This is a genomic window from Bifidobacterium scaligerum (assembly GCF_002802865.1).
Taxonomy (GTDB): Bacteria; Actinomycetota; Actinomycetes; order Actinomycetales; family Bifidobacteriaceae; genus Bifidobacterium; species Bifidobacterium scaligerum.
In genome coordinates, this window is record NZ_PGLQ01000001.1 from 115,343 (window position 1) to 173,013 (window position 57,671).

45 protein-coding genes (2 of these 45 running past the window's edge) are annotated in these 57,671 nt (G+C 57.8%); 37 read left to right on the forward strand and 8 right to left on the reverse strand.

Annotation, left to right across the window (positions count from 1 at the left end; translation table 11 throughout):
- The 13 genes from CUU80_RS00460 to CUU80_RS00520 all read left to right on the forward strand — a co-directional run.
- Nucleotides 1–1,067, forward strand: partial view of a glycosyltransferase family 4 protein gene (locus tag CUU80_RS00460; RefSeq protein ID WP_243388575.1) — the 3' portion only. The gene continues 103 nt to the left of window position 1, outside the view; only the last 1,067 of its 1,170 coding nucleotides appear in the window; its start codon lies off the left edge, out of view; it ends in the stop codon at nt 1,065–1,067.
- Nucleotides 1,068–1,072: 5 nt separating this feature from the next.
- Nucleotides 1,073–2,152 (forward strand): glycosyltransferase family 2 protein, encoded by a 1,080-nt coding sequence (locus CUU80_RS00465; protein ID WP_100495405.1) that lies wholly within the window; start codon nt 1,073–1,075, stop codon nt 2,150–2,152.
- A complete protein-coding gene (locus CUU80_RS00470) occupies nt 2,149–3,150 on the forward strand; it encodes a DUF6625 family protein (protein WP_100495406.1) in 1,002 nt (333 codons plus the stop codon). Before CUU80_RS00465 ends, CUU80_RS00470 begins: the two co-directional genes overlap by 4 nt.
- On the forward strand, nt 3,147–4,259 hold the full coding sequence (locus tag CUU80_RS00475; RefSeq protein WP_100495407.1) for a glycosyltransferase family 2 protein: 1,113 nt from the start codon (nt 3,147–3,149) through the stop codon (nt 4,257–4,259). Before CUU80_RS00470 ends, CUU80_RS00475 begins: the two co-directional genes overlap by 4 nt.
- 3 nt (nt 4,260–4,262) lie before the next feature.
- Nucleotides 4,263–5,459 carry a glycosyltransferase gene (locus tag CUU80_RS00480; protein WP_100495408.1) on the forward strand — a complete coding sequence of 399 codons (1,197 nt, stop codon included), beginning with the start codon at nt 4,263–4,265 and terminating at the stop codon, nt 5,457–5,459.
- Nucleotides 5,456–6,589, forward strand: coding sequence for a glycosyltransferase (locus CUU80_RS00485; RefSeq protein ID WP_100495409.1), 1,134 nt, complete (start codon nt 5,456–5,458; stop codon nt 6,587–6,589). Before CUU80_RS00480 ends, CUU80_RS00485 begins: the two co-directional genes overlap by 4 nt.
- Nucleotides 6,586–8,151 carry an oligosaccharide flippase family protein gene (locus CUU80_RS00490; protein WP_100495410.1) on the forward strand — a complete coding sequence of 522 codons (1,566 nt, stop codon included), beginning with the start codon at nt 6,586–6,588 and terminating at the stop codon, nt 8,149–8,151. The genes CUU80_RS00485 and CUU80_RS00490 overlap by 4 nt, the downstream gene beginning before the upstream one ends.
- Nucleotides 8,152–8,237: 86 nt before the next feature.
- A complete protein-coding gene (locus tag CUU80_RS00495) occupies nt 8,238–9,353 on the forward strand; it encodes a glycosyltransferase (protein WP_165775766.1) in 1,116 nt (371 codons plus the stop codon).
- 240 nt (nt 9,354–9,593) lie between these two features.
- A complete protein-coding gene (gene typA, locus CUU80_RS00500) occupies nt 9,594–11,519 on the forward strand; it encodes a translational GTPase TypA (RefSeq protein ID WP_100495412.1) in 1,926 nt (641 codons plus the stop codon).
- Nucleotides 11,520–11,829: 310 nt separating this feature from the next.
- Nucleotides 11,830–12,267 (forward strand): alcohol dehydrogenase, encoded by a 438-nt coding sequence (locus CUU80_RS00505; protein WP_100495413.1) that lies wholly within the window; start codon nt 11,830–11,832, stop codon nt 12,265–12,267.
- 151 nt (nt 12,268–12,418) lie between these two features.
- Entirely contained in the window at nt 12,419–13,399 is a 981-nt protein-coding gene (locus CUU80_RS00510) for a prephenate dehydratase (RefSeq protein WP_100495414.1), read from the forward strand.
- On the forward strand, nt 13,393–14,397 hold the full coding sequence (locus CUU80_RS00515) for a prephenate dehydrogenase (RefSeq protein WP_100495415.1): 1,005 nt from the start codon (nt 13,393–13,395) through the stop codon (nt 14,395–14,397). Before CUU80_RS00510 ends, CUU80_RS00515 begins: the two co-directional genes overlap by 7 nt.
- 173 nt (nt 14,398–14,570) lie before the next feature.
- A complete protein-coding gene (locus tag CUU80_RS00520) occupies nt 14,571–14,828 on the forward strand; it encodes a DUF6725 family protein (RefSeq protein WP_100495916.1) in 258 nt (85 codons plus the stop codon).
- A 23-nt stretch (nt 14,829–14,851) separates the two neighbouring features.
- Here CUU80_RS00520 and CUU80_RS00525 read toward each other — a convergent pair whose 3' ends face one another.
- Both CUU80_RS00525 and CUU80_RS00530 read right to left on the reverse strand, forming a co-directional pair.
- Nucleotides 14,852–17,758, reverse strand: coding sequence for an ABC transporter permease (locus CUU80_RS00525; protein ID WP_100495416.1), 2,907 nt, complete (start codon nt 17,756–17,758; stop codon nt 14,852–14,854).
- On the reverse strand, nt 17,755–18,687 hold the full coding sequence (locus CUU80_RS00530) for an ABC transporter ATP-binding protein (protein ID WP_100495417.1): 933 nt from the start codon (nt 18,685–18,687) through the stop codon (nt 17,755–17,757). Before CUU80_RS00530 ends, CUU80_RS00525 begins: the two co-directional genes overlap by 4 nt.
- Before the next feature lie 189 nt (nt 18,688–18,876).
- On the opposite strand from CUU80_RS00530, the gene CUU80_RS00540 reads away from it, so the two are divergent.
- The 5 genes from CUU80_RS00540 to CUU80_RS00560 all read left to right on the forward strand — a co-directional run bounded on the left by CUU80_RS00540 (nt 18,877) and on the right by CUU80_RS00560 (nt 26,193).
- The gene (locus CUU80_RS00540; RefSeq protein WP_100495419.1) at nt 18,877–19,860 is read left to right on the forward strand and encodes a tyrosine recombinase XerC; all 984 of its coding nucleotides are present in this window, start codon (nt 18,877–18,879) and stop codon (nt 19,858–19,860) included.
- A gap of 405 nt (nt 19,861–20,265) precedes the next feature.
- Nucleotides 20,266–21,909 carry a peptide ABC transporter substrate-binding protein gene (locus tag CUU80_RS00545; protein WP_100495420.1) on the forward strand — a complete coding sequence of 548 codons (1,644 nt, stop codon included), beginning with the start codon at nt 20,266–20,268 and terminating at the stop codon, nt 21,907–21,909.
- Between the two features lie 293 nt (nt 21,910–22,202).
- The gene (locus CUU80_RS00550) at nt 22,203–23,129 is read left to right on the forward strand and encodes an ABC transporter permease (RefSeq protein WP_100495421.1); all 927 of its coding nucleotides are present in this window, start codon (nt 22,203–22,205) and stop codon (nt 23,127–23,129) included.
- A gap of 21 nt (nt 23,130–23,150) precedes the next feature.
- The gene (locus CUU80_RS00555) at nt 23,151–24,155 is read left to right on the forward strand and encodes an ABC transporter permease (RefSeq protein WP_100495422.1); all 1,005 of its coding nucleotides are present in this window, start codon (nt 23,151–23,153) and stop codon (nt 24,153–24,155) included.
- 22 nt (nt 24,156–24,177) lie between these two features.
- Complete coding sequence (locus tag CUU80_RS00560; protein WP_100495423.1) at nt 24,178–26,193, forward strand: dipeptide ABC transporter ATP-binding protein; 2,016 nt, start codon at nt 24,178–24,180, stop codon at nt 26,191–26,193.
- Between the two features lie 261 nt (nt 26,194–26,454).
- Here CUU80_RS00560 and CUU80_RS00565 read toward each other — a convergent pair whose 3' ends face one another.
- Nucleotides 26,455–27,315, reverse strand: a complete 861-nt coding sequence (locus tag CUU80_RS00565; protein WP_100495424.1) for an exodeoxyribonuclease III — start codon at nt 27,313–27,315, stop codon at nt 26,455–26,457.
- A 136-nt stretch (nt 27,316–27,451) separates the two neighbouring features.
- Between CUU80_RS00565 and CUU80_RS00570 the strand changes: the two genes are divergently transcribed.
- The 6 genes from CUU80_RS00570 to acnA all read left to right on the forward strand — a co-directional run bounded on the left by CUU80_RS00570 (nt 27,452) and on the right by acnA (nt 36,574).
- A complete protein-coding gene (locus CUU80_RS00570) occupies nt 27,452–28,309 on the forward strand; it encodes a DUF3710 domain-containing protein (protein ID WP_100495425.1) in 858 nt (285 codons plus the stop codon).
- A 3-nt stretch (nt 28,310–28,312) separates the two neighbouring features.
- Nucleotides 28,313–29,038 (forward strand): DUF3159 domain-containing protein, encoded by a 726-nt coding sequence (locus CUU80_RS00575; protein WP_100495426.1) that lies wholly within the window; start codon nt 28,313–28,315, stop codon nt 29,036–29,038.
- Between the two features lie 23 nt (nt 29,039–29,061).
- On the forward strand, nt 29,062–30,327 hold the full coding sequence (locus tag CUU80_RS00580) for a class I SAM-dependent RNA methyltransferase (protein ID WP_100495427.1): 1,266 nt from the start codon (nt 29,062–29,064) through the stop codon (nt 30,325–30,327).
- A gap of 107 nt (nt 30,328–30,434) precedes the next feature.
- Nucleotides 30,435–31,034 carry a type 1 periplasmic-binding domain-containing protein gene (locus tag CUU80_RS00585; protein ID WP_100495428.1) on the forward strand — a complete coding sequence of 200 codons (600 nt, stop codon included), beginning with the start codon at nt 30,435–30,437 and terminating at the stop codon, nt 31,032–31,034.
- Between the two features lie 142 nt (nt 31,035–31,176).
- Entirely contained in the window at nt 31,177–33,672 is a 2,496-nt protein-coding gene (locus CUU80_RS00590) for an HAD-IC family P-type ATPase (RefSeq protein ID WP_100495429.1), read from the forward strand.
- A 202-nt stretch (nt 33,673–33,874) separates the two neighbouring features.
- Nucleotides 33,875–36,574: an aconitate hydratase AcnA gene (acnA, locus tag CUU80_RS00595; protein WP_100495430.1), complete on the forward strand. Its 2,700-nt coding sequence runs from the start codon at nt 33,875–33,877 to the stop codon at nt 36,572–36,574.
- 145 nt (nt 36,575–36,719) lie between these two features.
- Here acnA and CUU80_RS00600 read toward each other — a convergent pair whose 3' ends face one another.
- On the reverse strand, nt 36,720–37,370 hold the full coding sequence (locus CUU80_RS00600; RefSeq protein ID WP_100495431.1) for a GNAT family N-acetyltransferase: 651 nt from the start codon (nt 37,368–37,370) through the stop codon (nt 36,720–36,722).
- 152 nt (nt 37,371–37,522) lie between these two features.
- On the opposite strand from CUU80_RS00600, the gene CUU80_RS00605 reads away from it, so the two are divergent.
- Nucleotides 37,523–39,628 (forward strand): GmrSD restriction endonuclease domain-containing protein, encoded by a 2,106-nt coding sequence (locus tag CUU80_RS00605; protein ID WP_100495432.1) that lies wholly within the window; start codon nt 37,523–37,525, stop codon nt 39,626–39,628.
- A 101-nt stretch (nt 39,629–39,729) separates the two neighbouring features.
- On the opposite strand, the gene CUU80_RS00610 is transcribed toward CUU80_RS00605, so the two are convergent.
- Nucleotides 39,730–40,398 (reverse strand): response regulator transcription factor, encoded by a 669-nt coding sequence (locus CUU80_RS00610; protein ID WP_100495433.1) that lies wholly within the window; start codon nt 40,396–40,398, stop codon nt 39,730–39,732.
- 106 nt (nt 40,399–40,504) lie between these two features.
- On the reverse strand, nt 40,505–41,725 hold the full coding sequence (locus tag CUU80_RS00615; RefSeq protein WP_100495917.1) for a sensor histidine kinase: 1,221 nt from the start codon (nt 41,723–41,725) through the stop codon (nt 40,505–40,507).
- 340 nt (nt 41,726–42,065) lie between these two features.
- On the opposite strand from CUU80_RS00615, the gene CUU80_RS00620 reads away from it, so the two are divergent.
- The 3 genes from CUU80_RS00620 to CUU80_RS00630 all read left to right on the forward strand — a co-directional run bounded on the left by CUU80_RS00620 (nt 42,066) and on the right by CUU80_RS00630 (nt 45,069).
- Entirely contained in the window at nt 42,066–42,878 is an 813-nt protein-coding gene (locus CUU80_RS00620; RefSeq protein ID WP_165775807.1) for a DUF5067 domain-containing protein, read from the forward strand.
- A 176-nt stretch (nt 42,879–43,054) separates the two neighbouring features.
- Nucleotides 43,055–43,951 carry a Bax inhibitor-1/YccA family protein gene (locus CUU80_RS00625; protein ID WP_100495434.1) on the forward strand — a complete coding sequence of 299 codons (897 nt, stop codon included), beginning with the start codon at nt 43,055–43,057 and terminating at the stop codon, nt 43,949–43,951.
- Nucleotides 43,952–44,109: 158 nt separating this feature from the next.
- Nucleotides 44,110–45,069, forward strand: a complete 960-nt coding sequence (locus CUU80_RS00630; RefSeq protein WP_100495919.1) for a DMT family transporter — start codon at nt 44,110–44,112, stop codon at nt 45,067–45,069.
- Nucleotides 45,070–45,184: 115 nt separating this feature from the next.
- On the opposite strand, the gene CUU80_RS00635 is transcribed toward CUU80_RS00630, so the two are convergent.
- Complete coding sequence (locus tag CUU80_RS00635) at nt 45,185–45,916, reverse strand: GTP pyrophosphokinase (protein WP_500676570.1); 732 nt, start codon at nt 45,914–45,916, stop codon at nt 45,185–45,187.
- 135 nt (nt 45,917–46,051) lie between these two features.
- Between CUU80_RS00635 and CUU80_RS00640 the strand changes: the two genes are divergently transcribed.
- The 3 genes from CUU80_RS00640 (at nt 46,052) to miaA (ending at nt 50,007) form a co-directional block, all read left to right on the forward strand.
- On the forward strand, nt 46,052–47,464 hold the full coding sequence (locus tag CUU80_RS00640) for an LLM class flavin-dependent oxidoreductase (protein WP_100495435.1): 1,413 nt from the start codon (nt 46,052–46,054) through the stop codon (nt 47,462–47,464).
- A 66-nt stretch (nt 47,465–47,530) separates the two neighbouring features.
- Nucleotides 47,531–48,985: a tRNA (N6-isopentenyl adenosine(37)-C2)-methylthiotransferase MiaB gene (gene miaB / locus CUU80_RS00645; protein ID WP_165775767.1), complete on the forward strand. Its 1,455-nt coding sequence runs from the start codon at nt 47,531–47,533 to the stop codon at nt 48,983–48,985.
- A gap of 29 nt (nt 48,986–49,014) precedes the next feature.
- Nucleotides 49,015–50,007 carry a tRNA (adenosine(37)-N6)-dimethylallyltransferase MiaA gene (gene miaA, locus CUU80_RS00650; protein ID WP_100495437.1) on the forward strand — a complete coding sequence of 331 codons (993 nt, stop codon included), beginning with the start codon at nt 49,015–49,017 and terminating at the stop codon, nt 50,005–50,007.
- Between the two features lie 37 nt (nt 50,008–50,044).
- On the opposite strand, the gene CUU80_RS00655 is transcribed toward miaA, so the two are convergent.
- Complete coding sequence (locus tag CUU80_RS00655; RefSeq protein WP_243388611.1) at nt 50,045–50,794, reverse strand: Fic/DOC family protein; 750 nt, start codon at nt 50,792–50,794, stop codon at nt 50,045–50,047.
- A 183-nt stretch (nt 50,795–50,977) separates the two neighbouring features.
- On the opposite strand from CUU80_RS00655, the gene CUU80_RS00660 reads away from it, so the two are divergent.
- From CUU80_RS00660 to recA, 6 genes are all read left to right on the forward strand, one after another.
- Nucleotides 50,978–53,980, forward strand: coding sequence for a DNA translocase FtsK (locus CUU80_RS00660; protein WP_100495439.1), 3,003 nt, complete (start codon nt 50,978–50,980; stop codon nt 53,978–53,980).
- A 78-nt stretch (nt 53,981–54,058) separates the two neighbouring features.
- Complete coding sequence (gene pgsA, locus CUU80_RS00665) at nt 54,059–54,742, forward strand: CDP-diacylglycerol--glycerol-3-phosphate 3-phosphatidyltransferase (RefSeq protein ID WP_100495440.1); 684 nt, start codon at nt 54,059–54,061, stop codon at nt 54,740–54,742.
- A 106-nt stretch (nt 54,743–54,848) separates the two neighbouring features.
- Nucleotides 54,849–55,394 carry a CinA family protein gene (locus CUU80_RS00670; RefSeq protein ID WP_100495441.1) on the forward strand — a complete coding sequence of 182 codons (546 nt, stop codon included), beginning with the start codon at nt 54,849–54,851 and terminating at the stop codon, nt 55,392–55,394.
- Between the two features lie 118 nt (nt 55,395–55,512).
- Nucleotides 55,513–56,028 (forward strand): helix-turn-helix domain-containing protein, encoded by a 516-nt coding sequence (locus CUU80_RS00675; RefSeq protein ID WP_100495442.1) that lies wholly within the window; start codon nt 55,513–55,515, stop codon nt 56,026–56,028.
- A 221-nt stretch (nt 56,029–56,249) separates the two neighbouring features.
- Complete coding sequence (locus tag CUU80_RS00680; protein WP_100495443.1) at nt 56,250–56,483, forward strand: DUF3046 domain-containing protein; 234 nt, start codon at nt 56,250–56,252, stop codon at nt 56,481–56,483.
- 269 nt (nt 56,484–56,752) lie between these two features.
- On the forward strand, nt 56,753–57,671 hold the 5' portion of the coding sequence (gene recA, locus CUU80_RS00685) for a recombinase RecA (protein ID WP_100495444.1). Its footprint extends 287 nt past the window's final position; only the first 919 of its 1,206 coding nucleotides appear in the window; it begins with the start codon at nt 56,753–56,755; its stop codon lies off the right edge, out of view.

Consider the following 57,671-nt stretch of genomic DNA (forward strand, 5'->3'; position numbering starts at 1 on the left):
CCGGCGCTCTGACAGAGGCGTTTGACGCGTCTTGTTGCCGTCAAGGCGCTCACGGCACCCGGACCCGCATCTCTATCGTGAGCCTGTTCGAAGAACGCGCCGCGCCTGCTTTCCCCATTGATGCCCGCATACGGCGTTTCACGCTTTACCCGGCTGCCGCGCATGGTATATGGCGTTATTTCGCTACTGTGAGGCGGTTGTTTACCCTCGTTCGGCAACAGCATATCGATGTGCTGATCGACATTGACGGCATTCTCGACATGTATGCGTTGCCGGTGAAACGTCTGGCTGGTGTCAAGGTCATCTCGTGGGAGCATTTCAATTGCCTGACAAATCCCGATGTGCCGTACCGCAAGCTGACACGACGCTGGGCTTCTCGTCGGGCCGATGCGATCGTGACACTTACCGGCATCGACCGTACGTTGTATGAACGTCGATTCACGCCGAGATGTCCGGTCACTACCATCGCCAATCCAATGCCAGTCGTCATACCGGCACCGGTCTACGGCGACAGTTCCCGACTAATCCTCAGCGCCGGCCGGCTGACCCGCCAGAAAGGTTTCGATCTGCTCGTGGACGTGGCCGCGCGGGTGCTGCCAAAACACCCCGACTGGCGGTGGATGATTCTCGGTGAAGGCGAGGAACGGATGCTGCTTGAGCGGCGCATTGCTGAAACCGGATTGGATGGACGACTGATTCTGGCTGGACGGACGGACGACATGGACGGTTGGATGCGCCGCGCTGACATGTTCGTACTCACTTCGCGCTACGAGGGACTGCCAATGGTGTTGCTCGAAGCCAAGGCCCACTGGTTGCCGATCGTCGCGTTCGACTGCCCGACCGGTCCGTCAGACATCGTTGCGGACAATGTGAACGGGCGCCTGATCGCGGGGCTGTCGGTGCCGGGAATGGCTAACGCCATGGAGCCGTTGATGAATGACGCCGCGTTGCGGCGAGAGTTCTCGCAGCATGCACAGGATGGCGCGGAACGCTTTGATGAATCCATGATTCTTACGCAATGGATGTCGTTACTGCATGATGTTGCGGCGTATGGCGGCAAGGAGTGAGAAGGATGAATAAGCAACCGTTGGTCAGTGTCGTCGTACCGGTCTATAACGTCGAACGCTATGTGGATGAGTGTGTGGCGAGCATTGCGAAGCAGACATATCGCAATCTGGAGATTATTCTTGTCGATGACGGGTCGACGGATGGTTCTTCTGCGATCTGTGACGAGTGGGCATCTCGTGATGACCGTATCCGTGTGATTCATAACACCAATGGCGGGGTGTCTGCCGCGCGCAATACGGGAATGAATGCCGCCGAAGGCGAGTATCTGGCCTTTGTGGATTCGGATGACCTCATCGAGCCGAACATGATTGAGGTTCTGTTGCATAAGGCATATCGGTCGTCTTGCCAGATGGTCATGTGCGGCACCAGAAACGTGTGCCGCTCCGTGAGTGGATACGTCGTAGTCGGAGCGAATCGGATGGCCTTCCCGGCCACGAATACGAGAGACCAGCTGTCGATGCATATTGCGAGTTTGCTGAGGAACGGATATTTCGTCCCCGTGTGGAACACGTTGTATGAACATGCGTTTGTTCGGCGATGCAGAGTCCGTTTCGATGAGACTCTTCGCATTGGTGAAGATGGTCAATTCAAAGCGCAGCTGTACCGGTATGCGGAACGTGTCGAATGTCTGCCGTTTCTGTTGTACAACTACGTGGTACGTGGTGGATTCCAGTCTGGCCGCAGCGTGGGGGAGTACCGGTACCGGAATTGGAAACGTGTCTGCATGACCATGATTGCGTTGATGAAGGATTATGGGAGTGAAGTTGTTGCCGTGATTTCGAGAGGCTTCATCTACGAAATCGGCGTGATGCTCGCCGATCTGTATGTGCCGAAGGCCCTTGACAAGGGAATTCGGAGGAATCTCGTTCGTGATATCGCTGCAGATGACTTTGTGCGTCGATGCGCGCATACGGCGGAACGCACAGGGGTGCGCGATCGAATTGCATGCCGGGTACTGGGATCGCGCAATTGGCGCGCACTCGCGATATACGGGCGTACCGTCGCCTGTTTGAAGATTGTGAGTCACACATTCAAAAGCTGTTCCATGAGCGGCGTAAGGGCGCAGGAGAGCAGACGGCCATGAATAGATGTGTCATCATATTGCCGTATTACGGACGTTTCCCGAACTATTTCCAGTTGTTCCTGAACTCGTGTGGCGCGAATGCTGATTTTGACTGGCTGGTTTTCACCGATGACCGAATGGCTTATCGATATCCGTCTAATGTGATCGTCCATTATGAGTCGTTTTCCGATATGCAGTCTCGGGTGTGCGAGGCCTTCGATTTCGCGCCCGAGATTTCCGCTCCGTATAAACTGTGCGATGTGAGGCCGATGTACGGCTATCTGTTCCGCGATTATTTGGACGGATATGAGTTTTGGGGGCATTGCGACTGCGATCTCATCTTCGGCGACTTGAGCCGTTTCATCACCGATGACATGCTCGACCGTTACGACAAGCTGTTTCCAGTCGGCCATCTGGCGCTGTATCGCAATACCGAGGAGAATAACCGGCGCTTTATGCTGCCGTTGGATGGCAGGGAGCTCTATCGTGAGGTTCTTGAATCACCTCGTTCCTTCACGTTTGACGAAAGCTATCTGTCGACCAACATCAACCGTATCTACCAAACATATGGGTTCCCGATTTATCTGAGGGACCGCTCCGGCAACGTGGCTTTCAGTAATGAGCTGATTCAACTGACCCGGTACGACGAGGAACTCGACACGTATCTGATGGAGCCGCCTTTGCGGGCCGTATATGAGTGGGATCGCGGCGCACTTCGCAGATGGTTCATGAGACTTGGCGTGTTTGAACAGCAGGAGTTGATGTATTTGCATTTCCAGCGGCGCAAGATGCGTGTGGATTGTGACATGGATTCGGACAGATTCCAGATATTGCCCGGGTCGTTTGAACCAATGCCGGTGGAGCAGGTCACCGAAGCCAATATTCGTTCTCTGCGCTGGCGGCGTAGAACCGATGGCATGCGTCACCGTATCGATATGACTTTGGCCGACATGCGGTTCTGGTGGAACCGTCTGCATATGGCGATGAATCTCCTAAGTCATCGAAAGGCAGACCGATGAGCAAGAGTCTGTCTCGCAAGATGACTGCAGATGAAGAGGGCGCTGATCTGGTATCCGTCATCGTGCCGGTCTACCGGGTCGAACGGTATCTCGATGAATGCGTGTCGAGCATCGTGGAACAGAGATATGGCAATCTGGAGATTATTCTGGTGGATGACGGATCGGATGATGCCTGTCCTGAACTATGCGACGCATGGGCGGATAAAGATGAGCGCATCCGCGTGATCCATCAGGCCAATGGAGGGTTATCCGCGGCTCGCAATACGGGATTGACCGTGGCTCACGGACGATACGTGACGTTCGTCGACAGTGATGATGTTGTGGATGCGAGGATGATCGATGTCCTGCTGTCTGCCATGGGCGACCATGAAATCGATATCGCGATTTGCGGACTGATGGGCGTCGATGACAACAATGACCACGTTGTTTTTCGCACGTGCTATGAAACCGGAACGATGCCCGGAAGAGGTGCGCTGATTGATTTGCTGCGCGGCGGCGGACGTCTGCCGGACGCTGCCTGGGGCAGATTGTACCGAACCGAATTGATCCAAGGTGGCCACGCGATCCGCTTCCCTGAAGGATTGCATAGTGAAGACTATTACTTCAACGCTATCGCCTACCATCGGGCGAAAACAGTGCATATGGATAGACGCTGTCTATACCGTTACCGGCAACGTGCGGGTTCGATTACCTCTTCTGGCAGTGTTGACCATCGTGAGGATTCCATTAGGATTGCCGACCTGGTGATCGCGGATCTTAAAGCGGAAGGATTCGACGATACCGGATCTCTCGCCTTCTATAAAGTGCTTTGCCGCTATGACGTATTGTTCACGGCGGTGTGCTGCAAGGATCCCCGATTGATGATCGGGAGATATGCGGCTGCGTTACGTCGAGATGCTCGCGGGGCGCTGCTGAATAGACAGGTTCCTCTTTTTCGCAGAATGAAGATTCTGATGTTGGGTCACTTTCCAGAGTGGTATGTGAAAGGCAATCTCATGTTTGTTCACGCCGGATCCGCGTTGCGTGGAATGGTGCAATTGCTGCCCATACGAACGTGGCTTTCGATCCGTTATGTGAATCGGGACATTCCCGCAAGGAAAGGTGAGTAGCGTATGTGCCCGCATGATCATAAGACGGATGATGCTCCCGCCCGATGCTCGTTTGCAGAACCGATCAGGATTCTGCAATGGGGGATGCATTCCGGACATGGTGGCGTCGAACAGTTCATGATCGACTTGTATCGCCATATGGACAAGAATCTGGTGCAGTTCGATTTTCTTGCGGCTCATGATGCGCCGGAACTGGCGTTCGAGGATGAGATTCTTGCGTTGGGAGGACGGGTCTTTCGAGTGCAGTATTCGCAACGCACATCACCGTTCAAGGCGCGGGCCAACATGGATAGATTTTTTGCTGATCATCCCGAGATAGTCGGCGTGCATATCCATGCGAACTTTCTGTATGCCTATCCTCTGGAGATAGCTCGACGGCATGGTGTGAAACTACGTATCCTGCATTCCCACAATTCATCGGGAGGCAATACGCGTTTGGGAGCGTTGCAAGGTCTTTGCACCGAGTGGCGCGATGTGATCGCCCGCAGACAGATTGATCGGTGCCCCACTCGATATCTGGCATGTTCGGACAGTGCTGCGCGATACATGTTCCCCGGGAAACCGTATCTGTGGGTGAAAAACGGCATCGATATCGAGCGGTTCGGATTCTCATCGGATGCCAGGCAACGGTATCGGCGTGAATATGGCATCGGTGAAAGCACACACGTCTTGGGGTTCTGCGGATATCTGACCGGTCGCAAGAATCCTTTGCTGGCGCTGGAGGTGTTCACGCAGTATCACAAGATGCAGCCGGATAGTGTGTTGATGATGATCGGTTGCGGCGACCTGTTCGATAGGCTGAAGCAGCGAGTGCGCGAATTGGCGCTGCCGGAACGATCGGTAGTGTTCATGGGCGGTAATCGAGATGACGTCAACTGTCTGTATCAGATGATGGACGGATTCCTGCTGACTTCGCTGTACGAAGGGCTCCCCATGGTGCTGGTTGAGGCGCAGTGTGCCGGGTTGCCGTGCGTGGCGTCTCGTGAGGCGGTGACGGATCAGGCTGCGATCACCGATTTGGTGCGGTTCTGTTCGCTGTCTGATGACGCGCGGACGTGGGCGCGCGTGTTGCATGAGGGCGTCGCCCGGCGGGTGGATCGTGCGTCGTATGCGTCGCGTGTGGCAGCGGCCGGTTTCGACATGCGTGCCACTGCGGCAATGCTGCAGGAGATCTACCTGACCGAAGGAGGGCGATCATGACTCGTAGCGAGCCGATGCATATCCTCCAGCAGGGGATGACAGGGGTGCGCGGCGGCGTCGAGCGGTTCATCATGAATCTGTATCGGCAGATCGACCGTGATCTGGTGCAGTTCGACTTTCTGATCCCCTATGACATGCCACCCATGGCATACGAGGAGGAAGTCCGCGACATGGGAGGGCGAATATTCCGCTCCATCTACCCGTTTCGTCGCGCTCCATGGCGTGCTGAGACGGAGCTGCGGAGGCTGTTCGCCGACCATCCGGAGATCGGCGGCGTGCATATGAACGTCTGTTTTCCCTATGTGTATCCGCTGACGGTGGCCGCGAGAAGCGGCGTGAACCTGCGCATTCTGCATTCGCATGAGGGTGACGGTTTCTTCGAGAATCAGCACCGGGGCTGGCGTGCCCGATTGGTCGAACGACAGGTGCATCGGTATCCGACCAGATACTTTGTTTGTTCGGACAATGCGGCGTACCTGTTCCCGAACGAACCGTATACGTGGGTGAGCAACGGCATCGACACCGGTCTCTTTCGCTTCGATGAGATGGTGCGGCATATGGTCCGGGCCCGGCTCGGCATACCGGACGATGCACACGTCATCGGGTTCTGCGGGCATTTGAACAGCCGTAAGAACCCACTCTTCGCTCTGGACGTGTTCGCCGCCTATCGCAGGATGGAGCCGGGAAGCGTGTTCGTCGTCATCGGGCTAGGCGAGTTGGAAGAGGAGTTGCGCCGCAGGATAGTGGCGTTGGGCTTGACTGACAGCTCCGTACTGATGCTTGGCGGGGGACGTTCGGATATGCATGAGTTGTATCAGGCGATGGATGGATTTGTTCTGCCGTCCACGCTTGAGGGTCTGCCGTTCGTGTTGGTTGAGGCGCAGTGTGCGGGGCTGACGTGTGTGGCGTCGCGTGAGGCGGTGACCGATCAGGCTGCGATCACTGATCTGCTGCAATATCGTTCGCTGTCGGATGATGCGCGGGTGTGGGCGCGGGCGCTGCGTGAAGGCGTCGCCCGGCGGGTGGATCGTGCGTCGTATGCGTCGCGTGTGGCTGCGGCCGGTTTCGACATGCGTGCCACTGCGGCGATGCTGCAGGAGATCTATCTGACCGAAGGAGGGCGATCATGAATGAGCGGGCCGACGAACGCCGTCGCCTGGTCGTCGGCATGACGGCGACGATCGTCGCGTTCCTCGTGCAGCTCGGCGTGAATTTCCTGCTCACGCCATATATCATCGCCATGCTCGGCGCGGAGGCCTACGGCTTCATCCCGCTGGTGAACAACCTCATCGGCTATGCCGGAATCCTCACCAGTGCGTTGAACGCGATGGCCGGACGATTCATCGGAGTCGCCTACAATCGCGGCGACTACATGAAGGCCAACGAATACTTCAGTTCGGTGATGATCGCTGATATAGTGCTCGCCATCGCATTCGCCGTGCCGTATGCGTTGATCGTCATGTTCCCGCAAATCGTGATGAATATTCCGCCGAATCTGGTAGAGGACGTGCGCCTGACATTCCTGTTCTGCGCCATCGGCACGGAATTCTCGCTGGTCACGTCCGTGTATGGTGCAGTGTATTACATCAGCGATCGGCTCGACCGCAACGCGGTGCGCAATATTGAAGGCAATGTGTTGCGCGTCGGTGTGCTGTTGCTGCTGTTCTGCCTGTGGAAGCCGATGCTCTGCTTCGTTGCCGCGTCCATGCTGGCGCTCAATCTGTACCAGTGCGTGGCCAACGTGTACTACACGCGCAAACTGACGCCGCAGCTGACGGTGCGTCGCTCGTCGTTCCGCATGCGCGCGGTCCGTGAGCTGGTGAGTTCCGGCGTGTGGAATTCGGTAGACTCGGCGAGCTATACGCTGCTGATCGCGTTGGATGTCTTTCTGGCCAACCGTTTTCTGGGCGCGCTGGTGGCTGGGCAATACTCCATCGCCAAAACCATGCCGCAGTTCATGACGAACGTGGCTTCGATGCTCTCCTCGGTATTCGCTCCGCGTGTGCTCCGTTTGTACGCTCAGGACAGGCGGGATGACATGGCCCGTTCGCTGGCTCGTTCCATTCGATTTATGGGATTGGTGTTGTCGCTGCCTTGCGGATTTCTCATTGTGTACGGCACGGACTTCTTCCGCCTATGGGCCCCCGGAGAAGACGCCGGATGGTTGCAGACGATGAGCGTGGTCTCGTTGTTGGCGATGCTGATTTCCGGGTGCGCACGTCCTATAAGCAACGTATATACGGCGATGAACAAAGTGAAGGTTCCGTCGTTGATGTTCTTGGCATGTGGCGTACTCAACATCAGTGTGGTGATACCGATGCTGATATGGGGCGATTGGGGTATTTGGGCAATCATAATCATCGCGGCTGTGCTTGATTGCGCCAAGAACATGGTGGCGTTGCCGATATATACGGCACGATGCATGGGGACTTCCATAAGAGACATGTTTGCCGCCATGATAAGGGGGCTGGCGGTGCTGCCCGTCATGTTGGCGGTGACTGCTCTGTGTCATATGGTCGTCCCCGCGCGCAGCTGGACCGTGCTGGTGGCATTGGCATTGGGATGCACGGCCGTGGCGTGCGTGCCTTGTGTATTCGTGGTGCTGAACCGTGCGGAACGGGTGATGCTGTGGAGACTGGCGCGTGGATTCATGGCATCCGGACTCGGCGAGGGAAGGAACGGTAGACGGTGAAGATGGACAGAGGAACAATGTCGGCGGCTGGCAGGCGCATTGCCGTATGTGGCCATCATGACACGCGAGGTGGTACGGAAAAAGCCATGTCTCGTACGTTGTCACTGCTGAGTCGCCAAGGATTCGACATCGTGTTCGTGACGAAGGCGAATGTGGCCGTAATGCGAGATCTGCTGCCAGACGGTGTGACGGTGGCCTATGTGAGTGCGGATAATATGTGGGGCCGTTTCCTCGGCACGTTGCTTGCGGCAGATGAGCGGCCGAAGTGGTGGATGCGCGCAATTCGTAAGACATTGCATCTGCTGAGCGGGAAACGTCATTACTGGGCGTACGAATACGCCGAACGGCATCTGACCGGAATTTCTGAGGAACGGTTCGATGCGGTGCTGGATTTTGAAGGGTACGGTTTCATCGAGACCGTCATCGGCACCCATCTCAATGCGCCTGTTCGCGCTACGTGGGTGCATGACGAAAACCTGAAACGGCTGGCGCTCGGATACCCGTACCTGGTGCGCTACGATCGCATCTTCTGCGTGTCTCATGCGGTTCAGGCCGCGGTCGCGCAACGGTATCCGCAACTTGCCGATCGAACCCGTGTGCTCCTCAACCCGGTCGATGCCGATGCAATCCGTCGTCAGGCTCGGATGGAAGCTCCCGTATTGCTGCAAGAAGAGGTTCCGACGGCGTTTCGCCTGGTGACGGTGTGCAGACTGGTGCCGGAGAAGAATCTTGAACTGAGCATGCAGGTCGCCGCTGCATTGCGTGATCGTGGTCTGGAATTCGTGTGGGAGGTATTCGGCGAAGGACCTGACCGAGGCGCCTTGCAGAATCTCATCGATCGGATGAACTTGAGCGGACGGTTCGTGCTGCGTGGAGCGATAGACAACCCTTACCCCTCTATGGCGCAGGCCGACGTCTACGTACAGACCTCTGGACACGAAGGATTCGGATTGGCGGTTCAGGAGGCGAAAATCCTCGGTGTGCCCGTGGTCGTCACTGATATTCCGGCGTTCCGAGAACAGGTTGTGGACGGCCAGACGGGATTCATTCGGCCACCCGACGCGACGGTGCTAGCCGACGTGATTATTCGTCTGGCAGGCCATCCCGAGGAACGGCGACGCATAGCGGAAAACCTCGCGGCGTTGGATTGGACGGATGCGCAGGACGAGTCGCCGTTGTTTGAGTTTTTGGGACTGGAGTGAAGGAGCGGCGGCATATTGGTGCTTGATGCACGCGACGGGAGACGACAGGTGGCTGCAACTCGTACGCTGCCAACGTAGATGGACTGCAAAAGGCAGCCCTGATCGATCAATGTGGGCGGTGAGCGTCCGTCGCAACGTGTGGGTATGCTTGTGCCGGTTTGTGTGTGAATGCAGGTAGAACCAAATACACGTACTGAAGAATTACGCAAGCAACGACAATCGATATTAAGAGAGGTTTCGATGGCGGTTCGTGGTGATATTCGAAATGTGGCTATTGTGGCACACGTCGATCACGGCAAGACCACGCTGGTGAACGCGATGCTCCAGCAGTCCCACGTGTTCAACGAGCGTGAGGAAGTGCCGGACCGTGTAATGGACTCCAACGATCTGGAGCGCGAGAAGGGCATCACCATCCTGGCCAAGAATACGGCCGTGGAATACACCGGCCCGCTGGCCGCCAAGTATGGTCATCCGGAAGGCATCACCCTCAACATCATCGATACCCCCGGCCACGCTGACTTCGGCGGCGAGGTGGAGCGCGGTATCTCCATGGTCGATGGCGTCGTCCTGCTGGTGGACGCCTCCGAAGGCCCGCTGCCGCAGACTCGTTTCGTGCTGCGCAAGGCTCTGGAAGCCAAGCTGCCGGTTATCCTGTGCGTGAACAAGGTGGACCGTCCGGATGCCCGTATCTCCGAGGTCGTAGGGGAGACCTCCGACCTGCTGCTCGGTCTGGCCGACGACGTGCAGCACGAGGGCATCGATCTGAACCTTGACCAGCTGCTTGAAATGCCGGTTATCTACTGCGCCGCCAAGGCCGGTTACGCTTCCGTGAACCAGCCTGCCGACGGAGGCCTGCCGGACAACGACAACCTTGAGCCGCTGTTTGAGGCCATCATTTCCAACATTCCGGCTCCGGAATACGAGGAAGGCGCTCCGCTGCAGGCTCACGTGGCCAACATCGATTCCTCTGACTTCCTCGGCCGTCTCGGCCTGGTCCGTATCTACAACGGCACTTTGGAGAAGGGCAAGACCTACGGCCTGTCCCGTGTGGACGGCTCTCTGGAGAACTTCCGTGTCTCCGAGTTGTTGCGTACCCAGGGCCTTGAGCGTATCCCGGTCGCTTCCGCAGGCCCCGGCGATATCGTGGCCGTTGCCGGCGTCAACGACATCATGATCGGTGAGACCATCGTCGATCCGAACGACCCGAAGCCGCTGCCGCTCATCCACGTGGACGATCCGGCCATCTCCATGACCTTCGGCGTCAACGACTCCCCGTTGGCCGGCACCGAGGGCAAGGACCACAAGCTCACCGCCCGTATGATCAAGGATCGTCTCGATCGCGAGCTCATCGGTAACGTGTCCATCAAGGTGCTGCCCACCGATCGCCCGGATGCCTGGGAGGTTCAGGGCCGTGGTGAGCTGGCTTTGGCCGTGCTCGCCGAGCAGATGCGTCGTGAAGGCTACGAGCTGACCGTTGGTCGTCCGCAGGTGGTCACCAAGAAGATCGATGGCGTGATCAACGAGCCGATGGAAAACACCACCATCGACGTGCCGGAAGAGTATATGGGTACCGTCACCCAGCTCATGGCCGACCGCAAGGGCCGTATGGACGGCATGACCAACCACGGCTCCGGCTGGGTTCGTCTGCAGTTCACCGTGCCGTCCCGTGGTCTGATCGGCTTCCGTACCGCACTGCTGTCCGCAACGCGCGGCACCGGCATCTCCTCCTCCATCTCCGCGGGCTACGCGCCGTGGGCCGGCGAGATCACCATCCGCCAGAACGGTTCCATGGTTTCCGACCGTAAGGGTGTGGCCACCCCGTACGCCATGCAGCGTCTGCAGGCTCGTGGCAACTTCTTCGTCGAGCCGCAATCTCCGGTCTACGAGGGTCAGGTCGTGGGTGTGAACAACAAGCCCGACGAGCTGGATGTGAACATCACGCTGGCCAAGCACATGACCAACATGCGTTCCTCCACCGCCGACGTGCTGGAAACCCTCACCCCGCCGATCAAGATGAGCCTTGAGGAGTCTCTGGACTTCGCCAACGAGGACGAGTGCGTGGAAGTGACCCCGGAGTCCATCCGCGTGCGCAAGATCATCCTCGGCCGCGAGGATTGGTACAAGTGGCGCGCCAAGCAGCGTCGTCAGAACAATCAAACTAAGTAGTTTGATTGTTCTGACGACGCTGCCTTCGCGGATGCCCTGTGATGGCATCCGCTCACCTCGGCTACGAACAGTCCACTGGACTGTTCGTTTAACGCCTCGGCATCGTCAGAATAATCAGAACAAGTAGTTCTGATTATTCTGACGACCTTCGCGGGCACTTATTTGGTGTGCCCGCTCACTTCGCCTATGGAAAGTCCACTGGACTTCCCATTTAACGGCTCAGCAGAATAACCAGACCAAGTAGTCTGATACATGTTCCGGCTCCCCTCGCTCAGGGGAGTCGGTGTGTTTGTGGCATAGTATGGGGCATATGAGTATCAACAGTGTGGAATCATTGCCTTGGTCGCATCGGCAGAGCGCGTTGGTCAAATCGTTGATTACGATTCTGGCTGGCGCGCTTGCCGCGTTTGTGGGAACGTTCGCGCACCGTATGGGTGCTTCTGCCAATATTCCTTATGGTCTGGGTCTTGCGTTCCTGCTCATCATGCTGTCTACATGGTGCGCTCGTTCACGTATGGGGACTGTCGGACTTGCGTTGCATCTGATCGCGTCATCTGCAACCGCCTGGGGATTGGCCTTGACCACAACATCCGGCAATGCGTTGATTGTGGCGGGATTCCAAAGTGAGATGCCTTTCTTCTCTCAACATGCCGGATATATCTGGCTATACGGCCTCGTATTGGTTCAGGTTGCCATGCTGGTGCTGCCCGCACGCTGGTTCGCCATCCCTGCAAAGCGCTCCCACTGAGGTGCCTAATACTCTTTTCGCACGAAAAGTACGTTTGAGGGCGCTAAATCGGTCCGTGAACGTACTTTTCGCGCGAAATGTACGTTCATGGAACGGGATAAGAGTGCGATTCGCGCGAAAAGTGCATGAAACGCCGCTACGATAGAGCGGTATGGCACGTTTGAAACTCTTCTATTTAGGGCCCGAAGGCACGTTCACCCATCAGGCGGCGATGGAAGCCGCCGAGCTGTTCTCACCCCTCGGTGATTTCGATCTGGTCGCTCTGCCAGACGTGCCCGCCATCATGCGTGCTGTTCAATCACGTCAAGGCTGGGGCGTAATCGCATGGGAGAACAACGTCGAAGGCTACGTGGTTCCGAATCTGGATGCGCTGATTGACGCCACCGATGCAGCCGGTTTCGCACGGGTCAGTGTGGATGTGGCGTTTAACGCGTTCACGGTGAAAGGCCATGGGATCCATGATTGCACCGGCGAACCGGTAAGCGCTCATCCTCATGGGCTCGCCCAATGCACGAGGTTTATCGCCGAGCATAAGCTCCAGCCCAAACCGGCATCGTCCAATGCCGCCGCCTGCCGTGATCTTCAACCCGGTCAAGTGGCGCTCGGTCCCAGCATCTGCGGCAAGCTTTACAACCTCGACGTGCTTGGTGAGCATGTGCAGGATTTCGATGGTGCCAGAACCGATTTTCTGGTGATTGCACCACGTGATGTTGTTCAGGAACTGAATGCCTATGCACGGCAGAGCGGTGCCAGTGACTTTGAAACGATTATCACGTTCATTCCGCTTGCCACGGGCCCGGGAGTCGTGGCGAACATTCTTGACATTCTGCGTGTTGCGGGTCTGAATATGACCAGTTTCATGTCTCGCCCCATCAAAGGGCACGATGGCACTTACAGCTTCATCGATACGCTGGATGCCGCTCCTTGGGAGCCGCGGTTCCAGAAGGTGCTGGAAATATTGGCCATGAAAGGTATCTGGCTGAAGACATTGGCCGTGTACCCACGCCGTGAACGGCCCAGTCCGCCGGTGGATGCGTGGATGTTGCCCGAAGGAGGCGTTCACCTTGAAACCGGCGATATGCCGGAAGGGTGGCAGCATACCGAAGAAGTCAGGAGGGAACTGCTGTGGTAGGAACAGTCGGCATTGTGGGACTCGGACTGATTGGCGGCTCGCTGGCCCGACGTCTGGTAAGTCGCGGCGTCACCGTTGTGGCATGGAATCATCGCCCACATCCTTATGATGAAGCCGAAGCTGATGGCATTCGTTGCAAAAGCGCGCTCGCCGAATTGATGAACGCGCATCCTGACGTGCTGATTCTCTGTAATCCGCTAAAAGCCATGCCCGCGATACTGCGTGAGCTGCGTCCGTTGCTCGCCGACCATCCCGATACGACACTGACGGATGTGGGATCGGTCAAAGGCATGGTCCGCGAACAAGTCGTCGCCGCAGGTCTCGGTGCATGGTATGTAGGCGCCCATCCGATGGCAGGTAACGAGCTGTCAGGCTGGCGGGCCGCCGACCCACATCTCTATGATGATGCGCTATGGGCCGTAACCGTTGACGAGACGACTGCATATCGGCGTTTTTTCGCAGTGGCTTCGCTGATTGTCGAAGGCGTAGGCAATCGCATTATCGTGTTGGATGATGAAACCCACGACAAAGCTGCTGCGATGATTTCGCATATGCCTCATGTGGTGTCCACCGCGCTGATCAATGAACTGACATCCAATCCGGACCGTAATGTTGCCGCAGCGCTTGCCGCCGGCAGCTGGCGTGATATGACGCGTGTAGCCTTGACCGATCCGGATCGCACTCGTGCGATGGTCGAAGAGGATGCGCTGAATGTGGAGGTGCTGCTTCGCCATATGGCTGCACGATTGAATGCCGTCGCGGACCAGCTGCACACGGGCAATCAGGTGGCGTTGTCCGAATTCTTCGCGGCCGGAGATCCTTTCCGCAGATACAAGGCGTCGATGAAGTCCGCAGACGAGTTCACCAAGCAGGAGCTGGAAATTCCCGAAGCAGGCTGGCAGCAGACGTTGTTGTTCTCCGCTCGGCGTGGGGAAGCCATCGTCGGATTCATCAATCCGCGTCAGGCGGTGGTGCAGCAGCGTCCTGCAGTTCAATGAGGTCTGGCACCATCCATCTGGACTTTGCAGGATGCTGCCCGGCAGGATTTCACGGAACCTGATGGCGAGGCTCTTCACATCAACGGCGGTAACAGAGTAAGGTACATAGTAATCGAACGTTTGGTGCCATCGAAGGAGATGGTGCCAAACCGATTGGCAAGGGGATGATGGCAATGACGTTACCAAGACAGATTCCTGCGGGTGCCCGTGTGGTGGTACGCATCACCGAAGGCGTGGATCCTGCGGATGGGCGCATGAAATTCCGCGACTTCGTGGGCCATGTGACCTCATGGGACGGTTATACGTTGGAATTGGTCCGTGACCCGGCAGCCAACGGCTCGCGCCCTGCGCAGAACGTGACCATTCATCAGGAGCAGATTGCCACGTTGAAGCCGGTGCCGGAACGCCCGAAGACGCAGCCGAGACCGTAAACGTACATTTCGTGGCCTCCCCGTTATTCCGCAGCGACCGCGTCCAGCACCGGTTGCCGCAAAGCACGGGATGCGGGGGAGACCGAGGCGATCAATCCCACCAAAATCGAAAGCGCCAGGAAAATGCCGAGTTGGGGCCACGGCACACTCAACGTGGAGAGTCCGTTCGCCTCGTATACGACGCGGATCACGGCGCCGGCGACCACACCTACCACCATGCCCAGCACGGTGCCGAACACGGCGATGATCGCAGCTTCGATACCCAGCATGCCGCGAATCTGCGCACGTGATGTGCCAATCGCACGCAGTAGTCCGATTTCCTTGGTGCGTTCCGAAACCGAGAGCGCCAGCGTGTTCACGATGCCGAATATCGCGATCACAATCGACAGCGCCAGCAACGCGTACAATACCAGCAGAATCTGGTCTACCATCGAACTCATCGTGGATTTGAACTCGTCTCGTGTCTGCACGTTCACCACATAATATGATTTGACGGCGTTCACCAGACGTGTCTTCAGCGTATCAAGACGTTCGCCGTGAGCCGCATTGATGAACAACATAATGGTGAACATCGTGTATTCGTTCGCGATTTTTCCGGCGGTTTCATCATTCATCAGCACCATTGAACGGTAGACCGAGTTCTCAATAATGGCACCGATACGCACCTTCACGTGGGTGGTGGTATTTTTGGTTTTCACCAGCGTGCTCGGGTCCACGTTCTTTGCATCCTCGCCGACCTTCTGCGCCTGAGCGATTTTGGCTTGTGCTCCGGCGGCGTCGCCGGCGGACATCAGCTGTTGTGCCTCAGCCTGCAATCCGGCGATGGTCGTCTCTATCTGATGCTGATAGTCGGCCTGAGCCTTGGCTGTGGCCTCCTTATCGACCACGACTTGGCGGCCGTTGACCGTTACGATGTCGCCTACCTTCCAGCCGTTGTCTTTCGCCACGGCGATGCCGACCACCAGTTCGCCGTTACGCAACGCCTTATCCGCATCACCGTCATGGGTGACCGGAGCGAACACATTGGTGAACAACGACGGTTGTTCGGCGAACGTCATGGCCGAGGTCTTGTCGTCTCCCGAACCATAGGTGACCGCAAGCAGCATGCGCGATTGCGATACCGATCCCACTCCTTCGGTTTTCTTGATCGCTTCGATCACCCCATCAGGGATACGCCCGCTGGCGGCGGACATAGCGGAGAAATCAGACTTCAGCCCGGAATCCACGATACCGGCCACCGATGCCTTGGCCGAGGACGCCACCACACCAAGACAACTGACAATCGCGACACCGACGAATAGCGCGGCCGCAGTGTTCGCGGTCCGTCGCTTGCTCCGTGCCAGATTGCGCATCGCCAACCGCCCTGTGACCGTGAAGATATGTGCGGGAATCCAGCCAAGTATCACGCTCGCCGGCCGGACCAGTGCGGGAGCGAGTACGATGACGCCGACCACCACCAAAGCCGCGCCTATGCCGAGCGGCCATCCGGTGCCCATCACTTCGGCTTTGTCGTTCATCCAGTTCCATGGCGACAGCGTCGTACCGTCATTATTGGCCACGGCGATACGCCAGCACAGTAGCCAAGCTGCGGCGCCGCACACCATCATGACCGTACCGAGTACGCCTCGCGGCCACACAGGTTTTTCAGGATTCACGGTTTCGTTCATCGCCTGAATGGGCGGAGCCATAGCCGCGCGTCTGGCGGGCAGCGCCGCGCCAAGCAGCGTGACCAGTACGCCGACGATAAGACCGATAAGCATATCGGTGACACTCGGATTCGAGGAGCCGGTCATCGGCGTGCCCGCCTGAGCCATCAATGCCACGATTGCCTTGACCATGCCCCAACCGAGACCGATGCCGGCTGCTGAACCGATGAGTCCAAGCAGAATCGCCTGCACCACCACCGTTGCGAAGACCTGAGCGGGGGAGGCTCCAATCGAACGAAGCAATGCATAGCCGCGCATCGATTCACGCACGATCATCGAGAACGTGTTCGCGATGATGAATGAGCCGACGAACAGGGCGATCACTGCGAAGATCAGAATCAATGGCTGCACGAAGCCCAAGGCTTGTTTGGTGGATTCGGCATTGTCGTCACGCACCTGTTGGCCGGTGATAGCCGTTGCCTTCGCACTGGTTGGCAATGCTTCGTTGATACGGTCGGCCAGTTGCCGCTGCTGGTCGATGCTCAGCGGCTGCCCGTTATTGGCCGAACCGTACACGCCGAGATATCGTGCTGTGCCGACTTGCCCGGACTGTTGCTGGAAATAATCCTTGGCCACATCGGGTGCCAAGCCGATGATGATTGCACCGGCTTGGGATGAGGTGGTGTCGAAGATACCGACGACCTTCACGTCCGCGACACCGTCCGGATACACGAGTTTGGCGGTACTGCCCACGCCGAGTCCTGCGGTTTCGGCCGCAAAAGTATGCAATGCGATTTCGTGCTTGTTCGTCGCCCATCGCCCATGGGTTAACGTGGCGGAACGCCAGGTGCCTTTCGCAAGGCCAAGACTGACGGTCGGAGCGCCCATGGCGGAGACGGCGTTGCCGTCACTGCCGACCAAAACCAGTCCTGAGACCTGATACACGGCTTCGGCGGTCGCCACACCGCTCACCTTGCCGATGATGCTAGTCAGGTCCACGTCGATGCGGTTGTAGGTTTTGGATTCGGTGGATTGACTGGAGGAACCGGACGATGAGGAGCTCGCGGCCATCATGTCTGACGAGGCGCTGGCGTCTTCTTTGTTGCCGCGCACGTATACGTCATGATCGGAGTTCGAGGCCATCATCTGATCGACTTGGTTGTTCATCATTTCACGGAAGCAGAACGAACCGACCACGAAACTGACGCCCAGCGCGATAGCGATGATGGACATGATGAACCGCCCGAAATGTGCCTGGGCGTCGCGCAGGCCGATACGAATCATGCGTCGGCCTCCTGCGAGAAGTCATTACCCAGCCGCGATGTGCAGGGTGCGTTGTTTTGTGTGGCGTTGTCTTGCATCTCGCTTGTATTGACGTCGCTTCGGGTGCTGCCATCATCGCCGTTATCGGCGAATACGTCGAGGATCTGCTCGTAGCTGGGATGATCGAGATCTTCGATGATGTTGCCGTCTGCCAACACCACCACACGATCGGCGTATGATGCGGCGCGTGGGTCATGAGTCACCATGACGATCGATTGGCCGTAGTCCCGGACTGATTGCTTCAGAAAACTCAGCACTTCGCGTGACGAGCGAGAATCAAGATTGCCGGTCGGCTCGTCCGCGAATATCACGGAAGGACGAGCCATCAGCGCACGTGCGCAAGCGACGCGCTGCTGCTGGCCGCCGGACAACTGACTTGGTCGGTGGGAGAGTCGTTGCTCCAGACCCACCACATGAACAACCTGTTTGAACCATGCGCGATCGATTGGTTTTTTGGCGATCTGCAACGGCAGCAGGATGTTCTCCTCCGCTGAGAGCGTGGGCACCAAGTTGAACGACTGGAAGATGAAGCCGATCTGCTGGCGGCGCAGACGGGTCAGCTGCTTCTGGCTCATGGCGGATACTTCCAGACCTTCCACGAACACCTGACCGGAAGTGGGCCGGTCGAGGCCGGCCATGCAATGCATCAGCGTTGATTTGCCCGAGCCGGAAGGCCCCATGATCGCGGTCATTTGACCACGGCGGAACGATATGTTCACCCGGTTCAGCGCGGTGACCTGATTGTCGGCGTCTCCGTAGGTTTTCGTCAGATTGATGGCCTGCGCCACCACATCATCTGAGTTTGGATCGGCATCGGACCCGGAATTGGCAGCTGACTTGCCGATTCGTACGTTATCTTGTGCGTTATCTCGTGCGCTGTGCCGTGCCATACGCCTTACATCCTTTTCTTCGCAAGAGCCTCTGCCTGTGCCCCGGAGCGGGTCGCAGCCACCATATGTCGCATGATCTCATGTCGCATGATTTCGCATGGTGCGTTGAGTGCATGAACATACTCCGTGCCGGCCATAAGCCTATAGTGTAATGAAATGACGGTTGGCGGAAAATGAACAGAGGTGATCATGCGGTTTGAAGGCAGTGTCGATTCCTTTGTTCTTCATTTGAAAGCCAATCGTGGATTGTCTGCAAATACGCTGAAAGCGTATCGGGCCGACGTTGAGGCATGTCTGCATCTTTTCGAACTGCGCGGCGTTGAAGATTTGAACGAAATCACCTTGGATGATTTGCGCAGCTGGATGGCTCAGACCTCTCGCAACCATGCCAGAAGCAGCATGGCGCGAAAAACCGTGGCAGTGCGTGGGTTTTTCGCGTGGGCGCATGATCATGGTGTGGTGCGGGTCAATCCCGCCGCCACGCTGATGACGCCGACGATTCCAGACACCTTGCCGGCGGTGCTGACCGAATCCCAAGCGGAGCAATTACTGGATACCAACGATTCGGCCAACGGCGGGCGCACGCTGAACGGTGGCAACAGACACATGCCGGAGAGCGGCAGACGAGCTGAGGCCGAGCATCAGCGTGATGCGGCGGTGTTGGAAATGCTGTATGCCACCGGTATTCGCATTGCCGAATTGGTGGCGTTGGACGTTAACGACATTGATTTTTCCAATCGGACCATACGAGTGATGGGCAAGGGGCGCAAACAGCGGGTGGTGCCGTTTGGAGTACCGGCGTTGCATGCCTTGGAAACATGGCTGGAACGGGGACGTCCGGCATTGATGCAGGAGAACGCCGAGACCGCAAAGATGGGGGAGCGGCAGCATGGGCAGATCGATGCGCTGTTCCTAGGAGCACGCGGCGGCAGACTGGATCAGCGTGTGGCGCGGGGCATTGTGCACCGGGCGGCCAGACAGGCCGGCGTGCCGGATATCAGTCCCCATGCGTTACGTCATTCCGCCGCCACGCACATGCTTGACGGCGGTGCGGATTTGCGTGAAGTGCAGGAGATGCTCGGGCATTCTTCGCTGAAAACCACGCAACGGTATACACACGTGTCCATCGAACAGTTGAAAAGCCGGTATGCGCAGGCCTTTCCACGGGCGTGAACGTCTTCGGTATTCGGCCGTGGGTGGCATCTGTGCATCCGATCGATTCATGATGCCGGTGCCCATGCACGGATATGTGCCGGATCTGCATGATGCCTTACGTGTCGACTGATGGATATACAGGAACCATGCCGGCAGTGATTCATTTGGGCATGTCCGGAATATGGACATTGGTGATGTGTGCCTTATCTACCTGCGACGACGCTGAATATAGCCCCTGAAAGGGCCGTAATTTTACATGGATGTAACATGAAATTTGCTTCTTGTCTCCGAAGTGCGAGACAATGCAATCAATCAGCAACGGGGTTGGTCTTCATGTGACCGCAGGTAAGCGGCGCATGAGCCAGCCCCGTTCGCATGAGGTGGGACTGCAACGCCCCACAACCTAATGAATAGGAGAAATCAATGAAGAAGAAAGCTCTTGCTTTCGCAGCGATGGCCTGCTCCGTGGCCATGCTGCTGAGTGCCTGCGGCGGCAGCAACAACGCTTCCACCACGGCCGATGGTGGTGCGAACATCATCTACGCGTACAACTCCGAGCCGCAGAACCCGCTGATTCCGTCCAACACCAACGAGACCGGTGGCGGCAAGCCGGGCGATCTGCTGTTCTCCCGCCTCGTCTCCTTCGACAAGGACGGCAATGCCTCCAACGAGGTCGCTGAGTCCATCACCCCGAACGACGACGCCACCCAGTACACCATCAAGCTGAAGTCCGGTTGGAAGTTCACGGATGGCACCCCGGTGACCGCTGAGTCCTTCACCAAGGCTTGGTCCTACGCCGCCAACGCCAAGAACGCCCAGAAGGCCTCCTCCTTCTTCTCCACCATCAAGGGCTACGATGAGCTTCAGTCCGATAACCTCAAGGGCACCGAGCAGCTCTCCGGCCTCAAGGTCGTGGACGACAGCACCTTCACCGTTGACCTGAACCAGTCTGATTCCGCGTTCCCGATCAAGGTCGGCTATCTGGCCTTCGCCCCGCTGCCTGAATCCTTCTACAAGGATCCGAAGGCCTTCGGCGAGGCTCCGGTCGGCAACGGCCCGTACAAGTTCAAGTCCTGGGACCACAACAAGCAGATCGAACTGGTCAAGAACACCGACTACAAGGGCAACGAAGATGTCAAGAACGACGGCGTGACCTTCAAGGTCTACACCGATGACACCGCTGCCTACCGTGACATTCAGTCCAACAACGGTGCCCTCGACGTGATGGAATCCGTTCCGGCTTCCTTCACCAAGACCTTCAAGTCCGACAAGAAGGTCCAGCCGTACTCCGAGGCCGGCTCCGTGATCCAGACCTTCACCATCCCGTCCACCCTTGAGCACTTCAAGAACGACGAGGAAGGCCAGCTGCGTCGTGAGGCCATCTCCATGGCCATCGATCGTGACCAGATCATCGACAAGGTGCTCAACGGCAACGCCATCGCCGCCACCGACTTCACCTCCCCGAAGACCCCTGGTTACTCCGATTCCCTGACCGGCTCCGACAACCTGAAGTTCAACGCATCCAAGGCCAAGGAGCTGTGGGCCAAGGCCGACGCCATCTCCAAGTACACCGGCACCCTCACCTTCTCCTACAACGCTGATGGTGGTGCAAAGCCGATCTACGACGCCGTTGTGAACCAGCTCAAGAAGAACCTGGGCATCGACGCCGCCACCAACCCGATCCCGACCTTCCAGGAGTTCCGCGACGCGGTCACCAACCGTCAGATGACCGGTGCCTTCCGTACTGGCTGGCAGCCTGATTACCCGTCCGCCGAGAACTATCTGTGGCAGCTGTACTCCACCGCCGCCGCTGATGGCAAGGGCTCCAACGATGGCGATTACAAGAACTCCGCCTTCGATGTCCTGTGCCTGCAGGCCGCTGCCGCCAAGGACACCGACTCCGCCAACAAGCTGTACCAGCAGGCTCAGGAGATCCTCCTCAAGGATCTGCCGGCCATCCCGCTGTACTACTCCAACGCTTCCGGCGTCGCTTCCCTGTCCGTCAAGTCCGGCTTCGGTATGGACTGGCAGAACCTCCCGACCTACACCGAGATGTCCAAGAAGTGAGTTGAATCTCATCTGAACATCGAACGCTAGTTCGGTAATCAAAGGGGCGAGGATCTTTCGATCCCCGTCCCTTTTCGTATTGCAAGAGAGTTTTCGAAATTCTGTGATTGCCTCGTAAAGCAAAGGGTTGAAAATAGCGCAAAAAACTTCGTCTACGCCTAATAATCGGCCAAATTAACAGAAGTTTACATACCTCCGTCAAGGCATAGGGTAGACTGTCGGAGTATTTGTCGACCGGCAAGGGTGCACTGTATCCTCCTGACGGCCGGTTCATGAAATAAGGAGCAACCGTTATGGGTAAGTATCTTCTGCGACGCATTCTGCAGATGATCCCCGTGGTTCTCGGCACGACGCTTCTGGTGTATGCGCTTGTCTTCCTGCTGCCTGGCGATCCCGTCAAGGCCATGTTCGGCGACAAGCCCATCAATGAGGCGGTCGCGGCCCAGATCCGCGCAGAATACCACCTCGATCAGCCGTTCATCGTCCAGTACTTCATCTATCTGAAGAACGCGCTGACCCTTGACTTCGGCAACACCTTCGCCGGTCAGCCTGTTCTCGACGAGATCACCCGCGCCTTCCCGGTCACCATCAAGCTCGGTCTGATGGCGTTCGTGTTCGAGGCCATCTTCGGCGTGACCTTCGGCATCATCTCGGGTCTCAAGAAGGGCAAGTGGTACGACACGGTCATCCTGATTGTCTCCCTGCTCCTCATCTCCGTGCCCACCTTCGTCACTGGTTTCGTCCTGCAATACCTGCTCGGCATCCAGTGGTCCATCCTGCCGGTGACCGCCGGTGCCGATCCGACCTTCCTCGACCTGCTCATGCCGGCTATGGTGCTCGGCTCGGTCTCGATGGCGTACATCATCCGACTGACGCGCGCCGAGATCTCCTCCAACATCGCCGAGGACTACGTGCGCACCGCCCGCGCCAAGGGTATGAGCAATGGTCAGGTCATGTTGCGCCACGTGCTGCGCAACTCCCTGATTCCGGTCGTCACCTACTTGGGCCAGGACATCGGCGCTCTGATGGGTGGTGCCATGATCACCGAACAGATCTTCAACATCCACGGCATCGGCTTCCTGACCTACCAGTCCATCCTGAAAGGCGAGGCCAATCTGGTGGTGTCCATCGTCACGCTGCTCATGCTGATCTTCGTGGTGTGCAACCTCGTCGTCGACCTGCTGTACGCGGCCCTCGATCCGCGAATCCGTTACGCGTGAGAAGGGGAGGAGTGAACGAAAATGGCAAACAACACCACTGAGAATGAGCTCAACGAATCCGGCGAGCCTGGTACCGAATACTTCATGGAGACCCTGCCCGGTCAGGACCGCTACGTGGCCCCCATCGAAGAAACCCCGTTGCAGGACGTCGACTCCGTGGACGAATCCGCCCCGGCTACCAGCATGTGGGCCGACGCATGGCGAACCTTGCGTCGCAACCCGCTGTTCATTATCTCGGGCCTCGTCATCATCTTCATCATCGTCGTGGCCATCGCGCCGGGCCTGTTCACCAAGCAGGATCCGAACGCCTGCGATCTGGCCAACTCGCTGAGCCCGGCCGAATCGGGACATCCTTTCGGATTCGATCTGCAGGGCTGTGACGTATACACCCGCGTGGTGTATGGCACCCGCACCTCACTGTCCGTCGGCGTGCTCTCCACGCTGATGGTGGTGCTCATTGGTACTCTGGTCGGTGCCATCGCCGGCTTCTGCGGCGGTTGGATTGATGCGGTCCTGAGCCGTGTCACCGATATCTTCTTCGCTCTGCCGATGCTGCTCGGTGCCATCGTCGTGCTGCAGATGTTCAAGACCTCCAAGTCCATCTGGAAGATCGTGCTCGTGCTGGCCCTCTTCGGCTGGGTAGGCGTGTGCCGTATCGCCCGAAGCGCCGTGCTCGAAGCCAAGAATCTTGAGTTCAACACGGCATCCACAGCCCTCGGTTCCACTCCGATGCGCAACCTGTTCCGCCACATCCTGCCGAACTCCTTGGCCCCGATCATCGTGATTGGTACCACGTCTCTGGCTTCCTACATTGTGGCCGAAGCAACGCTGAGCTTCCTTGGTGTGGGCTTGCCCACCACCACCGTGAGCTGGGGCGGCGATATTTCCAGCGCCCAGACCAACCTGCAGACCGATCCGCTCGTGCTGTTCTACCCGTCCGCCGCACTGGCCATCACCGTGCTCGCGTTCATCATGATGGGCGACGCCGTCAAGGACGCCCTTGACCCGAAGAGCCGTACGGCCTGAGCGAGGGAGTAGAGGAAACATTATGACTGACAACTCCAAGGCACAGATGCTGGCCATGCAGAAGGAGCACGGCCCGCTGCTTGAGGTCAAGGACCTCGCCGTCGACTTCACCACGGACACCGGCAAGCCGGTGCACGCCGTGCGCAGCTCCTCCTTCACCGTCTATCCCGGTCAGTGGGTGGCCATCGTGGGTGAATCCGGTTCCGGTAAGTCCACATCCGCTATGGCTGTACTGGGCTTGTTGCCGGGCACCGGTCACGTGGTCGGTGGTTCCATCAAGCTCGACGGTCAGGAAATTGCCGGTGCCAAGCAGTCCGAGTTCGACAAGCTGCGCGGCACCAAGATGGGTCTCGTGCCCCAGGACCCGATGAGTAACCTGAACCCAGTGTGGCGCATCGGATCTCAGGTCAAGGAAGCGCTCAAAGCCAACAACATGGATGTGGCCCACGAGAAGCGCTCCGCCCTCGCCAAGGCTCTGGCCGGCGAAGACGCAGCCGTGGAACTCAAGGGCAACGACGATGAGACCTTCCTCGGTTCCAAGGATCTGCCTGCCCTGATGGATGAGGCCAAGAAGGCCCTCAACGCCGCCGGTGTGACCGGTGAGGCGTTCGATAAGGCCGTGGCACGTTTCGAAAGCGAATGGGTGCCGGGTTCCGAGACCCGTTGGCGTGTAGCCGACGACCTTATCAAGGCCGGTGTGGCTGATGATCAGGCTTGGTATCTGGCCAAGAAGTACGTAACCGGTTCCACCATGGAGGATCGTATCGCAGGCCTCCTGTCCGAAGCCGGCCTTCCGGATGCCGCAACCCGTGCGCGCCAGTTCCCGCACGAGTTTTCCGGCGGCATGCGTCAGCGTGCGTTGATCGCCATTGGTCTGGCCTGCCGCCCTGACCTGCTGATCGCCGACGAGCCGACCTCGGCCCTCGACGTGACCGTGCAGAAGAAGATCCTCGACCACCTGCACATGCTCACCGATTCGCTGGGCACTGCCGTGTTGTTCATTACCCACGATCTGGGCCTCGCCGCTGAGCGCGCCCAGCACATCGTGGTGATGTACAAGGGCCAGGTCGTTGAATCCGGTCCGAGCCTCGAAGTGCTTCAGCACCCGCAGCATCCGTACACCAAGCGACTGGTGGCCGCGGCTCCGTCTTTGGCTTCCCAGCGCATCATCTCCGCCAAGGAGCGCGGCGAGAACGCCGACGCATTGCTGGACCACAAGATCGCCGATGAGAACGAGCTTGAAAAGAGCGAGCACATCATCACCGTCGATCACCTGACCAAGGAGTTCAAGCTTCCTCGCAAGAAGGAGATGTTCAAGGCCGTCGATGACGTGTCCTTCTCCGTCAAGCGCGGCACCACGCTGGCCATTGTGGGTGAGTCCGGTTCCGGCAAGTCCACTGTGGCGAACATGGTGCTTCACCTGCTGGAGCCTACCTCCGGCAAGGTGTTCTACGAGGGCCGCGACACCTCCACGTTCAAGGCCAAGGACTTGTTGGGCTTCCGTCGCCATGTGCAGCCGGTGTTCCAGAACCCGTACGGCTCGCTGGATCCGATGTATTCCATTTACCGTTCCATCGAGGAGCCGCTGCGCATCCATAAGATCGGTGATGCCAAGTGGCGTGCCAACCGTGTCAAGGAATTGCTTGACATGGTGGAGATGCCTCAGTCGGTGATGGGCCGTTACCCGAACGAGCTATCCGGCGGTCAGCGTCAGCGCATTGCCATCGCGCGAGCCATGGCTCTGGATCCGGACGTCATCGTGTGCGATGAGGCTGTCTCTGCCCTCGACGTGCTGGTTCAGGATCAGGTGTTGCACCTGCTCAACGACCTGCAGGCCGAAAAGGGACTGAGCTACCTGTTCATCACCCATGATCTGGCTGTGGTCCGCCAGATCGCCGACGAGGTCGTGGTGATGCAGCACGGCAAGCTCGTCGAGCACGCCACCACCGACGAGGTGTTCGATCACCCGAAGATGCAGTACACGCGCGATTTGCTCGACGCCATCCCCGGCGGCAAGCTCCAGCTCGGTCTGGACTGATTGTAAAAGCTCAAGCCAGTTGCCGGCGAAGCCCGGCATACCATAGTGCCCGACACACTCAAGGCCGTTTGGCCAAGCTTATAGTCGGTCACTATGTATGCCGGGCTTCGCCTTATCGCATTAATAATTGTGTTTATATGGCTGATACGAGGGTGATGGTTGGGGTATGCGTTGCTGGACTGTAAGCTTGGCCAAACGGCCTTGAGTGTGTCCAGCAACGCATACCCCAACCATCACCGGCCTCACGGCCGGAGTAATTAATCACACGTCATAGGTGATGGTCAGGGGAGCGTGGTCGGACCAGCGTAGGTCGTAGGTCGGCGCTTTGTCGATTACGAATCCGCGGGCGGTTTCCGCGAGTTCGGGAGTGGCGAATTGATAATCGAGTCGCCATCCGACATTGTTGTCGAACGCGCGGCCACGCTGGCTCCACCAAGTGTACGGGCCCTGAATATCACCAGCCAGATCACGCATCACATCAACGAACTCGTATTCGCCCAGCCATTTGTCGACATAGGCACGTTCCTCAGGCAGGAACCCGGCGTGCTTTTCGTTTGCCTTGGCGTTCTTGATATCCAGAGGAGTGTGCGCGATATTGAAATCGCCGCACAGCACAGCCTGCTTGCCGCCACGTGCGGCTTCATCGCGCAGTTCTCCCATACGAATCAGCATGGTGTCCAGAAAACGGTATTTCTGCTCCATCTTGAGCGGATCATCAACGTTACCGGCGTGCACGTAGACGCAGACCACGGTAATCGTATAGCCTTCGGGCGTGCGGACATCCGTTTCGATCCAACGTCCTGAATCCACGTCTTCGGTGAGTCCCGGCAGCCCATAGCGCTGCTCGGCCACCGGCAGATCGGACAGCAGCGCCACACCGGCACGGCCCTTGACCCGGCATATTTCATTGGTCAGCGTGAAATCCTCGGCTGATGCAATAGCGCCGGCCTGAGCATATTCGAACGCGAACTTGCCGAAAATCTTGTCGATATCCGGTTGCGGGGCGCGAATCTCCTGCATACACCAGATATTTGGCGTATGTCTGCCAGCCCATTGTGCGATGCCCTTGCGATCGGCCGCTCGCAGCCCATTGACATTGGATGTGGTGATAGTGATGGTCATGGAGCCATAGTATGCAAATCCGCCTACCAACCCGCCCGTTGGTTTGCCGATGGCGATGCCGTGCCGATGTTCAGCTTTCTCTAAGACTGGGTGCTAGTGTTAGCAAGGTTGCAACCGTTATACGAAACGAGGAATTATGGGACTGTTCGGATTCGGTAAGAAGAAGGACAAGAAGGAAGCCGAGCCGGTCGAATCCGTCGATGAAGACAAGGTGGCCGCCGAAGAAGCCAACGCCATTGCCAAGGCGCAGAGCGCCGAAACCGTGCTGGCAGAACCTTCCCGAGAATACGAGGGCCGTGGCGAGGAACGCGGACCGTGGGACGTCAATGACGACAACGTTCCTGATTATGACGATTATCTGGATTTGGGCGCCTACTACCTGCCGTTCCTCCAAGGCATCGAACTGCGCATCAAGGCTAACCGCGCCACCCGTCAGGTGCTTGGCTCAACCATCACCTACGGTGCCTCCAGCTTGGAGATCGAAGCATTCGCGGCGCCAAAGACCATGGGCCTGTGGGACGATGTGCGCGCCGATCTGCTTGAAGCCAACAAGAACGCTTCCGAAACCGAGGGCGTATTCGGCACCGAGCTCAAGCTGCCGGTAAGCGTCAAGGGCGGCAAGACCGTCGAGACGCGCATCGTGGCGGTGGATGGTCCTCGTTGGATGCTGCGCGGCATCTTCTCCGGCAAGGCCGCTGTGGACCCGGACAGCCCTGAGACCGAAGCTTTGAACAAGTTCTTCGCCGATATCGTCGTGGAACGCGGCGACGAGCCGCTTGCCCCGCGTGATCTCATCCCGATGCATCCGCCGGTGGCACCTGCCGAGCGCAAGGCCGCGAAGGCCGCTGCCGCGGCGGCTGAAGGCCAGGACGGTGGCAAGGACCACTTCAAGGAGATTCCGGACAACAAGCCGAAGGGACCGCTGAGCCAGGACCAGACCACCGAGGTCAAGACCACGCTGGCCCGCGGACCGATGTTCTCCGAAGTCCGCTGATCTATGGCAGATAAGAAACGTACTGGCTTGTCCGCATTGGCCGATGCCGGTGCGGACAGCGACGATTTCTCCATCATCGAAGCCATTGGCGGACCGAGAGGCGTTGTCGAATCCATGCTGCCCGGCGTGGTATTCGTGGTGCTGTTCGTAGCCACGAACAATCTGAATCTCACCATTGCAGTCTCTGCGGTACTTGCGCTGATTCAGGTATTGGCACGTCTGGTGCAACGCCAGTCGCTGATGGGTGCGCTCTCCGGCTTGGTGGCTGTGGGCATCTGTCTGATTTGGGCATGGAAGAGCCATGAGGCGCGCAACTATTACATGCTGGGTTTTCTGACCAATGCGGTATATGCGGTGTTGCTGTCCGTGTCGTTGGCGGTCCGCGTACCCGGATTGGGACTGGTGGTGGAATTCATTCGCCAGATGCCTACGGATCGTTTTGCGGCCTGGTTCCATGATTGGATGGACGATCGCGAGTTGAAGCGTGCCTACATGGTCATCACCAGTCTGTGGACGTGCTTGTTCGCGCTTCGTCTGCTGGTGCAGGTGCCGCTGTATATGACCGATCATGTGGCGGCGCTTGGCGTGGCCCGCCTGCTGATGGGTATACCGTTCTGGGCGTTGGCCATCTGGGTGAGTTACCTGATCATTGCCACTCCGATGCACCGCCATACCAATACGTATCGTCGTGACGGTGACGCTGCGGAACGCCAGCAGGAACACGAGTAAGCACAACAGTAGGAAAGGAAGACATGCAAGCTGAGGTTCGTATCGAACGATACGCCGATCAGGGCCGATGCGTGGCTCATATCGATGGCCGTGTAGTATTCGTGCGTTTCGCGCTGCCCGGGGAATTGGTGCGCATTGAGCTTGACGAGCCGCATGATCGCGACGATCGTTTCTGGACCGGTGAGGTAATCGACGTCATCGAACCGTCCGAGGACCGTGTGACCCCGGCATGGCCTCTTGCCGGCCCATTGGCCATGGGCGGGGGAGTCGGCGGTGCCGATCTGGTGCATGTCTCTCTGGCGGGCCAGCTCAGGTGGAAGGCCATCACCGTTTCCGAACAGATGAGCCGTTTGGGACATGTCGAAATCGCCGTACCCATCGAGCGAATGCCGCAGGACGAGGATTTCGGCGGGCTCAACTGGCGTACTCGCATTGAAATGATCGCCGACGAAAACGGTCTGCCCTCCATGCGCCGCCGAGGCACGCACAATCGCGTGGCCATCGATACGATGCCGCTGGCCACGCACGCATTGCTGGACGTCGCTCAGCGGGAGCATGTCTGGGACGGCGGATTCGAGCCTGGTTCGCAGATTCGTCTGTCGGTGCCCGAGCCCCGTGATGTGGCACCTGATGCTGGAAGCAATGACAACTACGCTGTGCTGGTTGACGGTGAATTGCGCGCCGGCTCCCAGCTGCTGACCGAGAAGGTGACCATCAACGGACGGACCTTCACCTACCGCGTGGACGCCAACGGTTTCTGGCAGGTGCATCGTCAAGCTCCGATAGCGTTGGGAACCTACGTGATCGATCAAGTCAACGATCAGTTGCAGGGGCTTGCCGCACCGGTGATTTGGGATCTGTATTCCGGCTCGGGTCTGTTCACACTACCGTTGGCCACGATGACCGGGGAACGCACTCGCATGCTCAGCGTCGAAGGCGCGCCTATCGCGGTGAAGAACGCCCAACGTAATCTGCGTGCCATGAACCTGAACGATGTGGATGCACGCACGGGGGATGTGCCGCGCACGCTGGACCGTCTGCCAGCACATCTGACCAAACCGAACGTCGTGGTGTTGGACCCGCCGCGTGCCGGTGCGAGAGCCAAGGTCTGCCGTCAGATCGCCGCTTCCGGTGCCGCCGTTGTGGTGTACATCGCCTGTGATCCGACCAGTCTGGCGCGTGACACCGCCACTTTGATCGCGGAAGGCTACCAGCTGTCAACCATACGTGCCTTCGATATCTACCCGATGACCCACCACGTCGAGACGGTGGCTGTGTTCACTCGGTGATCGTTCCATCGGCTCGCCTGCCATTGCCGCCGAGTTGTATGTGATCGGCGGTTGGCGGGCGAGCCGTACGCATGCGTATAGGCTGGGTTTTCGTTATCATGCACTCTATGAGACGACGGATTATGGCTATGCTGTCCTGCACGGCTGCGGTACTGTCCCTGACAGCATGCACACCGGTGGGCAAAGCGGTAGGAGACACGCAGGAGCATAAGCCCGCCGTCGCCCACGATCTGGTCCATCCTACGGACGTCACCGTGGGATTCGTTGGTTCGACGGATACCGACGTGGACCGCATGGCCATTGACGCCATCGCTGACGATGGACTTGAAGTGGCGTATGCGGCGCTTGACGCCGAAGCGACAGCTTCCGATAACGATGCCGCCTCCGCAGATGCCGAGTCGACCGCCACCGCGCAAAATGCCGTCAATGATTTCACGGACCGTGCGGTCAAACTGGTGATCATCAGTGGCATGAACGTAACGACAGCAAATCAACAAAGCTGGCAGGATACCTTGGCTTCCCCACGCAACGCCGGCATTCCCGTGATATTGCTCAATCCGGTATCCACGCCGAATGACGAGCTGTTGTATGCGGCCACCTTCGTCATCAACGATCGTGACGCTTCCGCCACACCGTTGGCCGACGCCATCATGACCATCATCCGTGACGATCCGCACGGACGAACGATTGCCGTCACCGCCCTGTGAGGAAGTCGTAAGGCTTCAGACAGGCAACCCTCACGTCAAGCGTACAGACGGCATCAGGCGCGGTAGTCTGAGAACCATGAACGCACCAGCATCATCAGCGATCGACGATTCGGCTTGCCCCACCTCGATGCCATTTACGTCCATGCCCAAAGTAGATGAGACTGGGTTAAGCGGCGAAGAGGTATCGAGTCGTACCGAAAACGGACAGACGAACGCGGTCAAAGACGCCACTTCACGGTCCTTCGCGGATATCGTACGAGCCAACGTGTTCACCCTGTTCAACGGCATTATTCTTGCAGCGATGGTATTGGTGCTGCTCACCGGATCCTGGAAGGATTCCGTATTCGGCTTCGTTATCATCATCAATACCGGCATCGGCATCATCACCGAGCTGAAAGCCAAGCGTACGCTCGACCGTCTTTCCATTCTTGTGGCCTCGGATTATCTTGTGCGCCGAGACGGACGTAATCAAGCCGTGCCGCATAACGGCATCGTAATGGATGATCTGCTGTGGGTTCGATCAGGCGAACAAGTGCCGGCAGACGGCGTAGTGATCAGAACATGGGGGCTGGAGCTTGACGAGTCGATGCTGACCGGTGAATCGCGCACCGTCCGGCACCGCGAAGGTGAACAGATATATTCCGGTGCCACAGCGGTTTCCGGCATGGCGCTGATTCGGGTGAATGCGGTGGGCGTTCATTCCTATGCTGCGACATTGACCGCACAAGCCAAGGTCTATAAGAAAACCGTGTCCGACCTGAATCGTGGCATCAACACGATTCTCAAATTCATGACTTTTCTGGTGGTGCCGTTATGCGTGCTGCTCACGCTGTCCCAGATTCGCGCCGTGGGCGGATGGCATGTGGCGCTTGTCGACGGCCAATGGCGTAGCGCCGTGGTTTCCGCCGTGGCCGGTGTGGTGGGCATGATCCCCGAAGGATTGGTGCTGCTCACCTCGTTGAATTTTGCGGTGGCGGCGATGCGACTTGCCCGCCATAATACGCTCGTGCAGGAACTGGAATCCGTGGAGACGCTGGCGCGCGTGGACGCGCTGAATCTGGACAAGACCGGCACCATTACCGACGGAGGCATCGCGTTCGATCGTATCGTACCGATAGCCGGTCAATCATTGGACGGACGTCAGACGCCGAGCGGGGCATCGTCCAGTGCGATTTCCGTTCGAGACGTCGCTCAGGCTCTGTACGACTGTTGCGATGAGGAACAGCCCAACGCCACCGGCAAAGCGGTGCTTGCCGGACTTGCTGAACAGGGATTCTCGGCCGGCGCCGTGCGGGCAAGGGTGCCGTTCTCTTCTGCCCGTAAGTGGAGCGCCGTGATCAAATCCGACGGCATATGGTTCATGGGAGCGCCGGAGGTGCTGCTGTCCGCGCTTGACCGTGATCGATCGGATGTACTGAATCAGGTCAATACCTATGCTGCGGGCGGCAGCCGCGTGCTGATGCTGGCGCATTGGTATGTGGACAGTGCGGCATCGGTGCAGAACGAAGTCACGGTGATCGACCCGCATGCCGAGCCCGTCGCCTTGGTGCTGTGCGGTGAACGCATCCGCGATGATGCCGAGGCCACGCTTGCATGGTTCCGTGAACAGGGTGTGCGTTGTCGGGTCATCTCCGGCGATAATCCCATTACGGTCGGTGCCATCGCCCGCAAGGTTCGATTGACTGGCGATCATGCGCCGGTTGCGATGGATGCGCGCGAGCTGCCCGACGATGTGAACGAACTGGCTCGCGTGCTCGAAGATGTGGATGTGCTCGGCCGCGTGCTGCCGGATCAGAAGAAGCTCATCGTCGATGCGTTGCATGCCGGCGGTCATGTGGTGGCGATGACCGGAGACGGGGTCAACGATGCCCTTGCCCTGAAGGAGGCTGATCTCGGCATCGCTATGGGCAACGCCGCATCCGCCACCAAATCGGTGGCGCAGGTGGTGCTTGTCGATTCGAAATTCTCCCATTTGCCCGACGTGGTGGCCCGGGGCCGTCAGGTCATGGCCAACATGGAGCGAGTAGCCAGTCTGTTCTTGGTGAAAACCGTTTATTCGGCATTGATCTCGCTTGGTGTGGTGCTTACACAGATACCGTACCCGTACCTGCCGCGGCACATCACCTATATTGGAGCGCTGACCATTGGCATGCCGGCGTTTATTCTGGCGCTCGCGCCGAATACTCGGCGCTACATTCCCGGATTCCTGAAGCGAGTGGTGAAATTCGCCTTGCCTGGAGGCGTGGCCACAGCCAGTTCGGTATTGGCGGCCTCCTGGTTCCTGCCCGGCATAATGGGCTGGAATTTGGCCAATGATGCCGATTTGGGTGCCATGCGTGCCACCAACGCCATCATTTTGTTCGTGATGGGCGTGTTTGTACTGGCTTGCGTGGCGCGTCCGCTCAATAGCTGGCGTGGGGGATTGGTGGCATGTTTCGCCGCTGCCGGGGTCATCGGCCTGTGCATTCCGTTCGTTGCGGATTTCTTCGCACTGGTCCGTCCCACCGGCACTACATTGCTCGCCACCGTTATTGCCGTGGCGGTTTCCGCCGCAATCTTCGCGCTATGCCTGTGGCTGGTGCCTCTGATCGGGCATATGATTGCCCGACTGCTGCGCCGTCGTGGCTTCAACGTATAAGTGTCGATCACAGATATCGGAGATATCGTCGAACGGTTGTTGTGTTGTGGCCACAGCTTCGGCAGTATTTGTGGCAGCGGCCAAAAAGTGGCATATTGTCTCATACTTCAAGCCGACACGCCAGAGGGAAAGTAACGTACTCGTACCATGTGAAGCGGATAATCAGCGTCATCATCGGATGATTTCATGATTCGGAGGAAGCATGTCCCTGCGTGACGACCAGCTGACCACCCTTGCGGTGGCCGGTAAGGACTTCGACTATTACAATATCGCCAATCTCGACGGCATCGATCACCTGCCTTATTCGCTGAAGGTGCTTGTCGAGAATCTGGTGCGCAACATCGATGGTGCCAATATCACTGATGAGCATGTGCGCACGTTACTGAACTGGGATCCGGCCGCCGAACCGAGTCATGAAATTCAGTTCACTCCTTCACGCGTGGTGATGCAGGACTTTACCGGCGTGCCTTGCATCGTAGACCTCGCCACCATGCGTGACGCGGTCAAGGACCTTGGCGGAGACCCTGAGGTCATCAACCCGCAGGTGCAGTCTGACATGGTCATCGATCATTCCGTGCAGATCGACAAGTACGGCATCGCCGACGCCGTTCAGCAGAACATGGACATCGAATACCAGCGCAACGGAGAACGCTACCAGTTCCTGCGCTGGGGTCAGCAGGCGTTCAAGAACTTCCGCGTGGTGCCGCCGGGAACCGGCATCATCCACCAGGTCAATATCGAGTATCTGGCCAAGGTCATCATGACCCGAGCAGGGGAGCGCGGCCGCCAGCTCGCCTATCTCGACTCCTGCGTCGGCACCGACTCGCACACCACCACCGAAAACGGCCTTGGCGTGCTGGGCTGGGGCGTCGGCGGCATCGAGGCCGAGGCGGCCATGCTCGGACAGCCGATCTCCATGCTCGTGCCGCGCGTAGTCGGCTTCAAGCTTACCGGTTCCATTCCCGAAGGCGTCACCGCCACCGATGTGGTGTTGACCATCACCGACATGCTGCGCAAGCATGGTGTGGTCGGCAAGTTCGTGGAGTTCTACGGTGAAGGCATCGCTTCCGTGCCGCTCGCCAACCGCGCCACCATCGGCAACATGAGCCCCGAATTCGGCTCAACCTGCGGCATCTTCCCGATCGATGACGTCACGCTCGACTATCTGCGTCTGACCGGCCGTTCCGAAGAACAGGTCGCGCTGGTCGAGGCATACGCCAAAGCCAACAAGCTGTGGGGAGACGCCAAGGACCCGGATTACGTGGAGCCCGAATACTCCGAATATATGGAGCTCGACTTGGGCACCGTGGTGCCGTCCATCGCCGGCCCGAAGCGTCCGCAGGACCGTATCGTCCTATCCGAATCCAAGAAGGCCTTCGAGGACACGCTGCCCGCATACGAGACGGAGAAAACCGTCAAGGAACCGGTCGCCGTCTCCACTGATTTCCGCGGCGACTTCGACCTGACCAACGGTGATGTGGCCATCGCCTCGATCACCTCCTGCACCAACACGTCCAACCCATCCGTCATGATCGCCGCCGGTCTGATCGCCCGCAACGCTCATGCGCGTGGACTGAAACCGAAGCCATGGGTCAAGACATCGCTGGCACCGGGCTCCCAGGTGGTTGCCGACTATCTCAAGGCGGCTGGTCTGCAGGACGATCTTGATGCGCTCGGCTACCAGCTCGTCGGCTTCGGATGCGCCACCTGCATCGGCAACTCCGGTCCGCTGCTGCCTGAAATCTCCAAGGCCATCAACGACAACGATCTGACCGTCACCGCCGTGCTCTCGGGCAACCGCAACTTCGAGGGCCGTATCTCGCCGGACGTCAAGATGAACTATCTGGCCGCTCCGCCGCTGGTCATCGCCTACGCGCTCGCCGGCACGATGGATTTCGATTTCGACACCCAGCCGCTGGGACAGGACCCGGATGGCAACGACGTCTATCTGAAGGACATTTGGCCCACCAACAGCGAGGTCGCCGCCGTGGTGGACGGGACGGTCAACCGCGAGATGTTCCTCAAGGACTACGCCTCGGTATTCGAAGGCGATCGTCGGTGGAAGGGACTTGATGTACCCGAAGGCGAACTCTTCCAGTGGGATCCGAAGTCCACCTATGTGCGCAAGCAGACGTTCTTCGACGGCATGAAGGCCACGCCGGAGCCGGTTTCGGATATCCACGGTGCTCGTGTGCTGGCATTGTTGGGTGATTCGGTAACCACCGACCATATCTCCCCGGCAGGCGCATTCAAGGCATCCAGCCCAGCAGGCAAGTACCTGACCGAACGTGGCGTGGAACCGAAGAACTTCAACTCCTACGGTTCTCGTCGAGGCAACCATGAGGTTATGGTGCGTGGCACGTTCGGCAACATTCGTCTGCGCAACCAGCTGCTCGCCTCGGTGGGTGAGGAGGTGACGCCCGGTGGCTTTACCTACGATTTCACTACCGGCAAGCCGTCCACGATTTTCGATGCTTCGCTGAATTACAAGGCCGCGGGCACGCCGCTTGTGGTGTTGGCCGGCAAGGAATACGGCACCGGCTCCTCACGTGACTGGGCCGCAAAAGGCACGTTGATGCTCGGCGTCAAGGCGGTGATCACCGAAAGCTTCGAACGCATCCACCGTTCCAACCTCATCGGCATGGGCGTGCTGCCATTGCAGTTCCCCGCAGGCGAGTCCTATACGTCACTAGGGCTTGACGGCACCGAAACCTATGACATCGCGGGCGTGGAAGCGCTCAACAACGGTGTGACCCCGAAAACGGTGCATGTCACCGCCACCCATGCGGACGGTTCCAAGACCGAATTCGATGCGGTGGTGCGCATCGATACGCCTGGTGAGGCCGACTACTACCGCAATGGCGGCATCCTCCAGTATGTGCTGCGCAATCTCATGAAGTAACGGCGTTCTATGCACCATAGGGCAGACTGCTCTCCGCAATAAGCCGTAAGGGTCAAGTAAGGCCGGTACCTTTCGTCAGGTGCCGGCCTTACTTGTGATGCATTGATATCTACGATATCTACGTCTGAGTTGTGCCACGCCTACTTCAGCGATTTGAGGCTTCAGGAACCTCGCCCTCATACAGGTAGAAGGACATGGATTCGCGATGATGCTTGGACGCCGAAATGGTAATGGATTCCACTTGGGACAGTCCGGCGTGCTCGTAGAAGCCGACATTGCAGGTGGTGTCGGTGAACAGGAAGAAATTGCGCAGTCCGGATTTACGGAAGTCGTTCATCATCGTGCGGAACATGCGCTTGCCGAGACCATAGCCGCGGGCTTCGGGATCAAGTACGAACAACACCACTTCACCGGCATAGTCGCGGCCGGATCGTTTCGCGCGGGAGAGCAACATATGGTCAATGGCGAGAATGCCAACGATCTCGTGTACGGCACGTATGCCTTCGCGCATGCCCAACAGACGCATCAGCCCATGCATGTACTGGCGCTTATGCCGGTTCCAGATGCCGCGCATATCGTGAGCGTCGATTCTGCCGAGAATCAACGCCACAGGTTTGCCGTCTTTGACGGCGGTATACGCATTGGTGGTGCGCGCCAGACAGTTCTCCCAATCGGCTTGTGCCGCGATGAAACCGGTACGTTCGTCGAAGTCGGCGTACCAAGCGCGGCGTACGAGATCAATCAGAGTCGGATAGTCGTCACGATGCAGCGGACGTATAGTCACGGATTCACTCATGAACTTCATTATGCCTGAAGCCGTTACTTATCGTCGATTGGCTCTCTATTGACTGAATCGATCGGCTGGCGAGGCGGAACGCTGGTAGGCTTGAAGGGTCGGTAACAACGGATAATTAAGTCGAGATACCGGCAATGAAGGGGCGAACAACCATGACGATCAAAGCGAACGAACTGCCGTTGGGGAAGGTGTTCACCCCCGATTTCCGGTTCATCATCCCGTCTTTCCAGCGAGCGTATATCTGGAAGCCTGAGAATATCCTGCAGCTGGTGGGCGATCTCAAAGATGCCTCGGTGACGCCCGGTGCGCCGTATTTCCTGGGTTCACTGATTTTGGTGCGCGAGGAGAAAAACCGTTTTCTGGTCATCGACGGTCAGCAGCGACTGGTCTCCCTGTCCATTATCATTGCCGTGTTGCGTGATCTGGAGCAGGATCCGGATCTGATGCGTCAACTCGATGCGTTGCTGGTCGAGCCGGGCGACAAACTGCGCTGCATCGTCAACGAGCCTCGCCTCACCTTGCGCGAACGCGACGCTGCGTTCTTCCGTGAACATGTGCAGGAAGACAATCTTGAATCGGTGTTCGATATGAACGATGCCGATCTGGCCACGGCCGCCCAGCGCAACATTGTACACAACATCAAGAAAACCTATGATGAGATCTCCAACTGGAGTGTGCTGGACCGGCAACGTTTCGCCCAATATCTGGTGAACGAAGTCACACTCGTCATCGTCACTACGGATGATCTGGACGGTGCGCATCGCATTTTCGATGTGATGAACATGCGAGGTCTGCCATTGACGCCATCGGACGTGTTCAAGGCGCGTGCCACATCCGGTCTTGCGGCTGCAGAACTTGATGCTTATGCAGCCCGTTGGGACGATATCGTGGACCCGATCGGCGATGATCCGCAGACTATTGAAGAGTTTTTCTCATATCTGCATCTGATCCTTACCCATCTGCCGGCCACGGACAAACTGATCGAAGATTTTCTGGCTGAAGTGCTGCAGCCGTATCTCAATGCCGGTACCGTCGGCTCATTCATCAATGGTGTGCTGGCTCCGTATGCCATGGCGTGGCGCATCATCGACCATCCCGGCGAAACCATTCTGCCTCCCGAAGTGCGGCACCGGCTGGAAGCGCTGAACGATTACCACATTCACGAGTGGAAGCCCGTGGCCATGTGGGCGCTGGTCCATTCGTATCGCGAACTCGGCGATCCGGATGTTTCGCCATTCGTACAGCGTGGAGCTCGTGCCGCCCGCCGTACTTCGACGCTGGAAGCGCTCGGTGTACATGACGGACAACGTCTGCTGGATATTCTCAAGGCGTTGGAACAGGTAACCGGCATTCGTACGCTCAACCGTACCGGTACGTTGGAACGTCGCGGCTTCGCGAATGCCGCCATACGTGATCTGGATAAAGGCTATCTGGTCGAACGCATCAATGGATTGCGGGTGGGTGACGCCGACCGTGAAGGGGCATTGGTCAGACTCCATGGCGAGATGCAGGGCGATGACGATCTCATTCGCCTACTGCTCATCCGAGCCAATGAGCAGCTTGCCGGAGTCCCGTTGCCTCGTCCACGTCGGTTCAGCGCGCTTCCGATTATGCCGTTGACGATTGAGCATGCCGCTTCGTTTGCCGATTGGACACAGGACAGTCATGATTTCTGGATGTACCGACTTGGCAATATGGCGTTGGTCCAAGGTCCCGGCGATCAGCTGGACAAACTCGGTGAATACATACCGCGTCGCGACCGCATGCTGCTACGAGCCGACTCCCGACGTTTCCCACTCACTAAGGAATTAGGAGGATTCAACGACTGCACACCCACCATGCTGGAGCGTCGGCAGGAGGAAACCATCCGTCTCATCGTGGAGTATTGGGGCATTCGCTACGATGCGAACAACAAGGATTTGATCGCACAACCGCTTGAGGAGCTGAACCGAGGAACGGTCAAATCTTCGCGCGGCTCCAGACGCGTATCCATTCGTCAAGTGGTTCAAGCCGGTCTGTTGACTCCGGGTGAACGGCTGGTATGGGATCGGCCTCGTAAGGGCGAACGCTGGTATGCCACCGTTACCGAGAATGGTCGTCTGCGGTTGGATGATGGTTCCGAATACCCCACACCTACTGCTGCGGCTCGTGCTGCTGCTGGCGGACGTCGCGGAGGTGGACTGGATGTGTGGAAACGTGCTGCCAACGGCAAGAAACTGAGTGATATTTGGAAGCAGTTCCGTCTCCAAGTTCAGTGAGCAAGCCTAGTTGAGCTCCGTGAGCAGGCTCGGCGAGCAACGCCCCATGAACTGGAGATAGCCGAAGATTGAGCCGGCTGCGTTCAGACTGCAATCATGCATTACAATCGTGCCGGCAAATCGGCCCGTTCCACAAGCCGCGCCATTTGCACGCGCCCCATGTTGAGCCGATCCGCCGCCGAAGACAGGTGTGCTTTCGTGGTCCGTTCGGAAATGAACATACGAGAGGCGATCTCCGCATTCGTATATCCCTCGGCGGCCAGCATCACTGCTTCCCGTTCACGTTCAGGCAATGAATCCAGTAAGGCACGGGCATCATCCCGACGCATGCGCGAACGTGTCCGACTCAATTCATCAATGAGCTGACGCTGGCTTGCGGTGTTGAATTGCGGCGTGCCCTCGGTAACACCGATGATGCGGCGGATAATCTCATCCGGCGCATCCGTCTTGGACACGAACCCCTCTGCTCCGGCCTCGATGGCTCGTTCCACCGTACCGGACGGACTCAGTGACGTCAGAATCAGCACATGCGGAGCATGGGGGAGCGCTCTCAGTCGGCGTGTAGCCTCGATGCCATCGACATTCGGCATGGCGATATCCATCAACACTACGTCCGTTTGCTTTTCGGTTGCTTGGCGTACGCATGCCTCACCGTCCGCAGAGGTGAAAGCCACAGCAAGTCGTCCCTGCGAATAGTCGGTGAGAATCAGGCTCATTGCCTGACAGATCATCGGGTCGTCGTCGATGATACCGACTCGAATCGGCTGCATGCGGCCACATCCATCTGTTGCACTTTCTGTAGAATGGAGTTGTTTCGTATGCGCAGTGCTCTCGGTCGGATTCGTTCCTCTATTCTGCTCGCTCACGCTAGCCATCTTAGCTACGCCATGGCATCTGAACATCCACATGGAAGAGATGCCGCTCATCCACCCCGTATCGGCATTGGCCTCCCGCGGACTGCACTCGGGCTGCAAGCCCTGGCAAGCCTGCGCCATGTGTGGTGCTCGGTTGCGTTATCGGATTGCTGATATGCAGATGAACACCCGTTGCCGGTCCGGCTGTAATCTCCAATGAAACCGGTGCTCCGGGCGCATGACGACGTGCATTGGTCAATCCTTCCTGCAACGCGCGATACGACACCTTGCCGATGGTGTCGTCCAATCCGCTGAGTTGTTGGATATCGATCCACGTGTTGAGTTGCGTGCCGGAATTGCGTACGTCGGCGATAAGCGCATCCAACGATTCTCGGGTGAGCGAGGTGTCGTCGTTTGGTGCCAACTGTTCCCACGCCTGCTGCGGATTACGGAGCATGTCGATAATCGCGTGTGCCTCATCCAACGCGCCTGCCGATTGTCTGCGAATGTCCTCCGCTTTGCTGGCCAGAGCACGTGCTTCGGGGGAATCGCCCAGTTTGTCTGCCTCGGCTTTCAATGCGCTAGCGTTCAAGGCCATGAGAGAAAGCGAATGAGCGAGCGTGTCATGCGCTTCGGCGGCGATGGCATCCGCCAGCTGCTGGTTGTTAAGATCGGTTTGCAATGTGGCCACGTGATTGGTGGCTGCGTTCGCCACGGCGTTCGCTGTGCGTAGGCGGGCTCGTGAACGGATGTGCAGACCTGTCAAGATGGCGATGATAGAAGCCAATAGCGCTGTAATGATAGCTGTGATGAGAATGGTGGGTTCCTGAACCAACATGACGATTGGTCGTCCGGAATCGCCTCCGGTATTCGGTTTGGCGAAGATAGTGTGCCACAAGGAGGCTTCGGGAGGTTGTCTGGCGTCGCGCAGCTGAGACCAAAGCGTTGCTGCGGTTCCTGCGATTGCGGCTCTCGTGCTGATCGCGCGGCTGGATTTGCGCGCCAGCAATGAGCTCATCGCCATAAGGACGATTAACGAATCAAAGGGGAGTAGAACAACGAGTGCGCATGAGATCCAAAACGTAAGTTCAGGATATTCGGAACGGGCCAACAGAAGAAACCCGGAAGGCAATGAAATCAATGTGCATATGATGGCGAATACGTAGCCTGGAGAGTCCTCGACATAATTCTGTGCGAAAAATGCGGTTTGCGTAAGACACATCAGACTTGCCAGAGGCACCATGACGACAGAGCACCACATGCGCGTATGCACCAGTACATCGTCGGCTCTCATCTGCGTCTTGGCGAGCGTGCTCGGATGATGACTGGTCGGCGTCGGGTTGGCATACTGCGGTGTCCTCATGAATACCACTGTATGGCGTGACGAGTGGAAGCGCCACTGGACATAAAGGCATGATAACGAGTCCGAGATTGCCCGAAAGTGCATTAAGAAATGACCGTTAGTCCACTGATAATCATTGCGCAAAACCGGTAGCGTCGGAATCGTCAACGTTCTTGCATCGCGGATTGTGCGTTGTGCGCATATTGTCACGCGGATGCAGGGCATGAAGAAAGAAGAATCCATGACCGACCAGATCATCATGCCGGCTCCAACGGGGCAACCATCTCAACAAGCACATGCTCACCAACGTCAGCAGCCTGTCCACACCACGGTTTGCGGTATCGTGGGCGTGGTATTCGGCGCTCTTGGAGTAGTGCTGAGTTTCATTCCCATCATTAACAACATCGCCGCAATATTTGGATTCGTAGGCGTTGTGCTTGCGATTATCGCGATGGTGGGTACCTTCCGCGGCAAAAAGCGTGGCAAAGCGTTGTCGATAGTGGCAGCCGTACTATCGATTTTGGCGATTGTGATTACGCTGGCGATGCAATCCGCCGCCAGCAAAGCCATTGACGATTCCCTGAAAGCGGCGAAGGGAGTCGATACCTCGCAATCCGATCAATCGCAGTCCAAGAATGACTCTTCACAGCAGTCGTCCGAGCAGAAGCAGGGAGTGCAGGATACGGAGGGCGATATCGAGGGCGCTCATGTGAAAATCGTATCGGCGGTCAAAAGCACTAATGACTATGAAGACAATCCCACAGTACTGGTCACCTACGAATGGACCAACACTACAACGAAGAACAATTCGTTTGCCGTGTTGACGCATCCGCAGGTATTCCAGAACGGCACCGCTTTGGATACGGCAATCTATATGAACGCACCTGAAGGATACGATGCGAATTCATATATCGCCGAGTCTCAACCCAACGCCAAGGCAACCGTCACACTCGGGTATGTGTTGCAGGATGATTCGCCGGTTACGGTGGAAGTATCCGCGCTGACGTCATTGGACAGCGACACCAAGGTGACTCATACGTTCAATTTGCAGTGATACAGGAACGGGTCATTGCCAAGACGAACAATGTGCCAGCGCATGCTTCAGTAGGTGGAAGTATTGACGTCTGCAGAAGACTTCTCTATTGCCCGTTATGCTCTCAGGCAACGAATTCATGGAACGTTCAGGTTTGTTCCCTTACTATGGTCAGGAACGAATACAAAGGAGCGACTATGACATTCGGTCAGCAGCCCCGCAATAACGGGCAATACAACCCGCAGTACAATACCCCTGACTACAACGCCGCGCAGCAGGCCGGCTATGGACAGCAGTACATGCAATCTGACTACGGCCAGTACAGCCAAAATTACCAGTACGCCCAGCAGCAGGCCTCCGCATACCAGTACGCGCCGGCTGGCAGTGGTGCCGCGACCATGGATACCACCATGGCCTACAGCTACGAACAAGCCCGTCGTGTTTCCGTGAGCAAGGTATACGGCGAGATGACCTTGGGGCTTATCGTTACCGCAGTAGTGGCGGTACTTGGCCAAATAACCGGTGCCTATTACGCCTTCCTGATGACCACCGGCATGTTCGGTCTCATTGCGCTGTGCGTCGCGCAAATCGCGCTGGCCATTGCGCTCGGTGCTCGCGTGACCAAGATGAAGTCTTCTACCGCCCGCGTGATGTTCTACGTGTACGCGGCGCTGATGGGCTTCACGTTGAGCTCCATCTTCATGGTCTATGACCTTGGTTCGATCGGCGTGGCACTGGGCGTGACCGCGGCGTTCTTCTTCGCTCTGACTATGTTCGGCATGACCACCAAGTTCAACATGCTTAAGGCCGGTCCGATTCTCATGATCGGTCTTATTGTGCTCATCATCTCTCAGCTGGTGCTGATGTTCCTGCCTGTGGATGGCATGACCCGTGTGGTGTGCGCCATCGGTTTGGTGCTGTTCGCCGGCATGACCATTTACGATGCGCAGTCGACACGCGCCTTGTTGAATGAATATGAGACGCAAGGTCCGGAGATGGTCAAGAAGATCTCTATTCTGTGTGCGCTGAATCTGTACCTCGATTTCGTGAACATGTTCCTGTACATCCTGCAGCTGCTTGGCAACAGGGACTAGCACTGGTGAATCCACAGTTCGCAAGAGTGAGCGTTTGAGCTCGATGTGGCGCATGCAAGTCGCCATAAAAGCCCGACCACAATGTGGCCGGGCTTTTTCATGCCCGTCACACGGGCGGGTTAGGTTGGGACACCATGAGAAGACAAGAATTCATGGGCATGTTCTGTCTGTTGCTGACTGCGCTGATCTGGGGATTCGCGTTCGTGGCGCAGGTTCAGGGCATGGATTCGATGTCACCGATGTTCTTCAACGCCACGCGATTCACCTTGGGCGCGATTTCATTGGTGCCGATTCTGCTATGGCAGTGGGGGAGAGATGATAAGGAGCTGGTGGAACCGTCCGACGTCGCTGGTTCCGTTGCCAATGACCTGACTTCGGGCGATACCGCCGATGCTGCCCCACGATGGAAGGCGTGGCTTGCCAATCCAGTCATCATCTCCGTGATCTGCGGCATCGTACTGTTCACTGCAAGTACGCTGCAGCAGTACGGCATTCTCTACGGCAAATCGGCCGGCCGAGCTGGATTCCTCACAGCTCTGTACATTGTGATGGTGCCGCTGCTGGCATTCGTATTCCTGCGCCGTCGTATCGGTGTACTGGTGGGGGTTGCGGTGGCCCTGTCCATTATCGGATTCTATCTGTTGTGTATCACGGACGGGTTTGGGTCTTTGGGACTGGCGGATATCCTTCTGGTATTCACCGCCGTGCTCTTCGCCGCGCATATCCTTATCATCGATGAACTGGGTGCCACAGTGGATGCCATCAAGCTTTCGTTTGGTCAATTCTGTACCACCGCCGTATTGAGCTGGGCGGGATCGCTGATCGAAGGCTCGGTTGACTGGTCCGGCGCTGCGCATTCCTGGATGCCTATTCTCTACGCCGGCATCGGTTCGGTAGGCATTGCCTACACGTTGCAGGTGGTGGGGCAGCAGTGGGTGCCGCCCACCCGTGCCAGTCTGCTTATGAGCCTTGAATCGTTCTTCTCCGCGGCGGGCGGCGCGATCTTCCTCGGCGAGGTCATGACCCCGCGCGGCTACGCCGGCTGCGCCCTTATCTTCATCGGCACGCTCCTCGCGCAGGCTCCTGCCAAGCTTCCTCGGTTCCTGCGTAAGGAATAAAAGGATTTCCGTCATGGAAACGTTTATCGCGTCAAAAAGGCTCTTCTCGTAAGAGAAGAGCCTTGGTCGAAGATAATACAATGACTGAAAGATGCTGATCAGACGGCCAGTACGATCAGTCCGTGGTCTTCGGTGCCTCACCCACCTGTGGCGCGCCGTTGATATCGCGGTGGATGTTCTGCATTTGCACCTCGATGTTCTGCAGGCTGCGTGAACAGTCCAACAACGTCTGCGAGTGCTCGTTCAAACGGGCATCCGGCAAATCGGTCTTGTATCGCAACGCATGCTCCAGCGATGCCCAGTAATCCATGGCGATGGTGCGGAACTGCACCTCGACCGGCGTGTAATGTGCGCCTGAAGAAAGGAATACTGGCACCGCGTAGATCACATGCAGCGAACGGTAGCCATTCTGTTTCGGATTCTTGATGTAATCTTTCACCCGCAGCACTTGGATATCTGATTGCGAAGACAGATAGTTTGAGACGGAATACACGTCGTCGCGGTAATTGCAGATCACGCGGATGCCGGCTACGTCGAACAGATTGTCTTTGATGGAGTTGACACTCACAGGCAGTCCCTTGCGTTCGAGCTTGCCGATAATGGAATTCACCGACTTCAGTCGACGTTCCATATGGTGAATCGGATCATGGCTGAAACGCACTTGGAACTCATCATCGAGAATTTCCAGTTTGGTGCTGATCTCATACATCGCACCTTCATATACCTGCATTTGATCGATGAACTCAGTGATTTCATCGGCGCTGAATCGGCCTTCCGGCAAGTCCAGCATCTTCAAACGGGCGTTGAGATCTGCGGTGTTGAGTCGATTATGTCGGTCAAGTATCACGGTTTCCATCATAAACCTGCTACTTCATCAACACTGGGTAACGGCTGGGAGCGGTGTAATCTGCATCACATCCATCAATAAATCAGGGTGCTGAGTCTGGCGCGTATGCTGCCGGTGCATATACGTTGAGCAACCATGGGGAACAACATCAAGACACAGGCTGCACCATTATCGTCATCAGGCAATCGACGTATACGACTCAATGCGTTCGATGCCAACTGCATGGGACATCAGCTGCCCGGTTTGTGGCGTCATCCACGCGATCATTCGCGTGAGTACAAGGATCTTGCGCACTGGACCGAATTGGCGCGTCTACTGGAACGGGGACTCTTCGATTCGATCTTCATCGCCGACGCGCTGGGCCCGTACGACGTATATGAGGGCAACGCTGACGCCGCATTGCGCACGGCCGCGAAAATCCCGATCAATGATCCAATGATGCTGGTCAGCGCCATGGCGGCGGTAACCGAGCACTTGGGCTTCGGCATAACCGCCGGCACCGCCTATGAGCATCCGTATCCGTTCGCCCGCCGCATGTCCACGCTCGATCATCTCACCAATGGACGTATCGGTTGGAATGTGGTGACCGGCTATCTGCGTTCCGCCGCGAACAACATGGGCTACACCGACCAGATGTCGCATGACGAGCGTTACGATCACGCCGATGAATACATGGAGGTTCTCTACAAGCTGTGGGAAGGCTCCTGGCAGGATGATGCCGTGGTCATGGACGCCGAACATGACATGTTCGCCGACCCCGCAAAAGTGCATCCCATCAATCATCATGGCAAGTATTTCGATGTGCCCGGCATCCACTTGTGCGAGCCCAGCCCGCAGCGAACCCCGGTGATCTTCCAAGCGGGAGCCTCGCCGAGGGGGATCCGTTTCGCCGCGCAGCATGCCGAAGCCATGTTTGTTGCCGCGCCGACGAGAGCACAGTTGGCGCGTACCGTAGCCGACATGCGTGATGCGTTGGAGGCCGCTGGACGCGGGCGTTACGACGCGCGTATCTACGCGCTGATGACCGTGGTGGCCGACGAAACCGACGAGCTAGCCCAGGCCAAATACCGCGACTACTTCCGCTACGCGTCTGAAACCGGCAATTTGGTACTCAATTCCGGGTGGTCGGGAGTGGATCTGTCCAAGGACGATCTTGACCAGCCGCTCGATCCGGTGGCGACGAACGCGATTCAGACCACGGTTTCCAGCCTCTCCGGTGCAGCTGGCCCGGATGGGGCGCGTTGGACCCTTCGCGACAGCGCACGTATCAATGCAACCGGTGGTCCTGTGTTAGTCGGCTCGGGCGAAACTGTGGCTGATGCCATGCAGCAGACCGTTGCCGAAACCGATGTGGACGGTTTCAATCTGGCCTACGTAGTCGAGCCCGGCACCTGGGAGGACATCATCGACTACGTGGTGCCGGTATTGCAGCGTCGTGGCGTGTATCCAACGGCATATGAGGGGAGCACATTGCGCGATCGTCTGTTCGGCCGTGGCGATCGTCTGCCAGAAAACCATATCGGATCCCATTACCGTCATCTCGCATAGGTTTGCTGGGAGCGATGTTTCGTTTGTCCGACTGTCTGTGACGGCCGGACGATAGAATCGGTCGTTATGAATGAAGATATGATGACCGAGGCGGAGCGCGCCTCGATTGCAGTCGATGGAACTGACAGCCTGCTCGGGGAGCGAGGCAAAGGCGTATTCCATATCCATACGCTCGGCTGCCAGATGAACGTGCATGATTCCGAACGCATCGCCGGCGTATTGGAGGCCGACGGCTATGTGCCGGCCACCCAGGAGCAGATCGATTCCCATGATTTCGATGTGATCGTGCTGAATACCTGTGCGGTACGTGAGAATGCGGCCGAACGCATGTACGGAACCATCGGCCTGTTCAATCGCATTAAAATGCAGCGTCCGAATCTGCAGATTGCCGTGGGCGGCTGCATGGCCCAGCTCGACCGTGAAGAGATCGCCAAGAAGAAGCCATGGGTGGCCGCCGTATTCGGCACCAAAAACATCGAGGATCTGCCGAAGCTGCTCGACCAGAATCGAGCCACCGATAAGCCTCAGGTGAGGGTCAGTGATCAGCTTCAGGAGTTCCCAAGCCAGCTGCCGGCTGCACGCGCTTCCCGCGTGAGCTCGTGGGTGGCGATTTCTGTGGGATGCAACAACACCTGCACCTTCTGTATTGTGCCGACTACACGCGGCAAGGAAAAAGATCGCAGGCCGGGTGATGTGCTTGCCGAGATCCGCCAATGCGTAGCTGACGGGGCCAAGGATGTCACGTTGCTTGGCCAGAACGTGAACTCGTATGGTTATGGAATCGGCGACCGTTATGCGTTCAGCAAGTTGCTGCGTGCATGCGGCGAAATCGAGGGCTTGGAGCGCGTGCGGTTCACGTCGCCGCATCCGGCCGCGTTCACTGATGATGTGATCGCCGCGATGGCTGAAACGCCGAACATCATGCATCAGCTGCATTTCCCGCTGCAATCCGGTTCCGACCGCATTCTGCGCGCGATGCGCCGCTCTTACCGTTCGGCCAAGTTCCTCGACATTCTTGGACGAATCCGTGAAGCCATGCCGGACGCGCAGATTTCCACTGATATCATCGTCGGTTTCCCGGGAGAGACTGAGGAGGACTTCCAAGCCACGCTGGATGTAGTGCGTAAGGCGCGATTCTCCACTGCGTTCATGTTCATTTACTCGCCGCGCCCGGGTACGCCGGCCGCTCAAATGGAGCAGATTCCTCGGGACGTGGTACAGGAGCGTTTCGATCGGCTGGTGGCCCTGCAGGAGGAGATTACGCAGGAGAATCTTGAAGGGTTCGTAGGCCGTGACGTCGAAGTGATGATCACCGGCAAGCTCGGTAAGAAAGATTCCGATACGCACCGCGTTTCCGGCCGTGAGAAGACCGGTGTACTGGTGCACATCGGTGTTCCGGAAGGTCAGCCGGTGCCGGAGATCGGTGATTTCGTCACGGTGACCGTAACCCATGCCGGTCGTCATAATCTGCTTGCCGACCCCGATCTCGCGGCCGGTCAGACCTATTCGGTCCGCCACTGAGCAGTCAACGGGAGAAAAGAAACGAAGTTATGACAACGCCACGAGTCGTATCCATCGTAGGCCCGACCGCATCCGGCAAGACCGGGCTGGGCATCGCCATCGCCAAACGATTGGCGGAGCAAGGCGAGCGCGCCGAAATCGTAAATGCCGATGCCTATCAGATGTATCGCGGCATGGATATCGGTACCGCCAAACCCACTGCCGAAGAGCAGGCGGCCGTACCTCACCATCTCATCGATATCATCGATCCGGAAGAGTCGATGAGCGTGGCTCGATTCCAACAGCTTGCGCGAGCAACCATCGCCGACCTGCAGTCGCGCGGTATTCGCCCGATTCTGGTAGGCGGTTCCGGATTGTATGCACGTGCCGCCATCGACGATATCTCCTTCCCCGGCACCGATCCTGAGATCCGTAAAAAATATGAGGAGCGGGAAAAAACCGAGGGTTCCGGTGCATTGTTCGATGAGCTGAAAGCCAAGGATCCCGAGGCCGCTGCTCGAATGGATCCCCATAATCCCCGTCGCACCATCCGTGCGCTGGAGGTCATCGAACTGACCGGGCGACCGTATTCGGCCAGTCTGCCACGCTACCGGTATGTGATTCCTTCGGTGCAGATCGGCTTGGATTTAAGCCGTGAGGATTTGGACCGTCGTATTGATCTACGTACCAAACAGATGATGACCAACGGTTTCGTTGAAGAGGTCGAGCGCCTACGGCCTCGTCTCGGTGCCACGGCCGTCCGCGCGCTTGGCTATCAACAGATCATCGACCTATTGGACGGTATCTGGGATGAGTATGACGCATTTGGTGACATCGCGCAGAAAACCAAGCGTCTCGCCCGCAAACAGATGGGTTGGTTCGGCCGTGATCCGCGTATCCATTGGCTGCAGGCCCTCAATCCCAAGCTCGTGGACAATGCGATGGCGATTATCGCCCATGCGGACGCCGGTGACTATGACCCTATCGATGCCCATGCCGATGAATATGTGCAGCATCATCTGGGAGATATCGCCGGCGAATAGCGGTGCATGAACGAATCGACGAACCAAAACGAATCGATCAGTGGGCGGGGCCTTGATCCCAACCGGCGATGAGGAATACCCGTGTGGGATTCGCGGGACGCAGCATCGTTGCAAACATGTGCTCAAACGCGGAGATATCCCCGCGATACGCCGTATGTTTGGCCGTGCGATATGCGGTTCTGGTTACTTCACCCCAATCAAGGTCCCATCCGGCATCATGTGCGAGCCGAGAGCCGAATATGCGCAGCACCATGGCATTGCCGCCTCGGAACGGGTGCAGGTAGCCTAACTCGTCATAAATCGACGCGAACGCATGCACGAACACATCCCTGTCCATGGCATGCAGATTGCGTTTCTCTGCCAATTCCATCGCGATGTTGTGCGCTCCGGTCTCGATGAGGGCTGCGGGGAAGAAGACCTCGGGATTGGACGCCAGTGCTCGATCACTGGTCACTTCCCGTGTGGTATTCGCCGTACGCAATTTGCCGGCGTCGTCAAAGACGCCTTCGAAAAGCCCGCGGTGAATGGCAATCAGCTCATCCAGATCACCGGACGGATTCCACCGACGTTCCGCCAACAGTACGGTTCTGGCGAACACGGCGTCGGCACGGTCCGTGGCATGATCATCCAGACTGCCGTCGGCAAGTCGATCGCCGGCGGCAGCGCCGGCAGCGGTATGCAAACGTATGGCGGTTTGCTCGTCGGCTACATCGATAAGATGCGTCACGTCTTCATGACCGCGTTCGTAGGCGGCCGCGGCGCGCATCGTTGCCTCGCCCGGCGTCATAGCTTCCAATGCGCAGTTCCTGAGTGCAAATGCGACTGCGCTCGCACGCTCTGCGGGTGTCATGCAACCCATGATAAAGCATGATTGCGTGCGTGTGAGGCATCAACGCATGAAGTTCATCGCCATGCGGGGAGGCGGAAGCGGCCCGTTAAGACCGTGTCACCGAGTAGAATCAAACCCGTTATGGCACGAACAGCATCCTCCAATAGTACGAAATCCCGAAAAACCAAAGGGCCTATGGACGCCACGCATGATGGCGAGACCCGAGTTCAACCGGAAGTGGATCTTGAACCCGAGCCGATGGGCAAGAAGATTCTGCTGGCGATCCCGCGCGCGTTCGGTGCCGGCGTACGTGCCGTCACCGGCGTCGGTGAATACGATCCGGCCTACCGACGTGATGGGCTGTGCTTCCTCCTGCTGATATTGGCCGTGTTGTTCTGCGCGTCCGAATGGTTCCGCGTCAACGGAGTGTTCGGCCAGTTTCTGCATGCCATCGCGGCCGGTGTACTTGGTGTGATGAGCGTGGTGCTTCCGGTGCTGCTGGCAGGCATCGCGTTTCGACTTATGCGCAACAGCGGCAAGAAATCGAATAATCCTCGTGTCGTGGCCGGTTGGGTGCTGCTCATGTGGTCGATTTGTTCGATTATCGATGTGGCCGTTGCCGCCGATCACGTCAAGTTCGATATTCGCATCCTGCAATCCGCCGGAGGACTGGTCGGTTTCGTGCTCGGCTCTCCGTTGGCTTGGGGACTATCAAACGTATTCGCCATCATTGTGTTCGTGGTGGTCGGATTGTTCTCCGTACTGATGATCACGGGCACGCACGTCACCGATCTGCCGGATCGTGCCCGTTGGCTGCTGGCCAAACTGCGTGGTGCCGAGTATCACAAGGAAGGCCAGGGACGCGGCGAAGACGATCAATTCCCCAATGAGGTGCGCCTGGGAGACGCCACGTTGGCTTTCGCCGATGGTGTGCCGTCTCATGACGGCAGTGAATCCGAAACCGACGCGGATGCATCCCAAGGTTCGGGCAAACCGGGATTGTTTGCGCGTCTGTTCGGACGCAAGCATGGCAAGGAGGATGATCGCAGACTGGACAGGTATGCCGCCGATGATCCGTTTGACCGCGCGGCAAGCCAGCATGGTGCCGCTGCCGAGACGCCGTTGGTTGATCCTGGAACCGGTGAGATCATGGGAAATGTTGGTCGTACTGTAGCATCTTCCTCCTATGGGGGTCATGCGCATGGTGCCGCTGGTGAGGCTTTGCGCGCAGGTGGTGCGCTCGCCTCTGGCGTTGCTGATGCCTCGTCCGCCGTGGCAGGGCCCCGCATGGTAGCCGGCGGCGGTACCGTAGCTATGCCGGCCGGCGGCGATGGAACGGTGATGATGCCGGCTGGTGCTGCTGGGACACCTGCTGATCCGGGCGACGATCCCTGGGCGCCAAGTGCCGTGCAAGCTGCTGGCACCGGTACTGGCACTGTGGCTTTGCCAGGGGCAAGCATGGGCGTCGGTGCCGCCGTTACGTCTGCCGGAACATCTGCGGCAGGTGCAACCGGTGCCTATGCCGGAGCTGACGCAGATGGCAGCGGCGCTGGAAGCGCGGACGTCGGCAGCCCTGCTGACGGTGATGGGGCGAGTGCCGATGATGACGCCAACAAGCCGTATCAGCTGCCAGATTTGAACCTGCTCGCCAAGGGTCAACCGCATGCGATGCGCACCCCGGCCAATGATCGCGTGATTCGCGCTCTGACCAGTACGTTCCAGCAGTTCAACGTGGATGCGAAAGTGGTCGGCTTCCTGCGTGGTCCGTCCGTTACTCAATATGAGGTGGAGCTCGGCCCCGGCGTCAAGGTGGAGAAAGTCACCAACCTGCAAAAGAACATCGCCTATGCGGTGGCCAGTTCGGATGTGCGCATCCTTTCCCCGATTCCAGGCAAGTCGGCCATCGGTATCGAGATCCCGAACGAGGACCGTGAGATCGTGCATCTCGGCGATGTGCTGCGCTCCGACAAGGCGGTCAGTGACCCGAACCCGATGCTTACCGGTATCGGCAAGGATGTGGAAGGCCACTTTGTGACTGCCGATCTGACCAAGATGCCGCATCTGTTGGTGGCTGGTGCTACAGGTTCCGGTAAGTCTAGCTTCATCAATTCGATGCTGACTTCACTGATCATGCGCGCCACTCCTGATCAAGTGCGTCTGATCATGGTGGATCCCAAGCGTGTAGAGCTTTCGGCGTATGCGGGCATCCCGCACCTTCTGACTCCTATTATCACCGATCCGAAGAAGGCCGCACAGGCCTTGGAATGGGTGGTCAAGGAGATGGATGCCCGATATTCCGATCTGGAATTCTTCGGATTCCGCCATGTCAAGGACTTCAACGAGGCCGTGCGCGTCGGCAAGGTGCATGCGCCGCTCGGTTCCAAACGCAAGGTGGCTCCATACCCGTATATTCTTGTGGTGGTGGACGAGATGGCTGATCTGATGATGGTGGCCAAGAATGACGTGGAGAGCTCTATCCAGCGCATCACGCAGCTTGCACGAGCTGCCGGTGTGCATCTCGTGCTCGCCACCCAGCGTCCGTCAGTGGATGTGGTAACGGGTTTGATCAAGGCGAATATTCCCTCCCGCCTTGCTTTCGCCACGTCTTCGGCCACTGATTCCCGAGTCATTCTCGATACGACCGGTGCCGAGACGTTGATCGGTCAGGGTGACGCCCTGTTCCTGCCGATGGGTTCCGCCAAACCGATTCGTGTGCAAGGCTCGTGGGTTTCCGAATCCGAGATTCGCAAGGCCGTGGAGTTCGTGCGCACCCAACGCAAGCCGAAGTATCGTGAGGACATCGAACAGATGGCCAAGGAAGCCGAGAAAAAGGATTCCATGGAACCGGACGAGGAGATCGGTGACGATATGGATGTGCTGCTGCAGGCTGCCGAGTTGGTGGTCACTTCGCAGTTCGGCTCCACATCCATGCTGCAAAGGAAGCTTCGCGTCGGCTTTGCCAAGGCCGGTCGCCTGATGGATCTGCTGGAGTCTCGTGGCGTAGTTGGCCCGTCCGAAGGTTCCAAGGCCCGCGAAGTGCTCGTCCAGCCGCAGGATCTCCCGCAGGTTTTGGCGTTCATCCGCGGTGAAACCAGCTCGCTCACATCCTCCGCCCCCGAACAAGGCGAACTTGGGGGAGCGTGACAGTCGATTGCTGGTGCCAAGTCAACGCATCATGTGAATTGCCGTCTAAGGTAGAAGTGTAAGGGTAGTGTGAGCGATATGAGTAGTGAATCAACGGATAAACAGGTCGAGGCCCAAGCCAAAGCCAAGGCGTCGATTTTCGATGGTTGGAATGCGCCGCCGAATCTGGTTACGTATTCGCGCATCGTGCTGGTGGTTATTTTTCTGGTGCTGGACATCATGGCCGGCGCGTGGGGTGCAGATGATCTGACGCTGCGTTGGATTGCGGCGGTGCTGTTCATCATCGCCGCCTCCACCGATAAGATCGATGGATGGATGGCCCGTACATACAATCAGGTCACTGAAATGGGCAAGCTGATGGATCCGATTGCGGATAAGCTGCTCACCGGTGGCGCGCTGGTGGTAGCCGCAGCCTTCAACGAGTTCGGTAATCTGGTCTGGGGCTGGATTGTGGTGGCCCTGTTCTTGATTCGTGAGATTGGCATCACCGTCATGCGCTTCTTCGTGATGGAGCGTCCGGGCGGCAAGGTTATCGCCGCCGCATGGCCGGGCAAGCTGAAGACCGTGTTCCAGTGCGTGGGCCTGTCCATGCTGTTGCTGCCGTTCTGGTCTCTGGCTGCTGGACAAACTACGCCGATGTGGATCACCGTGTACTATGTGCTGACCTACGCCATCATCTATGTGGCGCTGGTGCTGTGTCTGTATTCCGGTGGCGTGTACCTGTACAACACGTTCGCGGCTCCGAAGCAAGCGGAGCGGTGATGCTTCCGAATCCGCGCAGATGAGATATGGAGTGGGATGCGGCATGAGCTGCATCCCATTGTTGTAATTAGGATGACTCGATCATATAGATGAAAGTGATGCTGTCATGGGTGATACGACTTGTGTTGAGATACAGCAGGTGTGTGATATCGCCGCGGCGAGGATTCTGCACATCTGCGAAGCGCGTGGAATAAAGATCGCCTGCGCCGAATCGTTGACCGGTGGTTTGCTCGCGGATGCATTTGTGCGTATACCCGGTGCGTCACATGTGTTTCTAGGGTCGGCGGTCACGTACGATATCAAAGCCAAAGCGTCCGTGCTTGGCGTTGATCGTGACCTGTTGGAACGAGAGGGTGCCGTGCATCCGCAAGTGGCTTGTCAGATGGCGCAGGCTACTGCAGCCCTGTATGATCAGGCGGAATATGGCGGTCGGATTATCGGATTGTCCACTACGGGAGTGGCGGGACCTGGTCCGGATGGTGACAAGCCGGCCGGCTTGGTCTATATCGGATTGCGTCTGCCGGCCGGGTGCAAGCTGGGTCGAGGGGAATCGGTCGAAGCGGTGGAGCTGCGCCTGACCGGCACTCGCGAAGCAGTTCGTATGCAGACGGTATGCAAGGTGCTGCAGCACCTTGAACAGCTGTTGCAATAGCGCATCAGCAAAACTTGAGTCTATTCACAGCAAGTTTTCAGGAATAAAACCGGGGCATGCCGGTGTTGAACCCAATAGAACAATAATGGACTGACTGTGTTAGAGGGGGCCTAAGGCTATGGAAACGATGACCCGTGTGAATGAACAGACGAAGAAGCTTGATGTATCGGCACCGGTAAAGCCGGGCATGGCCAGAATGAATGAACTGACCCCGGCTCAGCGCCGTGCGGTGATGTTCGCGCAACAGCAGGTGTTGAAGGCACAGGCTGCCAGAAAGGCCAAGGATGAACGCATGGCCGCACGCGATCGCATGTGGCGTGAAGAAGATTCCGCCGAACGCGTGGTTGCCGTTGCTTCCGCCGCGCAGTCGAAGACACCGCAGGACGAGCCTCATGATGTGTCATTGCGTGAGGCCATCGGCCATGTGTTGCGTGACCTGCGCACTCGTGACCGTCGCACGTTGCGTGAGGTTTCCGAGAAGGCCGGCGTGTCTCTTGGATATCTTTCCGAGGTGGAACGCGGGCAGAAGGAGGCCAGTTCTGAGTTGCTGGCTTCCATCGCGCAGGCGCTGGGTGTCTCTGCGGCGCAGATGTTGCGTATGGTTGCCGATTATCTTGACGAAGTCCACCAGTGATGGCGGTGCCGGTATACGGTTTCGGTTCTGCCATAAGGTGCGAGGTTGCATAATGTCGCACGACATGTCTGACATCTACTTGCTTGTGTCGCTTCTCGCGATGCGTTGACTAGATGGGATAGCTGTTTGGAACGGGGCTATAGCGTTTGGCTGTAGCCCCGTTCTTATCTCTGGCAGCGATTGCGCTGTTCTGTTCGTCGGGTGGTGGCACACTGGCTCATATGCGTGAACGAGAATTCTGGGAACTGCTTGAAGAGGTGTTCGGTCGTACCTACGGTCGTTCTCTTGCGCAAGATCAGAGCCTTCCGGCACTTGCGAATATGACGGTGGTGGAGGCACTAGATGCGGGCGAGGAGCCTCGCGTGGTCTGGAATGTGCTGTGTGACCAGATGGATATTCCTGATGCCCAGCGATGGGGGCGCGACCATAACGCTCCACCATTGCCGGCGGTCTAAGGATGATGCCAAGACACGCCAGCCCAATAAGTTTCGAACATATGTTCGTGTCTGTGGTTATAGTTGTGCACAGCAACAGGCTGATATGACGATATGCGTATCGGTCCGCGGATTGCCGTAAAGCCTTGCGCGAGTAAGGCAGAGATGCTGTGGCTGTCAAAGGGCGGCAAGCTGGAACCACAATAGTCGGTTTCGCTTGCCTTGTGATGGCATCGACCCATACGGTAGGAAGCGAATCATATACGTACATCTTCGATAAGGAGAAGATCATGGCAACCGAAACCAAGCCGGCTAAGAATCCGGCGAACGGTACTGCGCACGAGCTGGATCCCAAGCGCAAGGCTGCGCTGGATACCGCGCTGGCTCAGGTCGAAAAAAACTTCGGCAAAGGCTCGGCCATGCGTCTGGGAGATAGGCCGGAACAGAATGTGGAGGTGATCTCCACCGGTTCGTTGGCGCTGGATATGGCTTTGGGAATCGGAGGCTTGCCCAAGGGGCGCATCGTAGAGGTGTATGGTCCTGAATCCTCCGGTAAGACCACACTCGCTTTGCATGTGGTCGCCAATGCACAGCGTAATGGCGGTGTGGCCGCATACATCGATGCCGAACATGCGCTTGATCCGGCCTACGCGCGCAAGCTTGGTGTAGACACCGATTCGTTGATCGTCTCCCAGCCGGATAATGGTGAGCAGGCTTTGGAAATCGCCGATATGCTGATTCGCTCCGGGGCCCTTGATGTCATTGTCATCGATTCGGTGGCCGCCTTGGTGCCAAAGGCTGAAATCGAAGGTGACATGGGTGACAGCCATGTGGGTTTGCAGGCGCGTTTGATGAGTCAGGCGTTGCGTAAAATGACCGGAGCGTTGGCTCAGGCTGGCACCACTGCTATTTTCATCAACCAGCTGCGTGAAAAGATCGGTGTGTTCTTCGGCAATCCTGAAACCACCACAGGAGGTAAGGCGTTGAAGTTCTACGCCTCGGTGCGTCTCGACATCCGCCGCATCCAAACCATTAAGAACGGTGAAGAGGCTGTGGGCAACCGTACGCGTGTCAAGGTAGTCAAGAACAAGATGGCTCCGCCGTTCAAGTCCGCCGAATTCGACATGCTCTATGGCGAAGGCATTTCCCGCGAGGGTTCCGTCATCGACATGGCCCAGCAGGTCGGTGTGGTCAAGAAGTCCGGATCCT

What these genes read in the sequence shown, in the direction of transcription:
- CUU80_RS00585 (WP_100495428.1), top strand. Translation starts at nt 30,435, where the DNA reads ATGAGACGACGGATTATGGCTATGCTGTCCTGCACGGCTGCGGTACTG.
- CUU80_RS00520 (WP_100495916.1), top strand. Translation starts at nt 14,571, where the DNA reads ATGACGTTACCAAGACAGATTCCTGCGGGTGCCCGTGTGGTGGTACGC.
- CUU80_RS00620 (WP_165775807.1), top strand. Translation starts at nt 42,066, where the DNA reads ATGACCGACCAGATCATCATGCCGGCTCCAACGGGGCAACCATCTCAA.
- CUU80_RS00575 (WP_100495426.1), top strand. Translation starts at nt 28,313, where the DNA reads ATGGCAGATAAGAAACGTACTGGCTTGTCCGCATTGGCCGATGCCGGT.
- CUU80_RS00525 (WP_100495416.1), bottom strand. Translation starts at nt 17,758, where the DNA reads ATGATTCGTATCGGCCTGCGCGACGCCCAGGCACATTTCGGGCGGTTC.
- pgsA (WP_100495440.1), top strand. Translation starts at nt 54,059, where the DNA reads ATGAGTAGTGAATCAACGGATAAACAGGTCGAGGCCCAAGCCAAAGCC.
- CUU80_RS00630 (WP_100495919.1), top strand. Translation starts at nt 44,110, where the DNA reads ATGTTCTGTCTGTTGCTGACTGCGCTGATCTGGGGATTCGCGTTCGTG.
- CUU80_RS00555 (WP_100495422.1), top strand. Translation starts at nt 23,151, where the DNA reads ATGGCAAACAACACCACTGAGAATGAGCTCAACGAATCCGGCGAGCCT.
- CUU80_RS00600 (WP_100495431.1), bottom strand. Translation starts at nt 37,370, where the DNA reads ATGAGTGAATCCGTGACTATACGTCCGCTGCATCGTGACGACTATCCG.
- CUU80_RS00550 (WP_100495421.1), top strand. Translation starts at nt 22,203, where the DNA reads ATGGGTAAGTATCTTCTGCGACGCATTCTGCAGATGATCCCCGTGGTT.
- CUU80_RS00470 (WP_100495406.1), top strand. Translation starts at nt 2,149, where the DNA reads ATGAATAGATGTGTCATCATATTGCCGTATTACGGACGTTTCCCGAAC.
- CUU80_RS00505 (WP_100495413.1), top strand. Translation starts at nt 11,830, where the DNA reads ATGAGTATCAACAGTGTGGAATCATTGCCTTGGTCGCATCGGCAGAGC.
- CUU80_RS00590 (WP_100495429.1), top strand. Translation starts at nt 31,177, where the DNA reads ATGCCCAAAGTAGATGAGACTGGGTTAAGCGGCGAAGAGGTATCGAGT.
- CUU80_RS00475 (WP_100495407.1), top strand. Translation starts at nt 3,147, where the DNA reads ATGAGCAAGAGTCTGTCTCGCAAGATGACTGCAGATGAAGAGGGCGCT.
- acnA (WP_100495430.1), top strand. Translation starts at nt 33,875, where the DNA reads ATGTCCCTGCGTGACGACCAGCTGACCACCCTTGCGGTGGCCGGTAAG.
- CUU80_RS00560 (WP_100495423.1), top strand. Translation starts at nt 24,178, where the DNA reads ATGACTGACAACTCCAAGGCACAGATGCTGGCCATGCAGAAGGAGCAC.
- CUU80_RS00465 (WP_100495405.1), top strand. Translation starts at nt 1,073, where the DNA reads ATGAATAAGCAACCGTTGGTCAGTGTCGTCGTACCGGTCTATAACGTC.
- CUU80_RS00490 (WP_100495410.1), top strand. Translation starts at nt 6,586, where the DNA reads ATGAATGAGCGGGCCGACGAACGCCGTCGCCTGGTCGTCGGCATGACG.
- CUU80_RS00540 (WP_100495419.1), top strand. Translation starts at nt 18,877, where the DNA reads ATGCGGTTTGAAGGCAGTGTCGATTCCTTTGTTCTTCATTTGAAAGCC.
- miaA (WP_100495437.1), top strand. Translation starts at nt 49,015, where the DNA reads ATGACAACGCCACGAGTCGTATCCATCGTAGGCCCGACCGCATCCGGC.
- CUU80_RS00680 (WP_100495443.1), top strand. Translation starts at nt 56,250, where the DNA reads ATGCGTGAACGAGAATTCTGGGAACTGCTTGAAGAGGTGTTCGGTCGT.
- CUU80_RS00660 (WP_100495439.1), top strand. Translation starts at nt 50,978, where the DNA reads ATGGCACGAACAGCATCCTCCAATAGTACGAAATCCCGAAAAACCAAA.
- CUU80_RS00675 (WP_100495442.1), top strand. Translation starts at nt 55,513, where the DNA reads ATGGAAACGATGACCCGTGTGAATGAACAGACGAAGAAGCTTGATGTA.
- CUU80_RS00605 (WP_100495432.1), top strand. Translation starts at nt 37,523, where the DNA reads ATGACGATCAAAGCGAACGAACTGCCGTTGGGGAAGGTGTTCACCCCC.
- CUU80_RS00670 (WP_100495441.1), top strand. Translation starts at nt 54,849, where the DNA reads ATGGGTGATACGACTTGTGTTGAGATACAGCAGGTGTGTGATATCGCC.
- CUU80_RS00610 (WP_100495433.1), bottom strand. Translation starts at nt 40,398, where the DNA reads ATGCAGCCGATTCGAGTCGGTATCATCGACGACGACCCGATGATCTGT.
- CUU80_RS00580 (WP_100495427.1), top strand. Translation starts at nt 29,062, where the DNA reads ATGCAAGCTGAGGTTCGTATCGAACGATACGCCGATCAGGGCCGATGC.
- miaB (WP_165775767.1), top strand. Translation starts at nt 47,531, where the DNA reads ATGAATGAAGATATGATGACCGAGGCGGAGCGCGCCTCGATTGCAGTC.
- CUU80_RS00615 (WP_100495917.1), bottom strand. Translation starts at nt 41,725, where the DNA reads ATGGTGCCTCTGGCAAGTCTGATGTGTCTTACGCAAACCGCATTTTTC.
- typA (WP_100495412.1), top strand. Translation starts at nt 9,594, where the DNA reads ATGGCGGTTCGTGGTGATATTCGAAATGTGGCTATTGTGGCACACGTC.
- CUU80_RS00570 (WP_100495425.1), top strand. Translation starts at nt 27,452, where the DNA reads ATGGGACTGTTCGGATTCGGTAAGAAGAAGGACAAGAAGGAAGCCGAG.
- CUU80_RS00530 (WP_100495417.1), bottom strand. Translation starts at nt 18,687, where the DNA reads ATGGCACGGCACAGCGCACGAGATAACGCACAAGATAACGTACGAATC.
- CUU80_RS00510 (WP_100495414.1), top strand. Translation starts at nt 12,419, where the DNA reads ATGGCACGTTTGAAACTCTTCTATTTAGGGCCCGAAGGCACGTTCACC.
- CUU80_RS00640 (WP_100495435.1), top strand. Translation starts at nt 46,052, where the DNA reads ATGGGGAACAACATCAAGACACAGGCTGCACCATTATCGTCATCAGGC.
- CUU80_RS00565 (WP_100495424.1), bottom strand. Translation starts at nt 27,315, where the DNA reads ATGACCATCACTATCACCACATCCAATGTCAATGGGCTGCGAGCGGCC.
- CUU80_RS00625 (WP_100495434.1), top strand. Translation starts at nt 43,055, where the DNA reads ATGACATTCGGTCAGCAGCCCCGCAATAACGGGCAATACAACCCGCAG.
- CUU80_RS00545 (WP_100495420.1), top strand. Translation starts at nt 20,266, where the DNA reads ATGAAGAAGAAAGCTCTTGCTTTCGCAGCGATGGCCTGCTCCGTGGCC.
- CUU80_RS00655 (WP_243388611.1), bottom strand. Translation starts at nt 50,794, where the DNA reads ATGACGCCGGGCGAGGCAACGATGCGCGCCGCGGCCGCCTACGAACGC.
- CUU80_RS00495 (WP_165775766.1), top strand. Translation starts at nt 8,238, where the DNA reads ATGTCTCGTACGTTGTCACTGCTGAGTCGCCAAGGATTCGACATCGTG.
- CUU80_RS00480 (WP_100495408.1), top strand. Translation starts at nt 4,263, where the DNA reads ATGTGCCCGCATGATCATAAGACGGATGATGCTCCCGCCCGATGCTCG.
- CUU80_RS00485 (WP_100495409.1), top strand. Translation starts at nt 5,456, where the DNA reads ATGACTCGTAGCGAGCCGATGCATATCCTCCAGCAGGGGATGACAGGG.